This is a genomic window from Gilliamella sp. Nev6-6 (assembly GCF_001690605.1).
In the GTDB taxonomy this organism is placed as follows: domain Bacteria; phylum Pseudomonadota; class Gammaproteobacteria; order Enterobacterales; family Orbaceae; genus Gilliamella; species Gilliamella apicola_C.
Genome location: NZ_LZHP01000097.1, coordinates 1 through 47,382 on the forward strand (window position 1 = coordinate 1; position 47,382 = coordinate 47,382).

Consider the following 47,382-nt stretch of genomic DNA (forward strand, 5'->3'; position numbering starts at 1 on the left):
ATTAAATAAATTAAAAAATAGCCTAAAAAAACGTAACAAAAATAGCTTTATCGCTATTTTCTTGATATTTTGAGCCGTTGCGGCCAATAAACACTGCATTTGAACCTGCGCTCTTCCTCTAAATCGTGCATAGCGATGTCCGTGATGTTGTTTAGCATCAGCAAAGCTGCGCTCTATCGTTTCTTTTCGCCGAGCATAGACTTTTTTACCCCACTGACTTAAACGAATCTCGTTGGCTTTCTCTTTATCTGCTTCCCAGATATGCCGTGTGATGACTTTCTGTGTATTTTTACTCTGTGTACACTGTGACAATAACGGACAGACTTTGCAGGTTGTTGCATCAGAATGATAATGACGATAACCTTCCCTGCTGGTAGTTTTATATATTAATGTTTGCCCGTTTGGGCAAGTATAAGTATCGTTTTGACCGTTATAGATAAACTGCTTTTTTCTGATGGGATTCGCACCATGGGTGGGGCGGCGATAACCCAACACCGGATATATCTGCTCTGCCAGCAGTAAATGGCAAATGGGAGCCGTAAAATAACCCGCATCAAGACCGACACCAACCGGATTAAAGCCAAACCGCTCTAACTGGCGTTTTAATCGAGCCATGTAAGGCTGGGAATCATGGATATTTCCAGCTGTGACATAGGTATCGGTAATTAAATTATGTTTGCCATCAACCGTTCGGTGATCTAAGTAGAAGAACCCTTTAGGCTTGCCTTCCCGATGCATAAAGCCACTGTCCGGATCTGTTGTACTGACTTTAACCTCCTTGTATTTCTCTACCGTCGATGGCTTTAAGGCTTTTTTCCGTTTAATTCTCTTTCTGCGTTGATGGCTTGATTAAGCGCATCAATATATTGACTGGGCTCAACAATACGCTGCTCATTACGTGCTTTGCCTTTATTGGCATTTGCTTTTAGGTGAGTACTGTCCGTATATAATACCCGACCACTTATCAACCCTTTGGCAATGGCCTGCTCAACAATATTATCAAAAATCTGTTGATAGATTTCACTGTCATTAAACCGACGGCGACGATTTTGACTAAGTGTTGAGGCGTCAATCACTTTTTCGGTTAATCCCATTCCCAGAAACCAGCGGTAAGCTAAATTGACCTGAATTTCCTGAACCAGACGACGTTCACTGGGGATACCGAAAAGATACCCCAATAGCATGATTTTAAACAGTCTGACCGGATCTTCTGCCGGACGACCGTTATTCGGGCAATAAAGTGGTGCTACCGCTTCTCGAATAAATTCAAAATCAATGACTTTAGCTATTTTACGAACAAGATGATTTTGGGGGACAAGCGCATCTAGTGAGATTTGCTCTATTTTTTCTGGTGTCGCTGGAGTTGGTTTTTTTAGCATAGAAGAACTTCTCTTATAGTGGACTCCTCTCTATTAGATCAAAGAACTCGCCAAAAAGCGAGTTCTTTGTCATCAATCTGAAGCCTTGAATATATCAAGGCTTTTAACTGGAGTTATAATGTCTTTTTAGACAAATCCATAAACCAAAATTATGATAACAGCTACTGGCACAACATAACGAGTTAGTGCTGTCCAAATGTTAAACCAGAAATCGTTTAAATTTAACTCTTCGCGAATGCGTTTTTGATTCATCATCCACGCGCCAAATACAACCGTGCCTAATCCAGTAACTGGTAACATGATTTTACTGGTTAGGTAATCAAGTAAATCAAAAATATTTTTACCAAATAGTTTTACTTCGGCCCATTCATTAAACGATAAAATACAAGCGATACCTAATGCCCAGATAACTAGGCTACTTAAAATCGTTGCTGACTTTCTGCCTAATGGTGTTTTTTCTTCTAATAATTCAACCGTTGGTTCAAGTAATGAAATAGAAGAAGTTAGTGCTGCAAAAGTTAGGAAGATAAAGAAAAATACCCCTAAAATAGTGCCACCAGCCATATTTCCAAATGCAATTGGTAGGGTAACAAAAATAAGCCCAGGTCCTTCACCTGCTTGTAAACCATTTGCAAAAACTAGTGGAAATATAGCCATACCTGATAGCATTGCGACAATAACATCTAAAATTACCACTGTGCGAGCGGTAGATAGTAGGTTAACCTCTTTTCCTAAGTATGAGCCATAAGCCATCATAATGCCCATACCTAAAGATAAGCTAAAAAATGCATGCCCAAGAGCGGCTAACATAGCAGTGCCATTAATAGCCGAAAAGTCTGGCGTGAATAAAAATCTAAATGCCTCACCAAAAGATGAACCACTGACATAGGCTGCGTATCCAACTAATACTAACAACAAGATACCTAGTCCAGGCATCATAATTTTACACGCTCGTTCTAAACCAGCACCAACGCCCAGTGCTACAATAAATGCGGTAGCAGCCATAAATACAGTGTGCCAAGTTAATAAATGGCTCACATTGCCAAGGAAGTTACTAAAAATTTGTTCTGTAACTTTGCCATTGGCGCCTTCAAAAATCCCTTGACCAGCTAAAATAATGTAATCGGTCGCCCAACCACCAATAACACTATAAAATGATAGGATTAAAAATGATCCTACTACGCCAATAATACCAACCCAATGCCATGATTTAGAACGATTTTCAGAAACAGCAACATCTTCCATGGTATGAATTGGATTTTTTTGTCCACGACGACCGATTAGCCATTCTAAAACTAAAATCGGCAAGCCAATAACAAACATAAAAATCAAATAAGTGAGCACAAATGCTGAGCCCCCCATTTCACCTGCCATATATGGAAATTTCCAAATGTTACCCAACCCAACAGCAGAACCAGCCGCAGCAAGCATAAATCCCATGCGCGAGCTCCATTGTGAGTGATTTTCCTTCATAGTACCCGTACTCATGAATATTTTTTTCCTTTATTCTTAATTGGTTAATCCTAGTATAAGCTAATGCTTAAAAACGTTTTTATTAGAGATAAGGTGTTAAATCATGCCATGAAATAAGCATGGAAACAAGAAATCATTAAAACTATTAATATAAATAACAATTTGACTATTAAATTTTATAGTAGCTTGAATTCAATTTGTGACAAGCTACTAACTAAATATTAACAGCAGGGTAAATTTATATTTTGCTCTTTTATTGATAGTAGTGATGCCTTAAAATATATGATTATGAATTTAGGCTGTGCTTTATAGGAAAAGTTATCATGTCACAAAATGTTGATTTTAATGAAATAAATAAATTTTCACAATTAGCTGCTCAGTGGTGGGATCTTGATGGTAAATGTAAACCTTTGCATATTATCAACCCATTACGTGTTAATTATATACAACAACATTGTGGATTATTAGAGCAAAAAGCGGTATTAGATGTAGGATGTGGTGGCGGTATTTTATCTGAAAGCTTAGCGAAACTGGGTGCTAATGTGACAGCCATTGATCTTGCTGATGAGTCACTCGCTGTGGCAAAACTGCATGCTGCGCAAAATGGTTTATCTATTGCCTATGAAAAACAGACTGTAGAACAGCATGCAGAGCAAAACCCTATGCAATACGATATTGTAACGTGTATGGAGCTGTTAGAACACGTCCCCGATCCATTTTCAATTATTGATGCTTGTGCAAAATTGCTTAAACCAGGGGGTAAATTATTTTTATCGACGATTAACCGTAATCATAAGGCAAAATTGCTATTGATTTATGGAGCAGAATATATTGCTCGGCTAGTACCTAAAGGCACACATGATTTTAATCGCTTTATTCGTCCCTCAGAATTAATGTCGCTTGTTGAGCAAGCAGGTTTCACTGTTGGTGATGTAATAGGCATGGAGTACCATCTATTGAGAAACCAATTTAAATTAGGACCTAATATTGATGTCAACTACATCTTAATGGCAAACCGTTAGGAAAATAAAAGAGCAATGTGTAGGTTAAAACAAATTGTCTATATAATATGCATATAATTTTATATTATTTTAATAAATCGTATCTAATATAAATATCACTGGTTTTTTTAAGTAAAAGTAAGTAAAATGCTTTGGCAATATTTTATCAACAATCCAACCAATGGTGAATATTGTCATGTCTCGTATAGTTAAAGAAGCACTCACGTTTGACGACGTGCTATTAGTTCCCGCCCACTCAACGGTATTACCGAACACGGCTGATATTAGTACTCAACTAACCCAAACCATAAAACTTAATATTCCAATGCTATCAGCAGCAATGGATACAGTAACCGAATCAGATCTAGCCATTGCGTTAGCACAAGAGGGGGGGATTGGTTTTATTCACAAAAATATGTCAATTGAAAATCAAGCCAATCATGTAAGGCGAGTAAAGAAACACGAAAGTGGTATAGTTCAAGATCCTGTATCTGTTTTACCTACTGCAACCATAAAGCAAGTTATTGATCTAGCTAAAGAGTATGGTTTTGCTGGATTTCCTGTTGTGACTGAAACCCAAGAACTGGTTGGAATTATTACTGCACGAGATGTACGATTTGCCACCGATTTATCTTTACCTGTTACTGCCGTTATGACGCCTAAAGATCGCTTAGTTACCGTCAAAGAAGGTGAGCAACGTGAAATCGTACTTCAAAAAATGCATGAGCACCGTATCGAAAAAGTGCTTGTTGTTGATTCACGCTTCCACCTAAAAGGTATGATTACCGTTAAAGACTACAACAAAGCCGAGCAAAAACCCAATGCCTGTAAAGATGAAAAAGGGCGCCTGCGTGTGGGAGCTGCTGTTGGGGCCGCGCCAGGTAATGAAGAGCGCATCGCCGCATTAGTTGAGGCTGGCGTTGATGTGTTGCTAATTGACTCTTCACATGGCCATTCGCAAGGTGTACTTGACCGTATTTATCAAACTAGAAAGAATTATCCTAATTTACAAATTATTGGCGGTAATGTTGCCACCGCTGAAGGTGCCAAAGCCTTAATTGAAGCTGGAGTTAGCGCTGTTAAGGTGGGGATTGGACCAGGATCTATTTGTACAACACGCATTGTAACAGGTGTTGGTGTGCCACAAATTAGTGCGATTATGGATGCAGTTGAAGTCGCACAAAAACATAATATTCCTGTTATCGCTGATGGTGGAATTCGTTATTCAGGCGACATAGCCAAAGCCATTGCTGCAGGAGCATCTTGCGTTATGGTCGGTTCAATGTTTGCAGGCACAGAAGAAGCACCAGGCGAAATCGAATTATTTCAAGGTCGAGCCTATAAATCATATCGTGGCATGGGATCGCTTGGCGCAATGGCAAAAGGATCGTCTGATCGCTATTTTCAAACCGACAATGCTGCAGATAAACTGGTACCAGAGGGAATAGAAGGGCGCATTGCCTACAAAGGACAATTAAAAGAAATCGTTCATCAACAAATGGGAGGATTAAGATCTTGTATGGGGCTAACTGGTTGCGCAACGATTGATGCATTAAGAACTCAGTCTAAATTCTATCGAATTACTGGCGCAGGCATGAAAGAAAGCCATGTGCATGATGTACTTATCACCAAAGAGCCACCTAACTATAGAGCGGGCGCGTAAAAAAGGGGGGGGAACCTCCTTTTTTTTGCAAATAAAAAACTTCAATAAAATCAATGACTTTTCTGAACCATTTTTATAGAAAACGTACTGTTTTTATAACGTCAAAAGTTATTTTAGGGGGAGTATTGGGGGGAATGTTTTATTCTTTTGGTGCCCAGAATAATTGATGCCATCACGCCTGAATTGGGAGGTTTAGTTCTGAATTCTCTCTCAACCCTAACATAAGGCTGCAAAACATGATTTTGGGTTATTCCACCTTTTTATTTAATTTTAATGAGTTGTTCCTGATAAAGCATAGCACTGCCCCAGCAAACAAGGGTATTTGGCTAGGCAGTGCTTATTTTAGTTATCTAAAATATCAATAACTTCATAGCAATCGTTTAATAATTCTATCCACTTTTATACGGCTGAGTCGCTTTATTAATTTATGCACTTGGCTAGGATAAAATTGGCTTGCCTGTATTTGTTGAAAATGAGTGACCAAGGTGGTTTTTTGGCGTATAGCGTTTAGTTCTTGGGTGAGTTTGTCACTCAATTCTTGTTTTGGATCATGTATTAATATGCCATTTTCAAGATCTAGCCGCCACGCTCGCGGATTTAGATTGTTGCCTGTTATAAGCACCCATTTATCGTCTACCCAGATACCTTTAAGGTGGTAGCTTTGTTGTTCATCCTTCCATAAGCGGATAATCAGTTGTTCTTTGTCAATAAAGAGTTGCAGGCGCTCGATAAAGCTTCTTAAGTTGATTTCGTATAAATAGGGTAGTCCACCTGATATGTTAAAAGGCTTATCTGGTGGAATATAAAAATCGTTGGCTTCTTTGTCACCAATAATCAGTTCCACTTGTCGTCCTTTACGTAACAAACGGATAATATCGCGGACTAAAATACTTGGTAAATTAAAGTAAGGCGTGCAAAAGATCACTTTTTGTTCGGTAACGTTTATTAAGTGATGAATAACTTTATTTAAAGCATTATTGCGCCCAAGCCCCATTATTGGTGCAACCGATAAAGTTTCATTGTCAGTATTGGCGCTGTATTGGTAGTTTGCATCCATTAAATGTTGGCGCAGGGCTTTGATTTCAGATTTGATCTGTTTGCGGGTTTTATGCGTGCCCAAATTAAGCAATTGCAATGCTTGATATGGTAAAAAATGCTCATGAATAAATTGCACCATGCTATCAGCTAATACTGGATTAGTAATAAAGTGGTAGCGGTCATAACGGTATTTATCGAGTTTGTGTAAATAGACATTATTAATGCTTGCACCGCTGTAAATAACCGTATCATCTATAATAAAACCCTTAAGATGCAATACACCAAGCACCTCACGACGATTAACTGGTACACCATAAATTGGAATGTCAATTTCTGTATTCTTTTGTTTTAATTGGTAATAATAATTGGCGTTAGTATGCGCTTTATCTTCACCAATTCTTCCTCGCTGTGCTCGATGCCAGTCAACAAATATTTTGATATCTAAATTTGGACGTTGCCGTTTAACTTGATAAAGCTCATTAAGAATTTCTTGACCTGCTTCGTCTTGTTCTAGATAAAGTGCGACAATATAAATACGTTGCTGAGCGTTTTTTATCTTGTCAATTAACGCTAGTCGATATGCTTTTGGACTATTGAATATCTCATATTGTTCGGCATTTTGTTGAATTTTTGCTAATTCATCTAGATGCTTTTGGTGATTATATTTTATAAATGGTATTCGCATGATTTATTTATCATTATAACTGGTAAATTACTTTAGGCTAATGATAGTTAAAAGTAATGTAAATAAGACCAGTAAAAATAACACTCCTTTTAAAATGTGCGCATTTCGATTAAGTTGCTTTAGGCTAAATACGCCATATCATTATGCTTATTGACCTTTAGCAGCATGTTTATGCTTTATTGCTAGGATGATAAATGGTTTAAGACTGCTCATCAACCCATGTTTCAATTATTTTGTAAGTTAATGCAAGTACTACTGGCCCAATAAACAATCCCATTATACCAAAACTAAGTAAACCACCAATTACGCCAAATAAAATGAGTAAAAATGGTAAATTAGCTCCTTTTTTTATTAAGTAAGCACGCATTACGCTGTCTAAAGTGGTTAAGATGATGGCAACAACGATTAAACAGATACCCTCAATGGTATGACCTGACCAAAATTGCCAAGCGATGCAGCCAAGCATAACCACTACAGGGCCAATTTGGGCTACACAGCAAATAAATAAGATGAGTGTCAGTACGCCAGGTAATGGCATATTGGTGAGAAGAAAACTCAATCCGCCGATTAACGCTAAGGTGATGGCAGTCACCACAACGCCTAATGCTACTGCACGGATAGATTGCCCTGCTAAAGTAACGGTGGTTGCACCGTATTGCTTAGAGAGTCGATTAGCTAGTAAGTAGACATATTTAGTGATGCTTTCACCTTTTAAAAAGAGTAATAGACTAAAAATAATCATGACGCCAGCATGAAAAATAAATATACCAATGTTAGTGGCTTGTTCAAGTAGCCAACCTATCATGGTACCAATATAAGGCTGTATGCTTGAAACTAAATCGGTACCATCGGTTTGAATCAGATTTAACCATTTTTGATGTAACTCGGAACCAAAGGTCGGTATGTTTTCAAGCCAGTCAAACGTGGGTAGTGTTTGATGTTGTAGCGTTTTAGCCCATTCAATAAGATGGTGACCATTTTGTGCTACAGAGCTAATAATTAATATAAATGGAATAATGCAAACAAATGCAAGTATTAACGCCATAACAAGCAACGATAACCAGCGCTTGTTAAACAGTTTTTTTTGGATTTTTATCATTAATGGCCAAGTCGCAATGACTACCATTACCGCCCAAAAGAATCCAAATAAGAAAACTTCAACAATACGATAGGTAATAATGATTAGCAACCCAATAATTAATAAGTTTAAAATTAACTTGAGTAAATCGGTAGTATTTTTTTCTGCTGGCATTTTAACACCATATTTATTAATCTATATTGTGTTATTATACGCATTATCAATTAAAATTAATATGATGTATTGATGATATGATGTATCGATGATTCATTCTTTCATACTGGAGATTTAAAAATGAAAAAATTATTATTATTGGCATTATTAGGTGTGTCATTAACGGCGTGTGCCAACACACCAAAAATTAAACCTGTTGCACAAAATGCTAATGATACAGCGCCATTTCCAACTGCTCAAGAGGGCACTACACGTTATGCTATTTATCTGCCAGCTATTGCTAACGAAAACAATGCAAAAGTTGAAGTAATAATTGGCAAGGAAATGAATGTTGATTGTAACTTACATAATATTGGTGGTACGGTTAAGCAAGAAGAGCTTAAAGGTTGGGGATATTCATACTATGTGGTTGAAAAGGCCGCAGGTAATATTTCAACTTTAATGGCTTGCCCTGAAGGAAGCAATAAAAATCAATTTGTGACCCTTAGCCACAATTTAGGTTTATTTAACTATAACAGCAGTGTGCCATTAGTTTTTTATGTGCCTAACGATTTGCAAGTTAAATACCGTGTTTGGCAACCTAAGGATAAAATTCTAGAAGCTAATGCAGAATAGTTTGTATTTATGAATTATTAATTGGTTATCAATTATCGATTGAGTGGTCAAAATATGCCCACTCAATCTTGAAACTTTCAATATTTGATTTTTTAAGTGGACATCTTTGAAAAAAAAGGTATTTTATCCCTTGTAATGCAAGGTTAGCTCGACATGTTCATTTATCATTATTAATGACTTGTGATTGCCTGATTACCTCGGTTTCGCTTGGCGGTGTTACATTGATAATTTATATCATTTTCTCAACGTCGATGGCAAAATTTGGGGGTCCGTTGTGTCTTTGCAATGGGCTTGTGTCTAACATGTAATATCCCTACAACTAGAGGAGAAGTGGTGAGCATGTTTACTCAACGTAAAACAATTCTTTCAATCGTGGCTGGTGTTTCACTAGCGTTATCTCAACCTGCTATTGCTAAAGATCGCGTCGTGCATTTTTACAATTGGGCAGGGCAAATCGGCTCTAATACAATTACTGATTTTGAAAAATCAACAGGTATTAAACTTGTTTATGATGTGTATGATTCAAATGAAGCACTTGAAGGTAAATTAATGGCAGGCCATTCTGGTTTTGATGTGGTTTCGCCATCAGATAGTTTTTTAGCAAGACAGATTAAATCTGATATTTATCTTCCATTAGATAAAAGCAAATTGCCTAACTGGAAAAATCTTGATCCTAATTTAATGAAATTAATGGCTACCCATGATCCTGATAATAAATATGCCATCCCTTATGTGTGGATGACAACAGGCATTGGTTATAACATTGATAAAGTTAAAGAGCGTTTAGGTAGCGATGCGCCAGTTAATAGCTGGGATCTAGTATTTAAGCCTGAAAATATGGAAAAACTGAAAGATTGTGGCGTAGCATTTTTAGATGCCCCAACCGAAATTTTCGCAAGTGCTCTTCAATATTTAGGAAAAGATCCGAATAGTACTGATGCTAAAGATTACACAGGCGCCGCTTACGAGCTGTTAGAAAAAGTTCGCCCAAATATTCGCTATTTCCATTCTTCACAATATATTACCGATTTAGCAAATGGTGATATTTGCGTGATTTTAGGATGGTCGGGTGATATTTTACAATCACGCGATAGAGCTGATGAAGCAAAAAATGGTGTGCATGTGGGCTATCAAATTCCAAAAGAAGGAGCATTAGTCTTTTTTGATACTTTTGCCATTCCAAAAGATTCAGCCAATCCTGACGAAGCACACGAGTTCTTAAATTTTGTCATGAAACCTGAAATTGCAGCGCAAGTGACTAATGATGTTAATTTTGCTAGCGCCAATAAAGAAGCAAACGACAAATTTGTAAAACCAGATGTGAAAAATGATCCTGCGGTTTATCCAAAACCAGAAGTAATGGAAAAATTATTCACCCTGAAAGTTAAAGAACCTAAACTTGAACGTGTAATTACCCGCACTTGGACCAAGCTCAAAACTGGTAAATAAGCGATATTTTGTATATCGAATCTTAACTAAATCCAAGACGGAGAGGCTATGAGTCTTTCCGTCTCGTTTTTTTTGGCTTGTTGTTATGAGGAAAAAAGAGTGAACGATAAAACAACAAATCAGGTACAGCCTAAAAAAAAGATGATAACTCCTTTATTGGAGATCAAAAATTTAACAAAAGTTTTTAATGATGATTATTATGCCGTTGATGATGTAAATTTGACTATATATAAAGGTGAAATTTTTGCATTATTAGGCGCATCTGGAAGTGGTAAATCAACACTACTACGTATGCTTGCTGGTTTTGAGCAACCGACTTCGGGGCAAATCATTTTAGATGGAAAAGATTTATCACAGGTTCCACCTTATAATCGTCCTATTAATATGATGTTCCAATCATATGCTTTGTTTCCTCACATGACGGTTGAACAAAATATTGCCTTTGGTTTAAAACAAGATAAATTAAGCTATAGTGAAATTAAACAGCGTGTTGAAGAGATGTTAGCGCTTGTGCATATGGAGCAATTTGGCAAACGTAAACCACACCAATTATCAGGCGGTCAGCGCCAACGTGTGGCTTTAGCCAGAAGTTTGGCTAAACGACCAAAATTATTGTTACTTGATGAGCCAATGGGTGCACTTGATAAACAACTTCGTGATCGAATGCAGCTTGAAGTGGTGAGCATTTTAGAACAAGTGGGGGCAACTTGCGTTATGGTTACCCATGATCAAGAAGAAGCTATGACTATGGCTGGTCGTATTGCTATCATGAATAAAGGTCAATTTGTGCAAATTGGTGAACCAGAAGAAATTTATGAACATCCAAATAGCCGTTATAGTGCTGAGTTTATTGGTTCGGTTAATATTTTTGACGGTATCTTGCAAGAAACGTTAGAAGATGGTTTGATTTTGAGTTGTCCTACTATTAAACATCCATTTAAAGTGGATTATGATTCGCCTGCGGTGGAAGGCGTACCGATTAAAGTTGCTCTCCGCCCAGAAAAAATTCAATTATGTGAACAATTGCCTGAAGATGGCTATAACTGTGCTACAGGTGAAGTTGTCGAAATTGCTTATCTTGGGGATTTATCGATTTATCATGTCAAATTGCCAAGTGGGCAAATTATTATTGCACAATTGCAAAATGAGCATCGTTATCGTAAAGGAATGCCAACTTGGGGGGATATAGTTAACTTAAGTTGGGAAGTTGATAGTTGTGTTGTACTTACTGAATAAACAAAAGAGGATATCATAATGCGATCCATTGTATTAGGATTGTTGTTAAATGCATTTGTGTTGCTCAATGTTTATTGGCGTTTTGTAACAACGGGTGCATTTGATAACTTATTTTTAGATGCGCTATTTACCGCAATGACATTGAGCTTTTTATTGTCATGCTTTGGTTGTTTTTTAGCGCATTACAGACCATCTAAATTTGCTTATCGGCTTATTATTGCTGGCAGTATTTTATTTATTCCAGCAGGGTTAGTTGTGATTTTTTATACATATAAAAAATTGCGTCAACAACGAGATGATTCAGATTTAATGACTCTTTATGGAAGGTTAACGGTAATTGCGATCCCTTATTTATGGATGCTATTACTGTTTTTATTACCATTTTTAATTGTATTTAGGATCAGTTTTTCTGAAATTGCTTTAGCAGTGCCACCTTATACTGATTTGTTAAGTTATTACGATGGTTTGCTTAATATTACGTTAAATTTTGGCAATTATTTAAATCTAATTAGCGATACAATTTATGTTGATTCGTATTTGCAATCACTTAAGATTGCTGCGATTTCAACTGTGCTTTGTATTTTGATTGGTTACCCATTGGCTTGGGCTATTTCACAATGCAAACAGTCAACTCGCAATATTTTATTGCTACTGATCATTTTACCTTCATGGACATCGTTTTTAATTCGTGTTTATGCGTGGATTGGTATCTTGAATCCTAATGGGCTGTTAAATCACTTTTTGATGTGGTTAGGCGTCATTGATCAGCCTTTGATTATTATGAAAACCTATTTTGCGGTGTATATTGGTATTGTTTATTCGTATTTACCATTTGTGGTATTGCCAATTTATACGTCGTTAAGTAAGGTCGATTCAACGTTAATCGAAGCAGCATTAGACTTAGGTTGTAAACCGATAAAAACATTTTTTAAGATCATTGTACCTTTAACCAAAAATGGGGTGGTTGCTGGAGGAATGTTGGTGTTTATTCCTGCTGTAGGTGAATATGTGATCCCTGAATTATTAGGGCCTTCTGAAGGCATTATGATTGGTACCCAGCTTTGGACCGAGTTCTTTAACAATCATGACTGGCCAGCAGCTTCAGCCGTTGCAAGTGTGATGTTGATGATATTAATTGTACCAATTTACTATTTTAATAAATTCCAAAATCGACAAATGGGAGGTAAATAGATGAACAATTTACCTGTTATTACACGATCCGCCCTAATTGTATTTATCTTCTCTTTGCTAGGTACAATTTTATTGAGTATTTTGATTTCATCATCGGGATTAACGCTTTTGGGGCAAAGTAGTTTTTACTACGGCTGTATTACTTTTAGTTTTATACTTACGGCTTTAGTTACTATAGCGCTGTTTTTTCGGTGCTTGAAGGGGCTTATCTTTTTAGTTGTCTTTTCGTTTTTATATATCCCCATGATCATTTTGATTGTTTATTCGTTTAACAGTTCTCGGCTAGTAACAGTTTGGGCGGATTTTTCAGTCAAATGGTATTTTGAGCTAATTCACAATGAAACACTACTTAAAGCTGTCGGATTAAGTTTATCTATTGCTGCATGCGCTGCTACTTTTGCTGTTGTGCTCGGCACATTGGCCGCTTATGCAATTATCCGTTTTAGGCGATTCCGTGGGTCTAATTTATTCTCATTTATGACAACAGCGCCGTTAGTTATGCCTGATGTTATTACTGGATTGGCATTGTTATTATTGTTTGTTGGCATGGGACAGGTTTTGGGGTGGCCAAAAGATCGGGGTGCAATAACTATTTGGATGGCACATGCGACTTTCTGCACCGCCTATGTCACGGTAGTCATTAGTGCAAGGCTTCGTGAACTTGATAAATCTATTGAAGAAGCGGCTTTAGATTTGGGTGCTAACCCATTGAAAGTCTTCTTTGTTATTACATTACCAATGATTGCACCAGCATTAGTTTCTGGCTGGTTACTTGCATTTACCTTATCACTTGATGATGTAGTAATTGCTAATTTTGTAACAGGGCCAGGCGCAATGACATTACCTAAATTAATATTTTCAAAAGTACGTTTAGGGGTTGATCCACAAGTAAACGCTTTAGCCACAATTATATTACTCATTGTAGGGATTATCGGTTTTATTTCGTGGTTATGGATGCGTCAGTCTGAGCGACGTCGCATTCAAGAAACACATAAGCACTAAATCCTGCCTCTTATATCAATATTGCCGCACATTGCGGCAATATTACGTTTTAAAATCTCCGTGTTTTTTTCATCATTTTGTATTATAGTGTGAATGGTCAATTTATTTGGCTAAATTCTCAGGGCGGGGCGTAATTCCCCACCGGTGGTATAGCCCACGAGCGCTTAATATTTTAGATCTTAATGGTCTGTTTATTTTATTAATAACAAACCACAATAAACCATCTAAAGATATTAAGGTCAAGCAGATTTGGTGAAATTCCAAAGCCGACAGTTAAAGTCTGGATAAAAGAGAGTTGCTTATCTTTCTCATGTTTGCTGAAAGGCAAAGTCATACTGGTCAAGCACAGCCCTGATTCTGGTATTTTATTTATTTGTACTTAATTAATTTGATGCATCAATAATGATTAAAATTTAATTAAGTAAATAATGAAATGAGCAAATTAAAAGTATAGGTATTTACCATGAATCAGTTTAATCTGAATGAGTTTGGAACTCCAATCGAACGAGTCAAAAAGGCCATTGCATCAATTCAAGCCGGTCAAGGTGTGCTAGTTTTAGATGATGAAGATCGTGAAAACGAAGGCGATATTATTTGGGCTGCTGAGTCAATCACTCCCGAACAAATGGCTATTACTATTCGTTATGGTAGTGGCATTGTTTGCTTATGTTTACCGCCAAAACGTTGCGAAGAATTGGAATTGCCTATGATGGTGGCCAATAATACCAGTAAAAATAATACTGCGTTTACTATTTCGATTGAAGCTGCCGATGGTGTAACAACGGGGGTATCAGCTGCCGACCGCGTTACGACCATTAAAGCTGCGGTTAATGATAACGCTAAACCTAGCGATCTTAATCACCCAGGACATGTCTTTCCATTGGTTGCTAAAGAAGGTGGTGTATTGGTTCGCCGAGGCCATACCGAAGCATCAATTGATTTAGTGACATTAGCGGGTTTAAAACCTGCTGCAGTCCTGTGTGAGTTAACAAATGATGATGGCACAATGGCAAGAGCACCTGAAGTGGTAAAGTTTGCCAAACAATACCATATGCCCGTTGTAACCATTGAAGATATAGTTGAGTATCGTAACACTCTCAACGCTTGAGCTAACAATTGTTCCGCCGATGAAATTGTTCGGCGGAGTTATTTATACTCATCATATTTAACGTTAAAAAATCTAACTTATTTTTTTGTATCGAAACCCTATTGATAAAGCTGCTATCTGAAATATTTTTTAGGTTTATAAGTTAATGTTTTTTATCGGGTTAGTGAAGTTAGTCTTTTTATCGATTTGGCTTGAAAAGCGTGATTTGTTCGCTTATTTTATAAGAAGAAAAATTTTGCTTACATCTGGATAATTTATGCTACGTTCTATTTTTATTTATCTTATGGCACTTTTAACACTTACTGGTTGTCAAGCTGAATCAACAAAATCGATGAATGTGATTGTAACTAATTCTAAAACAGAGGTTTTTTATTCAAGCTCTCATAGTGATTATAAAATTATTATTTATGCACCTAATCCACCCGCTCCCAAGGGTGGTTGGCCAATTATTTATCTTCTTGATGGCGATAGTTATTTTTTTACAGCCCATAGTATTTTGACTAATTACTTTCCTTTTCTTATGCTTAACCTACTTAACTATCCTATAAGTAGCGATACTAGATAAGTATGATAACGCCTACTTTAGATTTATAATAAAAAACGGTTTAAAAACACTATTTTATTATTCTATACTGATTTAAAATTAAATTAAAAAAGTATAACTATTTTTATTTTTTTCTATCAATTTATCTATTTCTTTTATATCTTTCTAAAAGCATACGATATGGTATGATATGGAATAGGCAGGCTAACTTACATAAATCGTAATGCATTGAATTATAAAAATTTGCTCTTGCTATTGATGATTATTCATTATAGAATTACCTACCTTATTGAAAAATAATAATAAAACTTGTGGTAAGGTATCATGAAGGTTAGTTGCTTTGACTTATTCGTTTTTTTTGACTTAATAGTTAAAAACATACAGTAATTAAGCTCTTTGGGTGGCAAATGTTCTGTTTGCGAACCATCTTTTATTTTGTCGTTGTTTATCGACAATAAATCATTATCAAGTGCTATATAAAATAGGTTATGACAAAAAATAAAGTAGCAAAACGAGGTAGCTATGTTAAGCGTGAATAAAGAGTGGGCATTTGTAGTGCTGACTTGCTTTTTTGAGTTATGTTGGATTTTAGGGTTTAGCGTTGCAACCGAGCTATGGCAGTGGGGTATCATTGTGTTGCTAATTGTTGTCGATTTTACTTTTTTAACCAATGCTTGTAAAACAATACCCACTGGTACAGTGTATGCCATATTTTCAGGCGTTGGTGCAGTTGGTGCGACAGTGATTGACATGTTGCTTTTTGACAAAGAAATTAAATTAATTCAACTTTTTTTTGTGGCACTTATCATTATTGGTGTTGTGCAACTTAAACGTGCGGATAGTTAATATTACAATAAAGGACAAATTTAATCATGGGATGGCTATTGATATTAATTGCAACTGTTTTTGAAGTTCTTGGGGCGATTGGTCTTAAGTTATATGCAGAGCAAAAAACTCTGTTTAGGCTTGTTTTATATTGGGGAGGATTTTCTGTGTCTTTTATGCTTTTTTACTTTTCTCTCCATTATCTTGAATTGAGTATTGTGTATCCTGTTTGGGTTGGTCTTGGCACATCGGGGGCAGTGTTAGCTAATATGTTATTGTTCAATGAGCCTAAAAACTTTTCTCGATTATTTGGTTTGAGCATTATTATTATTGGTGTTGTTGGTTTACATGCTACTTTATAATCAGTTTTGATTATACTGACAAAAAAACCGGAGATAATCTCCGGTAAAATATAATGTAAGGTTGAATAAAAAAAGAAATGAAATTAAATTAAATTTCGTTAGCATGCTCTTTTAAGAAACTTGCAACGCCTTTCGGGTTTGCTTGCATGCCTTTTTTACCTTTTGTCCATTGTGCAGGGCAAACTTCTCCATGCTCTTCATGGAATTGGAACGCATCAACAATACGAATCATTTCGTCGATATTACGACCAATTGGTAAATCGTTAATCGTTTCATGGCGTACAATACCTGATTTATCAATAAAGAATGATGCGCGTAATGCCACACCGGCTTCAGGATGTTCAACACCATATGCTTGCATAATTTCGTGTTTGATATCTGCAATAATCGGGAATTTTACCTCACCAATACCACCATTGTCTCGAGGTGTGTTTCGCCAAGCGTTATGTACGTATTCAGAGTCCATTGAAACACCAATAACTTCAACTCCTCGCTTTTTGAATTCTTCTAGGCGGTGATCAAATGCGATGATCTCTGATGGACAAACAAAAGTAAAGTCCATTGGCCAGAAAAAAACCACAGCATATTTACCATGAATATGTTGTGATAAATTGAAATTGTTAACAATTTCTCCAGATCCTAAAACTGCTGCTGATGTAAAATCTGGGGCTTTGCGAGTGACTAATGTCATAGTGTTTCTCCTTGCTAATTAAATGTAAATCATATCGTGGAGCATTATAGCAATTAAAATCGATTGTCCAAGTTGTTATAAACAATCGGTATCATAAGTTTAAGCTATTAACTGTTGATTATTGTTCGGTATTATTTATTAATTTTTTAGGTTTACCTTTATTTTTGGTATCTCGATGACGCTGTTTTATCTTTTTCTTCTTGGCATCTTCTTTTTTGCGAACACTTTTTAATTTTGCTTTTTGCGATGGTTTTTTCTTTGTTGCTGGCTTTGGGGCTTTTGTTTTTGGTCGCAATTCATCAATGGTTCTTAGTTTTATTGGTTCTTGGATATAGCGCTCAATTTTTTGTAGTAATTCGTTATCATGAGCTTCAATTAGCATAATTGCCGTACCTTTTTTACCTGCACGTGCAGTGCGACCAATGCGGTGCAAGTAAACATCTGCGGTTTTCGGGGCATCAAAATTAATAACGTGGGTGATATCGTCAATATCAATTCCACGCGCTGCAACATCAGTTGCAACCAGTACATTAACAGTATTATTGCTAATTCTTTTGATCGCTTCGTTGCGTTTTGCTTGTACCATTTCGCCTTCTAAATAGCAACTGTGGATGCCAGCTTGATGCAGCAGGTTAACTAATTCGTGCACACGTTCACGTTTACGAACAAATACAATGGTTTTTTTTAATTCTTGTTGTTTTAATAAGTGAGTAAGCAGTGCCACTTTATGGGGTAAGTCGTCAGCACGATAATAGAATTGTAGGATCTTTTTTCGCTCTTTACGTGATGGATCGGCATTGATTTCAATTGGTGCATTTAAAATGCGACTGGCAAAATTATGCAGTCCTTCGCCTTCAAGTGTAGCTGAAAATAATAAAGTTTGCTTACGCCAACGAGTTTCGGCTGATATGGTTTCGACATCTTGCGAAAAACCCATGTCTAGCATGCGGTCTGCTTCGTCTAAAATCAGCATCTCAACCGCTCGGCAATCAAAATTTTCTTCTTTTATATACTGTAATAATCGACCTGTTGTTGCAATAACAATATCTTGATTTTTGCTAAATACTTCAGCGTGATTCATATAAGCAACCCCACCAGTAATGGTTGCGATGCTTAGTGGTGTCGATTCGGTTAATAATTTGGCTTGCTCGGCAATTTGCATGGCGAGTTCACGCGTTGGTGTTAATATCAAAATACGTGGTGGCCCAGATTTACGACGAGGGAAATCTAATAAATGTTGCACAGCAGGAATTAAAAAAGCGAGTGTTTTACCCGTACCAGTTGGTGCTGAGCCTAAAATATCTTTGCCATCTAGAGCAACAGGAATCGTTTGTGCTTGGATTGCTGTCGGGGTGTTTATATCCTGCGTTTGAAGATTGTGAATTAATATATCATCTAGCTCTAAATCAGAAAAAGTGTGTACTGTCATAATGATCTTTTCATCTAAAATTATAAGACACATTATAACGGCAATTACTATAACTACAATCAATAAAAGTGTGATGGATTATTATTCGCTCTTTATACGTTATTTGCTTACAGATAAGTTATCTTGAAGAGAATGTCAACTTGTGTGCCTAAAATCTTAACGATTTATTTAAGCAAAACTTATCATCTTTGAGTGTTTATGGTAAGATTAGGTAAATTATTACAGCATGTAAAATGGTGATTGGGTTATTCCGTTGCGGTTTAACGCTTAATCAATTTGTACCTTAATACAAGCTGGTTCAAAATTTCCTATTAAATAATATTTCTATAATAACCATCAGATAATAACTATGACTGAATGTTTTTCGATTGATAATTATAATAAGCAATTAGAACGGAAAGTAGATATTTTAAAAACATTATTATCAGACTTTTCTCTTCCCGAATTAACAGTCTATTCATCGCCAATTAGCCATTATCGAATGCGAGCTGAGTTCAGAATCTGGCATCATGGTGAGGAGCTTTATCATATTATGTATGACAAAAAGACAAAAAAACGGGTACGCGTTGATGAATTTCCTATTGCGACTAAATTAATAAATCAAGCGATGCAAACTATTTTGCCTTTATTACAGCATAATCATCTACTTCGGCATTTATTGTTTCAAATTGATTATTTTTCAACCTTAAGTGGTCAGTTATTAATTACGCTTTTATATCATAAAAAGTTAAATGATGAATGGATAATTGAAGCAAAAAAATTAAAAATGCAATTAGCTAAACAAGGCGTAAATGCGAGTATTGTCGGGCGCGCTAGCAACCAAAAAATTGCAATTGATGTTGATTATATTGATGAAGCTTTGCCTGTAATGGATAAGACGTTTCTTTATCGCCAAGTCGAAAATAGTTTTACTCAACCTAATGCTGCGGTAAATATTAAAATGCTACAGTGGGCTGTATCCGTTACTAAAAACTCATCGGGTGATTTACTTGAATTTTATTGTGGTAATGGTAACTTTTCAATTGCACTGGCACAAAACTTTCGAAAAGTATTGGCCACTGAAATTGCTAAAGCGTCAGTTTATTCTGCTCAGCATAATATTGCCATTAATCATATTGATAATCTTACTATTGTCCGATTGTCGGCTGAAGAGTTTACCAGCGCAATTAAAAGAGAGCGTGAGTTTAATCGTTTAAAAGGAATTCATTTAGATGATTATCGGTGCGACACGGTACTGGTTGACCCGCCTCGTGCAGGATTGGATTTAAATACTATTGATATATTGAAATCCTATAAAACTATTATTTATATTTCGTGTAATCCTAATACATTGCGCGACAATTTGCAGTTATTGAGCAAAACGCATTCAATTCAACATTTTGCAATGTTTGATCAATTTCCTTATACCGATCATATCGAAACAGGCATAGTATTGTGTAAAAAGTAAAAGGATCTGATATTCAAAACAGGATATTTTTGCTACAATAAGCCCAATTTATGTGTGACTAATTATTGTTTTCAGTATATATACAGACTTGCGCCAAATTAGATAAAAAAAACCCTAGATAAACTAGGGCTGCATTAAATTGCAAGGAATGGATGAAAGGAAATAAAACAATGAAACAATAATGTCTAGCCTCATGAATCATTGTGTAGCTACTATAGCAAAGACAAACCAACTGATTGGTGACATAAACATTACAAAATGGTCATTAATATATCATGATTGATTTAATGTTTATCATTTATTCTATAGCAGTATTATGCAATTTCGACAATCAGGCAAACAACAAAGGAAGTATTCAAATATGAAATTGTTAGTAGTTGAAGATGAGCAAAAAACAGGTGAGTATCTTCGTCAAGGTTTAGTTGAATCTGGATTTGTTGTTGATCTAACAAACAATGGTCTTGATGGTTATCATAGAGCGATGACAGAAGATTACGATTTAATTATTTTAGATGTCATGTTACCTGACATTGTGGGTTGGAAAATTGTTCAGTCACTGCGTGAGGCTGGCAAAGATACCCAAATTATGTTGCTCACTGCTATGGGCAGTGTTGAGGATAAAGTAAAAGGCCTTAACTTAGGTGCAGATGATTATTTGGTCAAACCTTTTTCGTTTGCTGAATTACTGGCTCGGGTTAAATCCTTGCTTCGACGTAATGTCCCACAGGTTAATAATTCTCAATTGAGTATTGCTGATCTAGTCATGGATCTTCCTAAGCGTACGGTAACACGTGGCGATAAGCGCATTGATTTAACCAATAAAGAATTTTTATTATTAGAGTATTTTTTACGTTACCCAGGTGAAGTATTACCACGTTCCTTAATCGCTTCTCAAGTTTGGGATATGAACTTTGATAGTGATACCAATGTCATTGATGTCGCAATTCGACGCTTACGTAATAAAATTGATGCCGATTTTGAGCCTAAATTAATTCATACAGTCCGCGGAATGGGGTATAAGTTAGATGTCTTGGATGAACCCGAATAAGTTAATCTCATTACGTTTGCCTCTTATTGTTTGTTTAATAACGTGTGGTTTACTTTATTGCTTCAGCTTTCTAATTGAACGTTCTTTTGAAAAACTTTCAATTCAGCAAAATGTGTCCGAACTTAATTCGGTTATTGACTCTATTGAGCGTGAGCTTGTTTATTATTCTCCCGACGAGAACCGTGATGAGTTTATTCAAAATTTGTTATTAATTTTGACAGGGCACCATCGGTTATTTGTTTATATTATTGATGATCAGGGAAAAATAGTCTACCGAACTCGTGGACCCAATCTAGCTTTTGCTAAAACTCAAATTGATTTTGATAACATTGTTGAAAATCACAGAACAGATATTTGGAATCAAGATAAATCATCATATCGAGTTGCGGCCTCATATGTTGCCATTGAAAATGGCAAGCACTATACCACAATCGTTGCTATTGGTCGTGATCTACAGATTGAATTTATTCGACGTTTACGTGACGGTTTAGGTTTACTTATTGGTATTGCTTGTATTTTGGTATTAATTGGTTCTTTTATTAGTATCTATTTTACCCAAAAACCGATTAATCGATTGATTAAAAAGATTGAAAAAATTAACCTTAAAAGTTTGAATTACCGTATCCCTACTTCTTTAGTGCCAATTAAATACGTGAGTTTGGTCAAAGCATTTAATGATATGCTTAATCGTATGGAGGATGTGTTTCATCGGCAACGCAATTTTACAGCGGATATTGCCCATGAAATGCGAACTCCAATTACTAATCTAACTACTCAAACGCAAATTGTGCTCAATAATGCTAGAACGACAGATGAATATCGTGAGATTTTATACTCTAATTTGGAAGAATATGAAAAAATGTCACAGATGATTTCCGATATGCTGTTTTTGGCTCAAGCAGATAATCGCCAATTGGTGCCTAATTTAATTGATATTGATTTACATAATATGATCACATTAATGTGTGAGTATTTTGAGCCACTGACTGACGAGAAAAATATCACTTTCAACCTTGATGGTAATTGTTCTCATATTCAAGGTGATAAAATGATGTTGGGACGAGCAATCAGTAATATTTTATCTAATGCTATTCGTTATACTCCAGAAAATCAGGTAATAACCATAACATTAAAGCAAGTGAATGAAAAACGTGTGCAAATTGTTATTTCTAACCCAGGTAAAAAAATTGACAGTAAGCATTTGCCACATCTTTTTGACCGATTTTATCGCGTTGAGGAATCACGCCATCGTAACGGAAATGATAGCGCGGGCACTGGAATAGGGCTTGCGATAGTTAAATCTATTATTGAAACGCATAAAGGTACGATTTCTGCCGAATCTGACGAGCAATCGACACGCTTTATTATCAATTTACCAACTGCTATTTAACATCAAAGTCACTAATCAATAAATTAGCTGCTGCATAAGCAGCTTTATCTTTTAGTTCTTGTGGTACAAGGTCGTTAAGCACAACTTCATTTAACACTTGCATGACAGCACCTAAGGCATCTTCAATATAACCGAGATCATTACTGCCAATTTGTGCGTATTTTTCATAAATAAGATCGCTATATTTTTTCATTAAATTCGCTCCTTGAGGTGCCGTTATAAAAAATTAGTCAATTGTTGGTAAACTTGCTCGGCTTGAATAGTTTGCATCATTTTTTCGTTTGAGATAATGCTAAATTGGTTTTTTCCATAACCACCAATCAAATTTGGATCAGTTTCACCAAATAAAGTGATATTTGGGCGATCTAGTGCTGCGGTTAGATGGCTTAATCCGGTGTCTACTGAAACCACTGCTTTTGCCCCAGCAATAATGGTTGCTATGTCGGAAAGCGATAGTTTGGGTAGCACTTCGACGTGTTTAAACCCGTGAGCTAGTCGAATTGCCCGTGCTTGCTCATGTGGCGCTCCCCAAGGTAATTTTATTTTTAAGCCTGTTGGTTCAACCAGTTTGATCAAATTTCGCCAGGCTTCTTCATTCCAATGCTTTTCATCTCGCGTTGTTGCGTGTAAAAAAATCAAGTATTGCTGATTATCATTGGGTAATGAAGATAAAAAATGTTGAGCAATTGCATAATCGCCAATTGAGTCAGGCTGTTTGTATTGTAGGCTTTGTGCAAACAATAATCTAATGCGCTCAATAGCATGCATTTGTTTCGGTATGCTGTGTTTTACATCATAAAACCAACTTGCAATGGGTTCTTTTATGCTTTTTCGATCTAAACCATGTTTAATGCCACGTGCTTTGCGTGTGATTAAAAAAGCACTCTTAATTAACCCTTGTGCATCAATTATACAGTCATATTCTTGCTGGCTAAGTGTTTGGATAAATTTATGGCGTTCTTGACGAACATTTTTAGCAAACCAATTTTTTCGCCAACGTCTTATCGCAACAGGAATTACTCTATCGACAGCAAAATGCCAGCTAGGTATTTGAGTAAAATTTTCTTCAACTACCCAATCAAATGTGATGTTAGATAAGCTATTGGCTGCATCGGTCAAAGCTGGTAATGTATGTAGCACATCACCCATTGAAGATGTTTTAACAACTAATGCACGCATTATTCATTACTCTTTTGACAACGCATAATAAGATTCATTAATGTTTCAAAAACACTATCTGGCTTAATATCAATTAAACTTTGATGATAACCTTGCTCGGTATCACCTCTACGAACACGATGGTATCCAGTCATTAAACGGATAATTTCTGCCTTATCTGATAGCGGCGGAGTAAAATCAGGGCTACTTGGCCCATAAAGAGCCACCAATGGTTTATTTAACGCAGCTGCCACATGCATTAATCCAGAATCGTTAGTCACAATTGCTTTACAAGCTGCAATTAAACTAACGGCTTGTTCTAATTGAGTTTGACCGGCCAAATTAATGCATTTATTTGCATAGGTCATTTTTGCCATAATCTGTTCACCTACATTTTTATCATTTGCTGAACCAAAAATAATAATTTTGGCATGCTGTTTAACAAGCATATCGGCAAGTGTAGCGTAATGATAATCAGGCCAACGTTTGGCAGGTCCAAATTCAGCACCAGGGCAAAAACCAATTAAAGGCTCTTCTTGAGTTATTGAAAAGGTTGATAGAACTTGGGTTATTTCATCCTGCTTGACATTGAGCTTTGGCCACAATAGCGGATGTGGTAAATCGGAAGCTGAATGAATTTGATCTTTAGGATAAGCAAGCGCAATATAGCGTTCAACCATTAATGGAAAAGCTTGTTTATCAAGTTTACGTAAGTCGTTTAATATTCCATAGCGCATTTCGCCTTTCCAACCAGTGCGTTTAGGAATTTTTGCAAAAAAAGGTATCAATGCTGACTTGAATGAATTGGGCAATACAATGGCCTGATCATAATGATTATTTCGCAGTGATTTACCTATCTCACGACGTTTTGTTAAAGCAAACTCACCATGACCCAATGGCATTGTAATTGCTTGATTCACCTCTGGCATTCTATTTAATAGTGCAGAGCACCAAGCTGGTGCTAGCACATCAATTTCGTTACTGGGCTCAAGTTGTTTTAATGTACGATATAGGCTTTGCGACATCATCATATCGCCAACCCATGAAGGGCCGATAATGAGTGTTTTCATTTGATCAGATCCTTTTTATTGCTCATTGAGCCATTTCATATATTCTGCGGTGCCTTCTGCAACAGTTTTAAACTCGATTGGGCATTTTGTCTGCCTAAATTTAGTTAAGTCAGCCTGCGTATAGCTTTGATAGCGTCCTTTTAGGTGTTCAGGAAAAGGAACATAATCAATTTCATCTTTTTTATGGTAATTAAGCACTGCATCGGCAACAGCTTGGAATGATTCTGCTCGGCCTGTTCCACAGTTATAAATCCCCGAGATTTTATTTTTCCAAAACCATAAATTGACCTCAACCACATCACTGACGTAAATAAAGTCACGTTTAAAATTATCGCTACCAGTAAATAGTTTCGGTTTTTCGCCTTTATTAATTTGTTCATTTAAATGAAATGCGACACTGGCCATACTGCCTTTATGTGATTCGCGAGGTCCATAGACATTAAAATAACGGAATCCGCAAACTGGCGAGTTAGCTTGTGGTAATAGGCCTCTTACATACTGATCAAACAAGAATTTAGAATACCCATAGACATTTAATGGTTTTTCATAAGCGCGATCTTCAATAAAGTTATCACTGCGCCCGCCATAAGTGGCGGCAGATGAAGCATACAAAAATGGAATGTTGAAATCTAAGCAGTAATGCAATAAATCTTTGGAATAGTCGTAGTTATTTTCCATCATAAACTTGCCATTCCATTCAGTGGTTGATGAACAAGCACCTTGGTGAAATATGACATCAATATCAAGATCTTCATGACTGATAATGGCTGTAATAAATTCATCTTTATCCATATAATCAGCAATATCTAAATCAGTCAAATTGGCAAATTTTGTGCCATCAGTTAAATCATCAACAACCAAGATATTTTTATATCCTTGGTCGTTTAAACCTTTAACAATATTACTACCAATAAATCCAGCGCCGCCTGTTACCACGATCATGTTTATTTTCCTTAACCAATAAAATCAATCCGCTTATGATACCGATTTATGGCAAAATTTTCGAGTAATCATTTTAAAAAACGTGAATGAAAGCCAGACTATTTAGAAAATTATCTTAATTTTGCTGTAACTAAAATATATCTGGCCAAATTAAGATAAGGCTTAGTTTGGCAGTACTTTTGTTCAAGTTCTAATAGTTGCTCAAAGTGAGTTTCAGCTTTGGCTTTATTGGCAAGATAGTCGTGGAAAATACGAATGCCTGTTTTTTGTAGGATGGTAAAATCGATTTGATTAAGCCATTGATATACATCAATGGGTTCCCTTGGAAAATCGGGCGAAAGCGTCTTTTTTTTGCGCTTAGCTAAACCTGCTTGTGTATAGCCAAAATTGCCTAATGTGACAGTTTTAAATAAAAGGGCATGATAGTTATAAAACATTAACGATAAGTAGCCATCGGGTTTAAGATGTTTTTTTAATGCTTTTAATAATGCAATTGGTTCAGCGATCCATTCTAATACAGCATGACAAATAACTAAATCAAAAGGTTGGTTAATTAAGCTATCAAGCTGCTGAATCGGGCAGCAAAGACAATTTATCTTTACGTTTTCTATCTGTGCTTTTTGTTTAGCAAGTGCTAACATTTGTTCTGAGATATCGCAAAGTGTGACTTGATGCCCAAGTTTTGCAAGACGGCAGGCAATTTGACCTTGCCCTCCGCCCGCATCAAGTATGGTGAGTGGCCTATTAGGTGGGTAGGTTGCTAGGATCTCTTCTAGTGTTTGCCAAACTATCGCTTCGCGAATTTTACCTTTGGTTGTGCCATAAATGTTTTGTGCAAACTTGTTGCTGATATCATCAAAATTGCGATCTTGTTTATTCATAAGTTATTTTTGATTGTTCAACTGTTTTGCTTCATCATTTATTTGTGCTATTTTGTTTGCCATCTTCGTGTAGCATTGTTCCATTAATGCTCTAGCATCTTCTTTGCATAGATTTTTGGTTTCAATTGGTTCTAGCATTTCAACAATCATATGGCCATTATTTAAACGGTTTAATTTAATGTCATTGGTTTGCGATACACAAATTGGCACAATTGGTACACCAGCAGCAATTGCTGCTTTAAATGCACCTGTTTTAAATGGCAATAGTCCTCGACCACGGCTACGAGTGCCTTCAGGAAACATCCAGATAGATATACCGCGTTTCTTAATTTCATTGACGACTTTTCCGATTGTATTGCGTGCTTTTGATTTATTGTCTCGATCAATAAGAATATTGCCTGTAAGATAGTAAAGTTGCCCAAAAAAAGGAATCCAAGCTAAGCTTTTTTTACCTACGGTAACCGTTTTGGGCTGTAGTACATTAGCGGCTACAATTACATCGTAATTATCTTGATGATTAGCGATATATACGCAACTACCTAATTTATCAATATCAGGATAGATGCGAGTATCAACCTTTATACCCATTATGGGTTTAAAGACAAACCCAAACAAATGAGCAAATCTTGCTACATTTTTGGGATTTCTTGGGTTAAGTAGGCAAAAAATGATGCCTAAGACACAAATGATAATACCAATTATTACAATGCTAATTAAGCGAAAAAGAAATACCATAATTTACCTCATAAGTTGATTTGGCGTATTATATACATAATCTGAGTTAATATACAGTTTGTTAAAAAACAGTTATTCAAGGAGGTTTATGCATAAATCGACTATTATTTGGGATAAAAATCAGATACCTGTTTCTACTTATTTTGATGATGTGTATTTTAATACGCAAGGCGCAATTGATGAAACAAAGTATGTATTTATAGATGGTAATAATTTACAGCAACGCTTTGTTGAGCATAACAAAGATACCTTTGTTGTTGGCGAAACAGGCTTTGGCTCTGGATTGAGCTTTTTGATCTTATGGCAATCTTTTTTGCATTTTAGGCGTCATAACCCAGAACATATACTTAAATACCTTACTTTTTTTAGTATCGAAAAATACCCACTATCGTTAGATGAATTAATAAAGGTTCATGATAGTGTGATTTCTAAAAATAAAACACTATTTTTGTTAGCTAGGCGACTTCAAAACGGTTTAATTAACTCTTCTTGCCAGTTTGATAATGTCAGTTTAGCGATATGTTATGCTGATATCAGCCATTTTTCGACATTTTTAACTAAACAAAAGGTACTTGTTGATGCTTGGTTTTTTGATGGGTTTTCGCCAGCAAAAAATCCAGATATGTGGACAGAATCATTATTTAAAGATTGTTATGCATTAACCGCCTTAAATGGCTCATTTGCCACTTTTACTGCGGCTGGATTTGTGCGGCGAAATTTGCTTAATGCAGGATTTAACGTGCTTAAACGTAAGGGTTATGGGGTTAAGCGTGAAATGTTAATTGGTTATAAAGATAAGTAGCCTTGCCAAGGAGTTTGGCAAGGCAAAATGGTTATTTAAGTTTTATTCAGCTTAAAAATCAAATTGATAAATTAGATCTAATGTTTGCGCTAAGCTTGATGTGGCATCTAAATAGAGGCTCGGCATTAAACGATAACGTAAAGTAAATGTAGCTAATGAATCAAATATACCAACGCCATATTTGAGTTGCAAATTAGGTAATATATAACCGCTAACCACAACTTTAGAGCTATTGCCTGCGCCTTGTGTATCAAGTGTTAGATTTTTGATACCAAATAGGTTACCGATATCGCCAACATATTTACCTGTTTTTGCTGTGCCAATACCAACTAGCAGTGCTGTCATCATGTCGCTATCACTTTGTTCTGCGCTATCAAGTCCTTGACCGCGAATTATGTAGGAAAGGGCTTCTTGTTGTGACATAGCTGGGTCTGAAAATATTTCAATTTTAGGTGATTGAGACGATCCAGTAACACGAATTCCCGCCATGATATTGCTATTATCCATTGATTCAGGATTGCGTATAGCTTCAATATCAAGCCTAGCTTGATCTGCCGATCCTGAGAATGTGATAATGCCTTTATGAATAATTAAATCTTGCCCATAGGCGTGGAACCGACCTGTTGGTATCAACACTTCTCCATGTAGATCAAGTCCTTTATTGGTTTGTGTCGCAATCAGATTACCTTTAAGAGAGGCATTTAACCCAAATGCATCAACAGTGACTTTATCTCCAATATTGATCTCAAGATGGCTAAAGATGTTCATGCCAAATTTTTGTGGTTTAATTTCTTTTCGATTTGTATCAAGCATAACTTCATCAGGAGATACATCAATGCTTGATGGCGGAAGTGATTCAACCGTTATTTTCCCTTTTGGTATGTTAACTTTACCTAATAATGTTAATTCGTCTTGTGTCGCATTGATTTTAATATCTGGAACAATGGTCATAACAATCATTGGCGGCACCGAAACTTCCATAGCAGCCCCATTCACGGTTAACGAAGCTTGCCATTTGTCAAAGGTATTCCAGCTGGCATTACCATTAATATTAACATTGCCTGCTTGCGTAGCTAAAATACCTTTTAATGTGGATGATTTCCCATTGAAATTGATATTAACTTTGGCTGATTTAATATCAATGGGTAATTGACTTGACTTTATTTCGCTATGTTTTAAGCCAATACTACCAGTTAGTAACGGATCATTTAGTGAACCAGAAAATTTAACTGTGCCATTAATAGCGCCTTTAGCATAATCTTTGCTATCCAATAACGGATTAATAATTGCTAAAGCTAATTGATTGATATTTAATTGACCACTTAATTTTTTTTGTTTTACTGGATCAGTGATAACAAGGTTACCATTGATTTTTCCTAGCTTATTTAAACTAAAATGCCAATCGAGTTTGGCTTGTTGCTCATTAAACTCAGCCTCTATTTTAAAAATATCGAAAGGTAGAGGCAGCACTTTTGAGGTAAGCATTTGTTGAATATAAACATCAGAGCTAGTTATATTGGCTTTGATTGATGGTAGCATACTATCATGATTAAATTGTATGATGACTTTACCATTAACATTACCTGCAAGTTTGGTTTCACCATCGGTTGGAATGGGCAATTTAGACAGATTAATCTCTTTTAAGGTAATGCTTGTATTGGTATTATTAGTTAATGATAATTGTTTATCAAGACAAATACTTGACTGATTATTATTCCAACAGTTGGCATTAATACTGGGCACTTGATGGGCTACATCATAAGATAAGTCTACTGATTTAGTGAGCTGCCAATTGTTATTATTGCCTAAGTGAAGTAGGGCATGAGGAATCGTTCCGTTCCATTTTGTACGCGCTTTATTCAGTTTTCCTATTAACGAAGTTTTCAATGATGCTGGTTCACCATCAATATCAACCGTTAAAGTATGAAGGTTTTCACTGCCAGATAGTTCAATATTGGCTTTTTTGATTGTTTGACCAGGTAGCTCTATTGTTTGAGCCGTTAACTTAATATTGCCACTGGCTTGGTTTTTATATTCCACTTTGCCTGTAACATTGGCTTTAGCTATTTTTATTGTATCGAAAGATAGTGAATTAATGGTTAAATTCGTGTCTACGATTGCATTATTAGATGTGCCATTGAGTTTTATATTTCCAGCAATAGATCCTTGCATACCATCAACTAATAGCGGTAATGATTCAAGATTCAATTTTGCTAACAAGTTGCCTTTATCGTTCGCTCCATTTAAACCTATCTGATTTTTACCCCATTTAATTGCAAGATTATTTGCAGTAACTTTATTTTCGGAATTACTAGACATACTACCAGATGCAAAAAAATCAGCATGATTAATATTACCTTTTAACTGTACGTCGGGTAAATTAAACGCCCATTTACCCTCTTCAAGCTTACCAGTTGTTTTTAATAGACCATTTAATCGAATAGGATAACTTGGTAGCTCGTTAGTGAGATCGACATTATTTAGCTTTAGGCTTGTATCCCATTGTAATGCTTGTAACCAACTTATATTTCCCGCTACATTAATTTCCCCATGCGGTAATTTTATGTTGGCACGCTCTATCATTGCGTCTTGGTTGGTTCCTGTGCCCACAATCTCAAACTTGGTATTGGCTAGTTCTTGTCCCTTTATATTACCTTTGGCTGACAGTTGATATTGTTTTACATTACCCTTTATTGATGTTGAAAAATCATCTAGCTGGTATTGCGCTGATCCCTCAATTGGCCATTGAATATGCTTACCTTCAAGTTGAGCCATTATAGGTAAGTATTTTTCAATAAAATTAAGGTGCCCACTCATAGCCATTTGATTTAAACCACTCATCTTTATATTAGCTAATAGTTCGCCAAGCAATTTTCCTGAAAACTGAGCATTTAATTGGTTTTGTTCAGTATTCGCTTTAATTAATGCTAGTACAGGCCAGTTATCGTGTAATGTAATTTCGCCCGAGGCAGAAGTATGTCCATTGGCATAAGGGGTGCTAGCATCAAATTCCACTTGTTTTACAATAATGTGACTATTGACAATATCGGTTTGAATAGCAACGTTATTAAATCGATAATCTTGTCCACCAATATGTAATAACCAATGATTACCTGTTAAACTTGTGACATTAATATCTAATGGGATATTAACTTGGGGCAATGAATCAATTAGCGGTTGATTAAAAATCTCGGTAATTTTTTCATTAAGTGCAATGTCTTTGTCTATTGTTGTTACGGTTTGATTTGTCAGTGTTTTATCCGCAAAAATAGCACTTAGATCTGTTGCAACAGCAGGGTATACATAAATCTGATGATTCACCCATGTGGCTTTTCCTGTAAAGTCTGACATGCCAAATTGCATATCATCAACAATAACATTGACATCCGTTAGGTGGGTCTGTTTAAGATCTATCGGTAATGGTGTTTTGAGCTTGAAGAGGTTTTCTTCATTAGGTTCACTTGCTGGCTCACTTGATTCACTTGGCGAACTGTCAATTTGTTCGGTGTTAATGGAAACTTTTACCCCATTGGCATTAAATTGATCTACACACACTTCTGTTTTTAATAAGCAAAGCCCAGAAAGTGACAATGAAGCCTCATTGACTTGAACATTAACACCTGGTAATTCAAGGGAGAACCCTTGTATATGTAGATCATGAAACGTACCCTCAACTTGGGCAATTTTTAGCTCGGGTAAAAATTTATTTAAAACATAAGTGGTTATTTTGACACCTAAACTTGTGTAGATAAGTAGAATAGTAAAAACAGTGAGAAAAACGATAACTGATAAAATGGCAGCGCTTCGTTTTTTCCATTTACGTATCCGTTTTAATTTTTTTACTTTTTTAATTCTAGCCGTGTTGTTATTCATTTTATAATTCACTTCCTAAACCAATATATAGGTGAATAGAACCGCTTTTTTGGTTAAGTGGCGTTGCTAAATCGACTTTTATTGGGCCAACAGGTGAAGCCCAGCGAATGCCGATCCCCGTTCCTGTATAGAATTTAGTTCTATCAACTTTGTCAATAGCTTCTCCTGTATCGACAAATGTGGCTCCCCACCATGAGCCAGATAAATTATATTGATATTCAAGTGAGCCCGTGATAAGTTTTGAAGCTCCTTTTAACTTGCCTTTTTTATCTTTAGGTGAAATAGATTGATAACTATAACCTCGAATACTACGTTCACCACCAGCAAAAAATCTAAATGACGGTGGAACACGGTCAAAATTGTTTGCTTGTATAATGCCAAAATTCCCACGAGCTATAAATCGATGGGATTTTTGTAACGAGCGAATCCATGCGTGTTGTGCTTGAAAGCGCATCAGATTAATATCAGAGCCTAATGATTCACCAGCAGCTTCAAGCGAATAACGTTGAGAATCTCCCCACATTGTTAATAAATTACCGTCAGAACGAATTCTAGATAAGCTAAGTGATGGATAATATAAAAATGTTCTAAAGCTAGCATCTCCTTGGGTAAAATCATCACGTAATACATTAAAACCTAAAGCGGTTTGCCAACCATAAAAATTATCCCAGTTGCGTAAAGCGCCAAATGTATAAGATTGTGAGTAGGTATCATTATTATCAATCTTTTTATAACCACCTTGAATGGTGTAATACTGTTCAAGCGGTGATTTTTTTAAAGGAATTTTATAACTCATCGTAACCAATTGTTCTGGCGAGGATAGCGATAAATTACTTTGAAAACTCTGCCCACGGCTATTGATCCATGGTTTGTTCCAGCCAATTTTTCCGTGCACACCGTTATCTGTTGAAAATCCTAATCCTAGATCCATATTATTTTTCTTTCTAGGCGATGTATCGACATCAATTGGGAGTATTTTACCTTCTGTTAAATGAGGAAAGTCAGGCACAACTACAACTGAGTTAAACCAGTTTGTTGAGGTAAGGCGCCTATTTAATAATGACAACTGCTCTGCCGTATATTCTTCACCCTCTTTAAATGGCACAATATTAGCTAAATAATCTTTACGGATTTTGGCATTATGAAAAGTGACTTTACCAAATCGATAGCGTTTACCTGTTGTATAATCAATATTCCAAAAAGCTTGATGTTCAGACAGTAAAACCGCTAACTGATGCTTGGGCATATTGGCATCAAAGTAACCTTTTTTTAGTGATAAATCTTGCAGGTTTTTCTTAAATGATTCATAAACACCATGATTTAATATATCACCGATTTTGGGTAAGTTGTTTTTTTGTAAATATTCAAAATCGGGATCGTGTTGACCTTCACCAGTAATACTCACATTGAGTTGCTTAACAAGCACAGGCTCGCCTGGTGATATATTGACAACAAGAACTTTAGGATTTTGCGCGTTATACTCGAAAGTCGGTGAATAATAACCTAATGCACGAAGCGATTTTTGCACTTCATTTTCAAAATAACGCTTAAAATTGGGTGTATCATCAATTTTATTGGGGGCGATTAATGATATACGAGCATCGACATTGTCAGCAAGTTCACCTGATAATCCCTTAATTGATAACTTCATATCAGCATAACTTGATGTAGCACATATCACTAAAAGCAAGCCTAATGACCAAGAAAATCGTGACACATACACCTCGATATTTGTTAAGATTGAAGTAATTTTATATGTCCAATATAAGGCAAATGGCGGTAATGTTGTGCATAATCAATACCATAGCCAACCACAAACTCATCAGGAATGGAAAATCCAATATATTTTACGGGTACGGCTACTTCACGACGTGACGGTTTATCTAATAACGTACAAATTTCAATGCTACGAGGATGACGTAATTTTAAAATCGCCATCACCTTACTAAGCGTATTACCGGTATCAATAATATCTTCGATAACCAACACATCTTTATCACGGATATCTTCATCTAAATCCTTTAATATTTTGACGTCCCGATTACTTACCACCGCATTACCATAACTTGATGCTGTCATAAAATCGACTTCGTGTCCAACAGTAATGGCTCGGCTTAAATCTGCCATAAAGATAAATGAACCACGTAAAAGTCCAACTAAGATTAGCTCATTTTGGCTATGTTGATAATCTTTACTGATTTGTTGACCTAACTCGATTACTCGTTTTTGGATATCATCTGATGATATCATCATGCTTAATTCGTGTTTTTTCATTAATAATGCTCAAGTTAATTTTCAAAAAAATTTAATTAGATTCTAGCAATTTTCCTTGATAAAAAGAATAAGCAAACTTACTTTTTATCAAACTAAGATAAGAATGAATTTTAATATTTTATACTGAAATGCTTAGTTACCTAAAACCGTCTGACCACTCTCTTTAACTTTCTTTTTTTGTAAACGCCGTTTTTTAAAAAAATCACTTAAAATAGTACTACATTCATTAGCTAGCACTCCGCCAGTAACTTTAGCATAGTGATTGATACTTGGATAAGCAAGAATATCAATAAAAGAACCTGCGGCGCCAGTTTTGTAATCGCTTGCACCATAAACAACACGTTTAATACGACTATGAATAATGGCACCAGCACACATAATACAAGGCTCAAGCGTGACATAAAGAGTTGTATTGATTAGGCGGTAGTTAGTTAAAAGTTTTCCTGCTTGCTCGATAGCCATAATTTCAGCATGAGCCGTAGGATTATGTTTACTTATGGGTTGATTATAGCCTTCACCCATAATTTGATTATGTTCATTAACAATTACCGCACCTACAGGTATTTCGCCTATAGATTCGGCATGTTTAGCAAGCATTAATGCATGTTGCATCCAATATTCATCTAACATTTTACGACTATAGGTTATTGAGATTTAACACATCACGCATGTCATATAAACCAACGGGTTGTGTGGCAAGCCATAGTGCTGCACGCACGGCACCATTGGCAAAGGTCATTCTACTCGACGCTTTATGGCTAATTTCAACCCGTTCGCCAATGTCTGCAAAGATAGCGGTATGTTCGCCAACAATATCACCTGCTCGAATAGTAGCAAATCCAATAGCGCCTTGTGGTCTTTCGCCAGTATGACCTTCACGACAATAAACAGCACGATCGTTTAAATTGCAATTAAGTGCATCGGCAATCGCTTCGCCCATGGCTAATGCGGTGCCTGATGGTGCATCGACTTTATGGCGGTGATGGGCTTCAATGATTTCAATATCAGTATAATTACCCATGATTTTGGTTGCTTTTTCTAATAGTTTTAGCACTAGGTTAACGCCAACACTAAAGTTTGCAGCAAAAACAATAGCAATTTTTTTTGCTGCATCGGCAATCGCTTGTTTACCTGCCTCATCAAAACCGGTGGTGCCAATAATCATCATTTTTTTATTTTCGACACAAAATGCTAAGTGAGTCAGCGTACCTTCTGGGCGGGTGAAATCAATCAATACATCAAACTGATCTTTTGCTTGTTGTAAATTATCAGTAACTTTAATGCCACAAATACCGATTCCAGCCAGTTCACCTGCATCACTACCAAGCAACGATGAGCCTTCGCGCTCAAATGCTGCACCTAAAGTCACGCCTTCGATTTGTGCAACGGCTTGGATGAGCTGTCGTCCCATTTTTCCGCCGGCACCCGCAATTGCGATACGAATCATATTTGTTGACATATAACTTTCCTTAACTTTTTATGGCTATAGATAAATAAATATTATAGCGGAAAATAAGCAACTTATACATAATGTCAAATTGAAATACTACAAATTTCGAGCGCTTTTTATTTAAAAAGAGGTGAGAATTATGATGCGATCTCCTTGGTATTTTGGTTGGAATATTGTTATTGCAGCCTCGCTTTTAACGTTGCTTTCTAGCGGATTAAGGATGAGCATGAGCGTATTTTTTCTTCCTATTGCAAACGATCTTGGTTTTAGTCGCAGCGTGCTTTCTGGCATTATTGCTATCGGTATGCTTTTTTCGGGTATCGCCACGCCAATAGCGGGGTATTTAGAGGGAAAATATGGCACTCGCTTTGTGCTCATATTAGGATCAATCATTATTATTGCCTCAACGGTTTGGTCTGCGAATTCTCATGATTATTGGAACTTTTTCTTGTCTTTTGGTATTGCGTTATCTTTTGGTACTTCTTTTGTCGGTTCTGTCAGCTTTACGCCTATTGTGGCGCGTTGGTTTATCAAACGAAGAGGGTTAGCATTATTTATTCTATCAACAGGTAGTATGGCTGGCATGGCGGTGATGTTACCTGTTTTTGCTTTCTTCATTCCAATTTATGGTTGGCAAACCACACTAGTTTCGTTTGCGGTGATCTTCATGATTATGGCATTGCCTATTGCCTTTTTTATTATGAAAGATAATCAATCTGAAATTGCAACATCGAATATAGATCCTGTCATCAATCAAAAAACAGATGATAGCATCAAACTTATGGACGTATTAAAAACACGTCCATTTTGGCAGCTAAGCTTTGGGCTTTTTACCTGTGGTTTTAGTATGAATTTATTAGGAACACATGGTGTTCCAATGCTGGTTGATCACGGATTTGATTCAATCACCAGTTCTAACGGTATTGGTTTAATCGGTTTAGTCGCTATTTTTAGCACCCTAGTGTTGGGGTATCTTTCTTATATAGTGCAACGAAAAAATATTTTAATGATGGTCTATTTAATCCGAGGATTAGGTTTTATTGCTCTTGTTTTAGCATCAAGCAAATGGCAGCTTTTTACTATCGCAGCAGTAGGAGGGCTGGTTTGGGCGGGTGCATTGTCATTATCGGGCATAATTACCGCTGATATTTATGGAGTAAAGCTTGTCGGATTACTTTCTGGATTAACCTATTTTTTTCATCAAGTGGGCGCAATGATTGGCTCATGGCTTGGTGGATGGGCTTATGATAATTTACATAACCACTTAGTTGCCTTTGGTACGGCTAGCATCTTATTGTTGATGGCGGCTGTGACTGCTTATTTCCTTCCTAAACAATTACCGCTTGTCGCAAAACACGCAAAACAATAGTCTAAAACAAATGGACGCCAAATTGCGTCCATATCTATCTATAAAATTTTTAGATAACTTTTATAAAACTTTTAATAGTTCAACATCAAAAATTAATGCGCTGTATGGTGGAATTGATGCGCCAGCACCTTGAGCACCATAGGCTAATTCTTGAGGAATATATAAACGCCATTTTGACCCTTCAGGCATAAGTTGTAGCGCTTCTACCCATCCTTGAATTACACCGTTAACTGGGAACTCAGCAGGTTGACCACGCTCTACAGAGCTATCAAATACCGTGCCATCAATTAATTGCCCAGTATAATGAACTTGAACGCGATCGGTCGCTTTAGGTAAAGCACCGTCGCCTTGTTTAATGATTTCATACTGTAGACCAGATTCAGTTGATTTAATACCATCTTTTTCAATGTTTTTAGCAAGAAAATCTTTACCTGCTTGAGCCATTTTTTCGGCTTGTTTGGCTTTTTCTTTCGTTGCTTGTTCATGCACATGGCGTAATGCATCATGTAGTTCTTGTAAAGGCAGGGCAGGAGGGTTACCCGCTAAAACATCTTCCATTGCAAGTTTTAATGCATTAAGCTCTAAATTGTTTAATCCTGAGTCTTTTAATTGTTGACCAATTTGTAATCCAATAGCATAACTTGCTTTTTGCTCTGTTGTCTCTAATTTCATTCTTTACCTTTTATTATTAAAAATAATGTTTATTGTGACGCTATTAAGTTGGTTGATACCACAACAAAAGTCAAGCAATAATTCGCATGATGGTCTGATGTTAGCTTAGCTTATTAGCTAATTGTGAAAGAATTTATCAATTTGGCTAGCACTTAGATAAAATATCAGCGATAATATAAATTATAATTTTTTTTATGGATAATTTTAGATGCTGTTTCGTAAATTTACCGCCTTTGCAATTGTAGCAAGTGTTTTATTAACGGGATGTTCAGTTGTTGAACGTTGGGTATATAGACCAGATATCAACCAAGGCAATTATGTAACACCAGATGCTATTGAGCTATTACAAGTTGGTCAAAGCAAAGAACAGGTTGTCTTTATTATGGGCTCACCAATGTTAACTTCTGTTTTTGGTGATAACATTTGGTATTATATTTTCCGCCAGCAACCACAACATGGTGGCGTTAGCCAAAGAAATTTTGCTATCTATTTTGATGAAATGGGCATAGTAAAAGATATCAAAACCACAGAATTAGCGGGTTCTAAATCATTAGAAGAGATGAACAAACAAGGTATATCAGATCCAATTGATGTCAAATCTGATGATGAGAATTTGACCCCTGAATCTTAAAAAATAAAAGCCTCGTTAAATCATGAGGTTTTATTTTATAACAAAAGATTAAATTAATAGTAATAGTTATTTAAAACAGCCATGATAATGACAATATATATAATAATAAATACGATAGACGCTATAAATGCAATTAGAGCGTATTTCCAATAACTATAAAGGTGCTCAATAGCACTAACGATATCATATTCTTGTTGAGTATTGGCAACTAAACTAAATGAACTTCCCGATTTAAACAGCTTAACGCCAGCGATGATTTGTGGAATACCCACAATAGCGGAAATAATACCTAAGCAGAGAAATGCACCAGCAATTATAGAAATAACACCAAAAATCTGTTGCATAGCAGAAATAAACCGCATGTGTTTCTTTAATAATTCAGATGCTTGAAAAGTTATAGTATTTGTTTGATTTGTATCCATTTTTATTCCTTATATTATCGCTTCATTTAAAAGCGACGGATAGCATAACAGCTTTTTAATTATTGTCGAAGTATTTTTGTATATGCTCTAATAGGGTACAAACTATAATGGTTATATAACATCAATACTTTTCCTAGCTAATTTTCACTCTAAAAATCAGTCAGAAAAGCCATTGATTTTATTGAAGTTTTTGTTTTGTTTTTTTAATAAAAATCAAAGCGTTGTTACCCAAGCCATGTATGGATTAGGGAATTTGTATAAAGTCGTTCCTTTAGTTTTTTTAAAAAATTCCGCAAAACACCAGTCAAGATTTTTTATTGCTTACGCTGTTGTCGATTAAAAAACAAGCTACATAAAAGATCGATTAAGACAAAAATTTAAACGTTAGCTTGATTTTAAGCTTGTGCCAACGCTTTTAAATTATTCTATCTTTGATATCAGGTTTATAATCTATGTTCTTGCGATTTGTTATTTGTTAACTATTTGTTGATTACTAACCATTGATTGTTTGTTATTGGCTAAATGTTTTTGACTCTTGATGTAAAACCTTACCTTTTGATTTAATTACAACGGTGCAACGATATCAAGGCGTTCTATCTGCACGAACTTGTTCCCTATGATATAATAAGCCATCGTTTTTATCTTATCTAGTTTTTTCCGATATGCTGGGAACTTGAGTGATTCCCGATAATGGAAAAATATAGCAAAGAGCAAAAATAATATTGATTTAAATTCAACAAAAGCGTTATAAACACGGATATATCAATGAATTCAACCCTTAACAAATTTTCCATTGCTCCTATGCTGGATTGGACCGATAAGCATTGTCGCTATTTTCATCGAATTTTAACTAAGCAAACATTGCTGTATACCGAAATGGTAACAACAGGGGCAATTTTATTCGGTAAAGGCGATTATTTAGCGTTTAATCATGAAGAGCATCCAGTCTGCTTACAATTAGGCGGAAGTGATCCAAAAGCGTTAGCGCAATGTGCAAAATTAGCACAAGAGCGTGGTTATGACGAAATCAATTTAAATGTGGGTTGTCCATCCGATCGTGTACAAAATGGCATGTTTGGTGCTTGTTTAATGGGAAAAGCTGATTTAGTTGCAGACTGTGTTGCACAAATGCAAGATCAGGTTGATATCCCAGTCACAGTAAAAACCCGAATTGGCATTGATGATTTTGATAGCTATGCTTTTTTGTGCCAGTTTATTGAAAAGGTGATGCCTTATACTAATACATTCATTGTACATGCGCGTAAAGCCTGGTTATCGGGATTAAGTCCTAAAGAGAATCGTGAAGTGCCACCGCTTGACTACGACCGTGTTTATAAGCTCAAACAAGATTATCCTCATTTAACCATAGCTATCAACGGTGGTATAAAAACAATGGATGAAATAAAACACCACTTACAATATGTTGATGGTGTAATGGTAGGGCGAGAAGCATATCAAAACCCTTGGTTATTGACTGAAATCGATTCGAAAATTTTTGGTGAAAAGCCCTCTGTCATCGACCCGATATCGGCTATTCGTGCTCTTTATCCTTACATTGAACAGCAGTTAGCACAAGGTGCTCAGCTTAACCACATTATGCGTCACACTTTAGGCCTCTTTAATGGGTGTAAAGGTGCAAGGCAATGGCGACGTTATCTTAGCGAAAATGCGCACAAAAAAGGAGCTGGAGTCGATGTGGTAGAACAAGCTTTAATGTTTATAGAATAGTTTTTATAGAATGGTTTTCCTAAAATTGTCATTATATTCGCTTATAATGACAACAATTGCACGCAGTTAGTGTATCGTTATATACTAGCCCACAATTTTTCTAATGGTTTTTATCTAGTGCGTTTAAATTCAAGTCAACAAAAAGCGGTCGAATATGTTTCAGGTCCTTGCCTTGTTTTAGCGGGGGCAGGATCAGGAAAGACGCGGGTTATCATCAATAAAATTGCCTATTTAATTCGGGTGAAAGAATATTTACCCCGTCATATTGTCGCAGTAACTTTTACTAATAAAGCAGCACGTGAAATGAAAGAACGTATTGCCCAATCGCTTAGTAAACAAGAGGCCAGAGGGCTGAAAATTTCCACATTTCATACTCTAGGATTAGATATTATTCGCCGAGAGTACAAGCATTTAGGTATAAAATCTAACTTTTCATTATTTGATGATCATGATCAAATAGCGCTACTTAAAGAGCTGACTCATCAATGGTTAGAGGGTGATAAGGATCTGATAAATCAGTTACGTGCAACAATCTCAAATTGGAAAAATGATATTGTTGACTCAACTCTTGCTATGGCCCGAGCGCAAACCAACAAAGAAAAGCTATTTGCCCATTGTTACCTGCTTTATGAAAAACAGCTAAAAGCATGCAGTATTTTAGACTTTGATGATCTGATTCTAATGCCCACACTGCTATTAAAAAATAACGAACAAGTGCGGGAAAAGTGGCAAAATAAAGTGCGTTATTTATTGGTTGATGAATATCAAGATACCAATACAAGCCAATATGAATTTATCAAATTGCTGGTTGGTAGCCGAGCTAAATTTACCGTTGTTGGTGATGACGATCAATCTATCTATTCTTGGCGTGGCGCAAGACCAAAAAATTTAGTATTACTCAAACAAGACTTCCTCCATTTAGAAGTGATTAAACTAGAACAAAATTACCGATCATCAGGTCGAATTTTAAAAGTAGCAAATATTTTAATCGAAAATAACCCACATATTTTTGAAAAAAAACTGTTTTCCGAACTGGGTTATGGTGACGTATTAAAAGTTATTTCTGCCGATAGTGAAGAGCACGAAGCCGAAAAAGTGATTAATGACCTTATTGGTCATCGCTTTGCTAATAACAGCCAATATGGCCAATATGCCATATTATATCGTGGCAATCATCAGGCAAGACTGATTGAAAAAATGTTAATGCAATACCGAGTACCATATCGAATCTCTGGTGGTACATCGTTTTTTTCGCGAATTGAAATTAAGGACTTGATGGCCTATTTGCGTTTATTAACTAATCCTGATGATGATAATGCCTTTATTCGCATCATTAACACACCCAAACGAGAAATAGGTCCTGCAACCATTCAAAAACTGGGCGAATGGGCTAATCAGCGAGGAGTGAGTTTATACCAAGCAAGCCATGATATGGGCTTGACCGAGTTTTTATCTGGCAAACGCATGGAATCATTACAAGTTTTCATTCACTGGTTCGATACACTTATTCAAAAAACACATACAGAACCCATGAATGCTATTTATGAACTACTGCATGGCATTCATTATGAAAGTTGGATTTACGAGACATCCGCATCACCAGCAGCAGGGCAAATGCGCATGCGCAATGTTGAACAGTTGATTAGTTGGTTAAATGATATGTTACAAGGTGATGATATTGATGAAGCAATGACGCTTGAGCAAGCAGTTGCCAGATTTACCCTGCGTGATATGTTAGAACGTAACGAGACTGAAGAAGAGCTCGATCAGGTTCAACTCATGACATTGCATGCCTCTAAAGGATTGGAATTTCCATATGTTTATTTGATCGGCATGTCTGAAGGCTTATTACCCCACCAAACCAGTATTGATGAAGATAATATCGAAGAAGAGCGCCGTTTAGCCTATGTCGGTATTACTCGAGCACAACGTGAGCTCACCTTCTCATTTAGTCGGCAACGAAAACAATTTGGCGAAACACTGCAAGTTGAACCGAGCCGATTTTTATTAGAGCTACCACAAGACGACTTAGCTTGGCAAGATCAGCGTAATGCATTATCACCCGAAAAAAAAATGCAACAAGGCCAAAGTCGGTTAGCGATGTTAAAGGCGCAAATAGCCAAAGCGAAATAATCAACGGTCAATAATCAAAATTAAATAACTAAATAATTAAAAATCCTTATTATCTAAGGAACAATAAACGATGAAGTTTATCATTACAGCTATTTTAATTTTTACCTGTTGCTTTGCCAATGCGACAGAGTTAAAGTCTAAAACTCATAACCTGCGATTTTTTATCTTGCTTAAAAAATTTCAAGCCGAAAAAAAACTTACCAAGGCTTGATACAGTAACAGGGAAAGAAATACTCAGTCAATTTACTGATCCTAAGCTTATTGCGGATTTGTCAAAAGATAAGCTAGAAGAACAACTGAATATCACCAATTATATTAATTGATTAGTTGAAACCTATTTAACTTTTTCACTCAATGAATTAAACACGATAACGGATTAAGATTTCACTAATAATCTAAAACGATTCCAACCCGAAGTTATTTTATTAAGTAATTTTAATATAGAATATTTTGCTACAATATCGCCATATGTTAACCAATTTTATGAAGAATTGCCAGATTCGGAAAAAAGTGCGTTAACACTACTTAGCGTTAACGCGATGCAATCTGAAATGCTAAAATATTATGCAGGTGGATTAATGTGGATGGACTTGCCAGACTGTTTAACCGACCAATCTAAACTGAAAATCATCACCATGCTAGCAAAATCTGTTGAAAATTATGCAAAATATATACCTGAATCAGAAAAGGCCAAAATTATCGAAAATGCTGAAAATTTGATGACCAAACAACATCAATTTAAATCACAGTTATCACATATTATCGAAGTAATGAAAAAGAACGAATGTGAAACATTATGCCAAATAACCCCGCCAAATGAGAACAATATTTATATAAATTAAATAATTAAAACAGAAGGTTATTAATGAATAATAGAATAAATAATTTTTAAAGATACGATATGTTTTGGAATATAAAAAATTAATCCTAAGTAATGATATTCGTTATCATGATCAAAATAATAAAAACTCAATTGGTGATATTTTGTTAATCTAATATAATAAACAATCAAAAATCATTGACGGATAGAAATAGCTTTATATAATACACATCGTCTAATCAACAAATCCTATCTAAGTCTCCTTAGCTCAGCTGGATAGAGCAACGGCCTTCTAAGCCGTAGGTCACAGGTTCGAATCCTGTAGGGGACGCCATTTAATTATTAAAAAAATCAATAAATTACGCTATACTTTAAAATCTAAAGGAAATCTCACTGCTTAAGTTAGGCTAAAACGCTTATACTGCTATTTTTATTAATGTCGCTTATTATGTAATAGTCTTTATGCTTACCCATTTCAATGATCAACAGTTGGCTATTTGGCAGTGAAACCAGTCGAGTAAAACCCGAAAGTAGCACTGCGATTTCCTAATACTATTCCACCAGAACAACAGTAAATCCAGCAAACGGTAAATGAAAGGATTTATCGATCAGGTGAAAGACATCAAGTGGTTTATCTGATGAAGATTGGTATAAATTAACTCGACTATTATTTTGTTGCTAATTATATGAGAGAAAAAATACAGTTAATTGAACCAGCGCGATTGATTGTTAAAAGAAATACGATGTATATAATTACAAATCATCTTACTACAAGCAGGAATAGATTATTGCCAATTATTCGGCATAACCGACTAAAAATCAGCCAGAAAACGCATTGATTTTATTTAAGTTTTTTGATTGTTTGTTGCGCCGGTAGTGGCGTGATAGCATCAGAAGCCGAAGACCCGAACAAAAACCGCCTTGATATAGGCACAATCAGCTTTAGTGATATCAAAAACAAAGCCGAATTTAACGTCAGCCATATCTTGGTCAGTGGAGGCACAGGTGGCGCGAGCGCTCAAATGGCGTACCATAACAGTGAAAAAGACTCAAGCATTACCCATTTAGCGATAGAGCAAGGTCAACTCATCATCCGCAATCAGGACAAACAACAACAGGATATCAACGCATTAAGCCAAGATACCGAGAATGCGAACCACATGCTAAAACCGATTTTTGTAATGGCACAACTTGCTCAATAGAAGTAAAAAATTATGATATAGAAAAATATTCTGATAATCTGATTAATAATATTTCTAAACAAGCAATTGAACGACAAAGACATTTACCAAATGGTATGCGACAAGATGTTGTGATAGATGTTAGAGGGCAGCATTTAACGCCAGCGTTAGAGTTCAAAATTAGACAAGGAATCGTTCGAAAATCTAACGGGATCATTAAGCGAGAACAAATTACGTTTAAAAAAAAATAAGGAGTAAATGATAATGTCAGAAGATACTGGTTTTTGTGGGGGAAGTTCCATATTTGCTCTAGGTACAGACAGTGATATGAAATTATTTTTTGATTGTATTTCATATTATCTGCTGCCGAAATATCCTAAAGAAGATTGGTCTATTTTAACAGACCGTTTATATCGTCGATATTTAAAATTAGAAGAGTTAGATACGGCTGAATCTTTAATGAAATTGGTCGAGGAAGAGTTTAAACAGTTAGATAGAGATGCCATTGATTGGGGTCCTATTTTATCAGGTAAAGCCAAAAGTGGTTTGGACAGAACAAAATCAACTTTATATGATATTTTTGATGATTACTTTTATGCATTTCATCAGTGTGTTGAATCCGCCAAGATGAATCATGAATGGTTTAAATCAGAACCCGATTATAAGTATCGACCAGTAATGGTATGCATGGCTCAAGTGCCTTATGTTGTTGATTATGGATATATACCTTTATCTGTTTTTGATAACTTAGGAGCAGATGAAAAGCCGATTTGGTGGACAGGAAAAATCCCTAAATAGCGAATATTTTTTGATTTATTGGTTTTCAGCTTTGGCAAGATATCGTTGAGCTGAAACCAACATCTCATAAAAAGGCAAGAAACAATCTAAAACAAGCTCAACAATAACCCAAAATCAAATCCAACCAAACAAAAAAACAAAACATCAGCGTATTATTGCAACTGGCAGCTGGACTTGCTGCTATCAGTATGGGGAATGCGGGTGATGTTGGGGGACTTCAATAGCTACGCGGAAAAATGCGGTATATGAATCAGAGGTGAAGTTTAATAAGGATAAACCAGTAATAGCAGATCCAACTAAAGCAAAAAAACAATATGGAATTAGACCTCATCAATTTGATGAATTGAAAAAACTCTATTATTTAAGGAAGCGGTAAAAATGGTAATAAATAGTGAATATATGAGACAATTGTTATTAGAAAGGGAGCGATTTGATAACCCCCCGGATTATACAGTAAAGACAACTGGTGTAGGAATAGCAAGATTTGTTATTCATTGCAATAATGATGTAGATGAAGTGCTGAACTTAGCTAAAAGAATATTAGTGATAGTAAACTATAATTCAGAACCTGTTTGGCCATCTTTTGAAGAATGGTTAAAAATATTACCAGATAAGTTTATTAATAATTGTGCAAAAGAATTAACGAAAGAAGAATTAAAAGAACAAAAAATACAATGGGATAATCTAACTTATGAGCAGAGGTTAGAAGAAGCTAAGAAAGATCAAGCATGGACTTTATCTGATTGGCTTGGATGGTTAGAACCTGATGCTAGAGAGTGGTTTTGGTGGAATGCACATAAATTTGATGGTGAAATTGAAAATACTCATTTTCTAATTGAAGTTACAGCGTTAGATGATCCTTTTCCATCAGGTGCTTTAAAATGGTTATTTAAGGCTTGCGGTGCAATTGATGTCATCTCTACAGATGATATTTGATTTTAGCTCTATCCTACATTTGTGTATTTGCCAGTTAGAGGTGGCAGTTAATCCTGTCACCAAACCCTATAATTAATATTCCAAGTACTAATTTTCTTAGTATAAACCTTAGTTATTATTACAAGGAAACTCAGCCCAGCCTTAGCGGGAGGTTTAGGGGCAGCAGCGAGTGAACGTAGTGCTGAAGTCATAGCGGGCATTTTATATCCGGATAAAGCAATAACAGAGTTATCGCAAGAAGAGCGACAAAAAATCAGCGCACTATCCCAACTAGCTACAGGCCTTGCCATCGCAGCATCTGGTGGAGATATCCAAGATGTGAATACGGGGATTGCTGCGAGTAAGAATGCAGTTGAGAATAACTTCGCAGCAGTTGTAGTTAGAGCTGGAGGGATGATTTGCGTAAGAATTTCGGTTTGCGCAAACTATGTTGCTGGAACAGGTTTAGCTGCATTATTAGGTATATCTGTGGTTAATAGCCTTAGTGAGAATGATAAAACTAATGCTATTAATGCGATTAGAAGTGGTGATTCATTTGCTATAGCTAGTTTGACTGAAGAACAAATAGATTTTCTAAATAAAAATAAAAATGATTTTCTTATCGCTGATTTTGCAGACAGAATACCGCTAATTCATGGGCAAGAAAGTAATTCAAGTACTTCACAAAACAACGGCGTTG

The 47,382-nt window shown here is 36.0% G+C and carries 42 protein-coding genes, 1 tRNA gene, 2 pseudogenes and 1 riboswitch; of the genes and pseudogenes, 26 read left to right on the forward strand and 19 right to left on the reverse strand.

Annotated elements, in window-relative coordinates:
- A protein-coding gene (locus tag A9G42_RS11955; RefSeq protein ID WP_143426165.1) for an IS1182 family transposase occupies nucleotides 1–1,379 on the reverse strand; the annotation gives its coding sequence in 2 pieces (ribosomal slippage) (nucleotides 1–809 and nucleotides 809–1,379; 1,380 coding nt annotated over the 2 pieces). This gene is flagged as partial in the annotation.
- Nucleotides 1,380–1,505: 126 nt separating this feature from the next.
- Nucleotides 1,506–2,867: a sodium-dependent transporter gene (locus A9G42_RS11960; RefSeq protein WP_218057730.1), complete on the reverse strand. Its 1,362-nt coding sequence runs from the start codon at nucleotides 2,865–2,867 to the stop codon at nucleotides 1,506–1,508.
- Nucleotides 2,868–3,175: 308 nt separating this feature from the next.
- Between A9G42_RS11960 and ubiG the strand changes: the two genes are divergently transcribed.
- Nucleotides 3,176–3,874: a bifunctional 2-polyprenyl-6-hydroxyphenol methylase/3-demethylubiquinol 3-O-methyltransferase UbiG gene (gene ubiG, locus A9G42_RS11965; RefSeq protein WP_065653533.1), complete on the forward strand. Its 699-nt coding sequence runs from the start codon at nucleotides 3,176–3,178 to the stop codon at nucleotides 3,872–3,874.
- Nucleotides 3,875–4,049: 175 nt separating this feature from the next.
- On the forward strand, nucleotides 4,050–5,516 hold the full coding sequence (gene guaB / locus A9G42_RS11970; RefSeq protein WP_065587973.1) for an IMP dehydrogenase: 1,467 nt from the start codon (nucleotides 4,050–4,052) through the stop codon (nucleotides 5,514–5,516).
- Nucleotides 5,517–5,883: 367 nt separating this feature from the next.
- Here the strand turns inward: guaB and pssA are convergent, their stop codons facing one another.
- Nucleotides 5,884–7,242, reverse strand: a complete 1,359-nt coding sequence (pssA, locus tag A9G42_RS11975) for a CDP-diacylglycerol--serine O-phosphatidyltransferase (RefSeq protein ID WP_442903204.1) — start codon at nucleotides 7,240–7,242, stop codon at nucleotides 5,884–5,886.
- 196 nt (nucleotides 7,243–7,438) lie between these two features.
- On the reverse strand, nucleotides 7,439–8,491 hold the full coding sequence (ydiK, locus tag A9G42_RS11980; protein WP_065567249.1) for an AI-2E family transporter YdiK: 1,053 nt from the start codon (nucleotides 8,489–8,491) through the stop codon (nucleotides 7,439–7,441).
- 120 nt (nucleotides 8,492–8,611) lie between these two features.
- Between ydiK and eco the strand changes: the two genes are divergently transcribed.
- From eco to A9G42_RS12025, 9 genes and pseudogenes are all read left to right on the forward strand, one after another.
- Nucleotides 8,612–9,106 carry a serine protease inhibitor ecotin gene (gene eco / locus A9G42_RS11985; protein WP_065567250.1) on the forward strand — a complete coding sequence of 165 codons (495 nt, stop codon included), beginning with the start codon at nucleotides 8,612–8,614 and terminating at the stop codon, nucleotides 9,104–9,106.
- Between the two features lie 339 nt (nucleotides 9,107–9,445).
- A complete protein-coding gene (locus A9G42_RS11990; RefSeq protein ID WP_065580074.1) occupies nucleotides 9,446–10,555 on the forward strand; it encodes an extracellular solute-binding protein in 1,110 nt (369 codons plus the stop codon).
- A gap of 99 nt (nucleotides 10,556–10,654) precedes the next feature.
- Nucleotides 10,655–11,791 (forward strand): putrescine ABC transporter ATP-binding subunit PotG, encoded by a 1,137-nt coding sequence (potG, locus tag A9G42_RS11995; RefSeq protein WP_218837814.1) that lies wholly within the window; start codon nucleotides 10,655–10,657, stop codon nucleotides 11,789–11,791.
- A 321-nt stretch (nucleotides 11,792–12,112) separates the two neighbouring features.
- A pseudogene (locus A9G42_RS12000) lies at nucleotides 12,113–12,982 on the forward strand (ABC transporter permease subunit); the annotation flags it as partial.
- A gap of 243 nt (nucleotides 12,983–13,225) precedes the next feature.
- Entirely contained in the window at nucleotides 13,226–13,984 is a 759-nt protein-coding gene (locus A9G42_RS12005) for an ABC transporter permease subunit (protein ID WP_081295587.1), read from the forward strand.
- Nucleotides 13,985–14,094: 110 nt separating this feature from the next.
- Nucleotides 14,095–14,284: riboswitch (FMN riboswitch) on the forward strand.
- A 163-nt stretch (nucleotides 14,285–14,447) separates the two neighbouring features.
- Nucleotides 14,448–15,092, forward strand: coding sequence for a 3,4-dihydroxy-2-butanone-4-phosphate synthase (gene ribB / locus A9G42_RS12010; RefSeq protein ID WP_065567252.1), 645 nt, complete (start codon nucleotides 14,448–14,450; stop codon nucleotides 15,090–15,092).
- Between the two features lie 256 nt (nucleotides 15,093–15,348).
- Nucleotides 15,349–15,657, forward strand: coding sequence for a hypothetical protein (locus A9G42_RS12015; RefSeq protein ID WP_065653536.1), 309 nt, complete (start codon nucleotides 15,349–15,351; stop codon nucleotides 15,655–15,657).
- Between the two features lie 501 nt (nucleotides 15,658–16,158).
- The gene (locus A9G42_RS12020) at nucleotides 16,159–16,482 is read left to right on the forward strand and encodes a DMT family transporter (RefSeq protein WP_218057698.1); all 324 of its coding nucleotides are present in this window, start codon (nucleotides 16,159–16,161) and stop codon (nucleotides 16,480–16,482) included.
- Nucleotides 16,483–16,508: 26 nt separating this feature from the next.
- Entirely contained in the window at nucleotides 16,509–16,823 is a 315-nt protein-coding gene (locus tag A9G42_RS12025; protein ID WP_065587977.1) for a DMT family transporter, read from the forward strand.
- An 88-nt stretch (nucleotides 16,824–16,911) separates the two neighbouring features.
- On the opposite strand, the gene A9G42_RS12030 is transcribed toward A9G42_RS12025, so the two are convergent.
- Nucleotides 16,912–17,514 carry a peroxiredoxin C gene (locus tag A9G42_RS12030; protein ID WP_065567255.1) on the reverse strand — a complete coding sequence of 201 codons (603 nt, stop codon included), beginning with the start codon at nucleotides 17,512–17,514 and terminating at the stop codon, nucleotides 16,912–16,914.
- A gap of 118 nt (nucleotides 17,515–17,632) precedes the next feature.
- Nucleotides 17,633–18,943 carry an ATP-dependent RNA helicase SrmB gene (srmB, locus tag A9G42_RS12035; protein ID WP_065582709.1) on the reverse strand — a complete coding sequence of 437 codons (1,311 nt, stop codon included), beginning with the start codon at nucleotides 18,941–18,943 and terminating at the stop codon, nucleotides 17,633–17,635.
- Between the two features lie 349 nt (nucleotides 18,944–19,292).
- On the opposite strand from srmB, the gene trmA reads away from it, so the two are divergent.
- From trmA to A9G42_RS12050, 3 genes are all read left to right on the forward strand, one after another.
- Nucleotides 19,293–20,390, forward strand: a complete 1,098-nt coding sequence (gene trmA, locus A9G42_RS12040; protein WP_065653537.1) for a tRNA (uridine(54)-C5)-methyltransferase TrmA — start codon at nucleotides 19,293–19,295, stop codon at nucleotides 20,388–20,390.
- Nucleotides 20,391–20,751: 361 nt separating this feature from the next.
- The gene (locus A9G42_RS12045; protein WP_065567284.1) at nucleotides 20,752–21,438 is read left to right on the forward strand and encodes a heavy metal response regulator transcription factor; all 687 of its coding nucleotides are present in this window, start codon (nucleotides 20,752–20,754) and stop codon (nucleotides 21,436–21,438) included.
- Nucleotides 21,416–22,828 carry a heavy metal sensor histidine kinase gene (locus A9G42_RS12050; protein ID WP_082212183.1) on the forward strand — a complete coding sequence of 471 codons (1,413 nt, stop codon included), beginning with the start codon at nucleotides 21,416–21,418 and terminating at the stop codon, nucleotides 22,826–22,828. The genes A9G42_RS12045 and A9G42_RS12050 overlap by 23 nt, the downstream gene beginning before the upstream one ends.
- Here the strand turns inward: A9G42_RS12050 and A9G42_RS12055 are convergent.
- The 6 genes from A9G42_RS12055 to A9G42_RS12080 form a co-directional block, all read right to left on the reverse strand.
- Nucleotides 22,821–23,021: a YaeP family protein gene (locus tag A9G42_RS12055; RefSeq protein ID WP_065580077.1), complete on the reverse strand. Its 201-nt coding sequence runs from the start codon at nucleotides 23,019–23,021 to the stop codon at nucleotides 22,821–22,823. The two genes, A9G42_RS12050 and A9G42_RS12055, sit on opposite strands and share 8 nt — an antisense overlap.
- 23 nt (nucleotides 23,022–23,044) lie before the next feature.
- Nucleotides 23,045–24,007: a lipopolysaccharide heptosyltransferase RfaC gene (gene rfaC, locus A9G42_RS12060; RefSeq protein WP_065653539.1), complete on the reverse strand. Its 963-nt coding sequence runs from the start codon at nucleotides 24,005–24,007 to the stop codon at nucleotides 23,045–23,047.
- Nucleotides 24,007–25,056, reverse strand: a complete 1,050-nt coding sequence (gene rfaF, locus A9G42_RS12065; RefSeq protein WP_065653540.1) for an ADP-heptose--LPS heptosyltransferase RfaF — start codon at nucleotides 25,054–25,056, stop codon at nucleotides 24,007–24,009. The genes rfaC and rfaF overlap by 1 nt, the downstream gene beginning before the upstream one ends.
- Before the next feature lie 15 nt (nucleotides 25,057–25,071).
- Entirely contained in the window at nucleotides 25,072–25,998 is a 927-nt protein-coding gene (gene rfaD, locus A9G42_RS12070; RefSeq protein WP_065567262.1) for an ADP-glyceromanno-heptose 6-epimerase, read from the reverse strand.
- A 110-nt stretch (nucleotides 25,999–26,108) separates the two neighbouring features.
- Nucleotides 26,109–26,879 (reverse strand): methyltransferase domain-containing protein, encoded by a 771-nt coding sequence (locus A9G42_RS12075; RefSeq protein ID WP_065653541.1) that lies wholly within the window; start codon nucleotides 26,877–26,879, stop codon nucleotides 26,109–26,111.
- Between the two features lie 3 nt (nucleotides 26,880–26,882).
- Nucleotides 26,883–27,614: a 1-acylglycerol-3-phosphate O-acyltransferase gene (locus A9G42_RS12080; RefSeq protein ID WP_065653542.1), complete on the reverse strand. Its 732-nt coding sequence runs from the start codon at nucleotides 27,612–27,614 to the stop codon at nucleotides 26,883–26,885.
- A gap of 88 nt (nucleotides 27,615–27,702) precedes the next feature.
- Between A9G42_RS12080 and mnmD the strand changes: the two genes are divergently transcribed.
- The gene (mnmD, locus tag A9G42_RS12085) at nucleotides 27,703–28,416 is read left to right on the forward strand and encodes a tRNA (5-methylaminomethyl-2-thiouridine)(34)-methyltransferase MnmD (RefSeq protein ID WP_065653543.1); all 714 of its coding nucleotides are present in this window, start codon (nucleotides 27,703–27,705) and stop codon (nucleotides 28,414–28,416) included.
- 51 nt (nucleotides 28,417–28,467) lie between these two features.
- Here mnmD and tamB read toward each other — a convergent pair whose 3' ends face one another.
- From tamB to dapB, 5 genes are all read right to left on the reverse strand, one after another.
- A complete protein-coding gene (gene tamB, locus A9G42_RS12090) occupies nucleotides 28,468–32,289 on the reverse strand; it encodes an autotransporter assembly complex protein TamB (RefSeq protein WP_065653544.1) in 3,822 nt (1,273 codons plus the stop codon).
- 1 nt (nucleotide 32,290) lies between these two features.
- Nucleotides 32,291–34,006, reverse strand: a complete 1,716-nt coding sequence (gene tamA / locus A9G42_RS12095) for an autotransporter assembly complex protein TamA (protein ID WP_065653545.1) — start codon at nucleotides 34,004–34,006, stop codon at nucleotides 32,291–32,293.
- A 17-nt stretch (nucleotides 34,007–34,023) separates the two neighbouring features.
- The gene (hpt, locus tag A9G42_RS12100; RefSeq protein WP_065653546.1) at nucleotides 34,024–34,563 is read right to left on the reverse strand and encodes a hypoxanthine phosphoribosyltransferase; all 540 of its coding nucleotides are present in this window, start codon (nucleotides 34,561–34,563) and stop codon (nucleotides 34,024–34,026) included.
- Nucleotides 34,564–34,695: 132 nt separating this feature from the next.
- Entirely contained in the window at nucleotides 34,696–35,193 is a 498-nt protein-coding gene (gene tadA / locus A9G42_RS12105; RefSeq protein ID WP_065653547.1) for a tRNA adenosine(34) deaminase TadA, read from the reverse strand.
- A 7-nt stretch (nucleotides 35,194–35,200) separates the two neighbouring features.
- Nucleotides 35,201–36,022 carry a 4-hydroxy-tetrahydrodipicolinate reductase gene (gene dapB, locus A9G42_RS12110; protein WP_065588702.1) on the reverse strand — a complete coding sequence of 274 codons (822 nt, stop codon included), beginning with the start codon at nucleotides 36,020–36,022 and terminating at the stop codon, nucleotides 35,201–35,203.
- Nucleotides 36,023–36,152: 130 nt separating this feature from the next.
- Between dapB and A9G42_RS12115 the strand changes: the two genes are divergently transcribed.
- Nucleotides 36,153–37,382 carry an MFS transporter gene (locus A9G42_RS12115; protein WP_065653548.1) on the forward strand — a complete coding sequence of 410 codons (1,230 nt, stop codon included), beginning with the start codon at nucleotides 36,153–36,155 and terminating at the stop codon, nucleotides 37,380–37,382.
- Between the two features lie 60 nt (nucleotides 37,383–37,442).
- Here A9G42_RS12115 and A9G42_RS12120 read toward each other — a convergent pair whose 3' ends face one another.
- Nucleotides 37,443–38,054 (reverse strand): FKBP-type peptidyl-prolyl cis-trans isomerase, encoded by a 612-nt coding sequence (locus A9G42_RS12120; protein ID WP_065653549.1) that lies wholly within the window; start codon nucleotides 38,052–38,054, stop codon nucleotides 37,443–37,445.
- A gap of 208 nt (nucleotides 38,055–38,262) precedes the next feature.
- Between A9G42_RS12120 and bamE the strand changes: the two genes are divergently transcribed.
- Entirely contained in the window at nucleotides 38,263–38,685 is a 423-nt protein-coding gene (gene bamE / locus A9G42_RS12125) for an outer membrane protein assembly factor BamE (protein WP_065580089.1), read from the forward strand.
- 53 nt (nucleotides 38,686–38,738) lie between these two features.
- On the opposite strand, the gene A9G42_RS12130 is transcribed toward bamE, so the two are convergent.
- Nucleotides 38,739–39,107, reverse strand: coding sequence for a DUF5362 family protein (locus A9G42_RS12130; RefSeq protein WP_065653550.1), 369 nt, complete (start codon nucleotides 39,105–39,107; stop codon nucleotides 38,739–38,741).
- A 765-nt stretch (nucleotides 39,108–39,872) separates the two neighbouring features.
- Here A9G42_RS12130 and dusA point away from each other — a divergent pair.
- The 9 genes and pseudogenes from dusA to A9G42_RS14405 form a co-directional block, all read left to right on the forward strand.
- Nucleotides 39,873–40,835 (forward strand): tRNA dihydrouridine(20/20a) synthase DusA, encoded by a 963-nt coding sequence (dusA, locus tag A9G42_RS12135; protein WP_065567275.1) that lies wholly within the window; start codon nucleotides 39,873–39,875, stop codon nucleotides 40,833–40,835.
- A 117-nt stretch (nucleotides 40,836–40,952) separates the two neighbouring features.
- Nucleotides 40,953–42,968 carry a DNA helicase Rep gene (gene rep, locus A9G42_RS12140; protein WP_065653551.1) on the forward strand — a complete coding sequence of 672 codons (2,016 nt, stop codon included), beginning with the start codon at nucleotides 40,953–40,955 and terminating at the stop codon, nucleotides 42,966–42,968.
- A 491-nt stretch (nucleotides 42,969–43,459) separates the two neighbouring features.
- Nucleotides 43,460–43,810, forward strand: a complete 351-nt coding sequence (locus A9G42_RS12145; protein WP_143426166.1) for a hypothetical protein — start codon at nucleotides 43,460–43,462, stop codon at nucleotides 43,808–43,810.
- 235 nt (nucleotides 43,811–44,045) lie between these two features.
- Nucleotides 44,046–44,122: transfer RNA gene (locus A9G42_RS12150), tRNA-Arg, on the forward strand.
- Nucleotides 44,123–44,669: 547 nt separating this feature from the next.
- Nucleotides 44,670–44,990, forward strand: coding sequence for a hypothetical protein (locus A9G42_RS12155; protein ID WP_143426167.1), 321 nt, complete (start codon nucleotides 44,670–44,672; stop codon nucleotides 44,988–44,990).
- Nucleotides 44,991–45,233: 243 nt separating this feature from the next.
- Entirely contained in the window at nucleotides 45,234–45,767 is a 534-nt protein-coding gene (locus A9G42_RS12160) for a hypothetical protein (protein WP_065653554.1), read from the forward strand.
- A gap of 378 nt (nucleotides 45,768–46,145) precedes the next feature.
- A complete protein-coding gene (locus A9G42_RS12165) occupies nucleotides 46,146–46,703 on the forward strand; it encodes a hypothetical protein (RefSeq protein ID WP_065653555.1) in 558 nt (185 codons plus the stop codon).
- Between the two features lie 252 nt (nucleotides 46,704–46,955).
- A pseudogene (locus A9G42_RS14890) lies at nucleotides 46,956–47,009 on the forward strand (hypothetical protein); the annotation flags it as partial.
- Nucleotides 47,010–47,021: 12 nt separating this feature from the next.
- Nucleotides 47,022–47,382 (forward strand): hypothetical protein (locus A9G42_RS14405; protein ID WP_143426168.1); only part of this gene is annotated, 361 nt, incomplete at its 3' end.

Coding starts and splice junctions, on each gene's coding strand:
- A9G42_RS12080 (WP_065653542.1), bottom strand. CDS start 27,614: ATGGTATTTCTTTTTCGCTTAATTAGCATTGTAATAATTGGTATTATC.
- A9G42_RS12055 (WP_065580077.1), bottom strand. CDS start 23,021: ATGAAAAAATATAGCGATCTTATTTATGAAAAATACGCACAAATTGGC.
- A9G42_RS11990 (WP_065580074.1), top strand. CDS start 9,446: ATGTTTACTCAACGTAAAACAATTCTTTCAATCGTGGCTGGTGTTTCA.
- A9G42_RS12020 (WP_218057698.1), top strand. CDS start 16,159: ATGTTAAGCGTGAATAAAGAGTGGGCATTTGTAGTGCTGACTTGCTTT.
- A9G42_RS12115 (WP_065653548.1), top strand. CDS start 36,153: ATGATGCGATCTCCTTGGTATTTTGGTTGGAATATTGTTATTGCAGCC.
- A9G42_RS12075 (WP_065653541.1), bottom strand. CDS start 26,879: ATGAATAAACAAGATCGCAATTTTGATGATATCAGCAACAAGTTTGCA.
- A9G42_RS12050 (WP_082212183.1), top strand. CDS start 21,416: ATGTCTTGGATGAACCCGAATAAGTTAATCTCATTACGTTTGCCTCTT.
- A9G42_RS12005 (WP_081295587.1), top strand. CDS start 13,226: ATGATCATTTTGATTGTTTATTCGTTTAACAGTTCTCGGCTAGTAACA.
- rfaF (WP_065653540.1), bottom strand. CDS start 25,056: ATGAAAACACTCATTATCGGCCCTTCATGGGTTGGCGATATGATGATG.
- rfaC (WP_065653539.1), bottom strand. CDS start 24,007: ATGCGTGCATTAGTTGTTAAAACATCTTCAATGGGTGATGTGCTACAT.
- tadA (WP_065653547.1), bottom strand. CDS start 35,193: ATGTTAGATGAATATTGGATGCAACATGCATTAATGCTTGCTAAACAT.
- A9G42_RS12015 (WP_065653536.1), top strand. CDS start 15,349: ATGCTACGTTCTATTTTTATTTATCTTATGGCACTTTTAACACTTACT.
- trmA (WP_065653537.1), top strand. CDS start 19,293: ATGACTGAATGTTTTTCGATTGATAATTATAATAAGCAATTAGAACGG.
- A9G42_RS12130 (WP_065653550.1), bottom strand. CDS start 39,107: ATGGATACAAATCAAACAAATACTATAACTTTTCAAGCATCTGAATTA.
- ydiK (WP_065567249.1), bottom strand. CDS start 8,491: ATGCCAGCAGAAAAAAATACTACCGATTTACTCAAGTTAATTTTAAAC.
- A9G42_RS12025 (WP_065587977.1), top strand. CDS start 16,509: ATGGGATGGCTATTGATATTAATTGCAACTGTTTTTGAAGTTCTTGGG.
- A9G42_RS12030 (WP_065567255.1), bottom strand. CDS start 17,514: ATGACATTAGTCACTCGCAAAGCCCCAGATTTTACATCAGCAGCAGTT.
- guaB (WP_065587973.1), top strand. CDS start 4,050: ATGTCTCGTATAGTTAAAGAAGCACTCACGTTTGACGACGTGCTATTA.
- dapB (WP_065588702.1), bottom strand. CDS start 36,022: ATGTCAACAAATATGATTCGTATCGCAATTGCGGGTGCCGGCGGAAAA.
- mnmD (WP_065653543.1), top strand. CDS start 27,703: ATGCATAAATCGACTATTATTTGGGATAAAAATCAGATACCTGTTTCT.
- srmB (WP_065582709.1), bottom strand. CDS start 18,943: ATGACAGTACACACTTTTTCTGATTTAGAGCTAGATGATATATTAATT.
- dusA (WP_065567275.1), top strand. CDS start 39,873: ATGAATTCAACCCTTAACAAATTTTCCATTGCTCCTATGCTGGATTGG.
- bamE (WP_065580089.1), top strand. CDS start 38,263: ATGCTGTTTCGTAAATTTACCGCCTTTGCAATTGTAGCAAGTGTTTTA.
- eco (WP_065567250.1), top strand. CDS start 8,612: ATGAAAAAATTATTATTATTGGCATTATTAGGTGTGTCATTAACGGCG.
- A9G42_RS12165 (WP_065653555.1), top strand. CDS start 46,146: ATGGTAATAAATAGTGAATATATGAGACAATTGTTATTAGAAAGGGAG.
- rfaD (WP_065567262.1), bottom strand. CDS start 25,998: ATGATCGTGGTAACAGGCGGCGCTGGATTTATTGGTAGTAATATTGTT.
- A9G42_RS11960 (WP_218057730.1), bottom strand. CDS start 2,867: ATGAGTACGGGTACTATGAAGGAAAATCACTCACAATGGAGCTCGCGC.
- ubiG (WP_065653533.1), top strand. CDS start 3,176: ATGTCACAAAATGTTGATTTTAATGAAATAAATAAATTTTCACAATTA.
- tamB (WP_065653544.1), bottom strand. CDS start 32,289: ATGAATAACAACACGGCTAGAATTAAAAAAGTAAAAAAATTAAAACGG.
- A9G42_RS12160 (WP_065653554.1), top strand. CDS start 45,234: ATGTCAGAAGATACTGGTTTTTGTGGGGGAAGTTCCATATTTGCTCTA.
- ribB (WP_065567252.1), top strand. CDS start 14,448: ATGAATCAGTTTAATCTGAATGAGTTTGGAACTCCAATCGAACGAGTC.
- A9G42_RS12045 (WP_065567284.1), top strand. CDS start 20,752: ATGAAATTGTTAGTAGTTGAAGATGAGCAAAAAACAGGTGAGTATCTT.
- hpt (WP_065653546.1), bottom strand. CDS start 34,563: ATGAAAAAACACGAATTAAGCATGATGATATCATCAGATGATATCCAA.
- A9G42_RS12120 (WP_065653549.1), bottom strand. CDS start 38,054: ATGAAATTAGAGACAACAGAGCAAAAAGCAAGTTATGCTATTGGATTA.